This is a genomic window from Nostoc sp., from assembly GCF_036917355.1.
In the GTDB taxonomy this organism is placed as follows: Bacteria; Cyanobacteriota; Cyanobacteriia; order Cyanobacteriales; family Nostocaceae; genus Nostoc.
The window spans coordinates 1-57,671 of record NZ_JBALDP010000072.1 but is presented as its reverse complement, the minus strand read 5'-3'; the positions used below and the strand labels follow the sequence as shown (position 1 = coordinate 57,671).

The following is a 57,671-nucleotide window of genomic DNA, read 5'->3' as shown; positions in this document are numbered from 1 at the left end:
GTCTTCCAAGCGCTATCGCAGCAGCACAAAGTTTTTATCGACCAAACCATGTCCGTTGGTACACGCTGGGCTGAATGTATTGAAGCAGAAATCCGCCAAGCTGATTTTCTGATTACTTTCCTTTCAGCCTTGTCAACCAGCAGTGAGATGGTGGTGGCAGAAATCGAGACAGCACACCACTTGGCAAAATCACAATCAGGACGCCCGATAATTCTCCCAGTGCGTCTGGCGTATCAAGAACCGTTCTTGTATCCCTTGAGTGCTTACTTAAATGGGATTAACTGGGCGTTCTGGAAAGATGCAGAAGATACGCCGCGCCTAATTGCAGAGTTGTTGCAGGCTGTCTCTGGCGGTGCATTGGCTATCAGTGAAGGAAAATCGAAAGCAGACTTACTCCAGATGAGTCAGCCGTCACTCCTACCCCGTCCCTTTCCTTCAGCACAGCCCGTCTCGCTAGAAATGCCCGAAGGGACAATGGAATCGCAATCTGCTTTTTACGTGGAACGCTCATCTGATGCACTTACTTTAGAGACTATTGAGCGGCAGGGTGTGACAATTACAATTAAAGGCCCTCGGCAAATGGGCAAAAGTTCGCTGTTAATCCGCACAATTCATACTGCTGTGAATGCAGGGAAGCGGGTTGCTTTGCTGGATTTTCAATTATTTGATAAAGCCGCCTTAACTAATGCTGACCTTTTCTTTCGCCAGTTCTGTACTTGGTTAACCGATGAACTGGAAATGACTGACAAGGTTGATGAGTATTGGAATATGCCTTTGGGCAATAGTCAGCGCTGCACTCGCTATGTTGGCCGCTATTTGCTGAAGGAGTTTGGCAACCCCATTGTCTTAGCGATGGATGAAGTTGAAAGGGTTTTTGATACAGATTTTCGCTCTGATTTCTTTGGTATGCTGCGAAGCTGGCACAATAGCCGCGCCACTAATCCCATCTGGAAGCAACTGGATTTAGCACTGGTTACTTCCACCGAACCCTACCAGCTAATTGATAATCTCAACCAATCACCCTTTAATGTTGGGCTAGTAATTGATTTAGAAGATTTTACAGCAGTACAGGTTGCTGATTTAAACCGCCGTCATGGTTCACCCTTCAACGCTAGCGAAGAAAAGCAATTAATAGCGTTGCTGGGTGGACATCCTTATTTAGTAAGGCTTGCACTTTACTCAGTTGCAAGCGATCGCCTCCATCCTACCGCACTATTTGCCAATGCGATGGCAGATAATGGTCCCTTTGGCAATCATCTGCGTAACCACCTCTTCCGGCTGCATAACAAACAGGAGTTAGTTCACGGTATGTTCCAAGTAGTTCGCCAGAACACCTGTGAAGATGAGCGCATCTTTTTCCGCTTACGGGGTGCAGGTTTAGTACGCCGGGAAGGGCGTGTAGTGTTTCCCCGTTGTCAACTTTACACTGATTATTTCCGGGAGCATCTGCGTGGCTAATCCAAACATTTACACTGTAGGCGGGACTGTGCAAGCTGGGGGTGGCATTTACATTCCCCGCCAAGCTGATGAGGAACTTTTAGCACTGTGCCGTGCCCGAACTTTCGCTTATATTCTTGCTCCACGGCAGGTAGGCAAGTCCAGCTTAATGGTGCGGACTGCCGAACAACTAGCTGATGAAGGTATCCAGTCGGTGATTATCGATCTGACTCAGTTGGGGGTACAGGTTACTGCTGAAGAATGGTATCTAGGTTTGCTTACCATCATTGCCGATCAACTTATGCTGGATACCGATGTTCTTCAGTGGTGGCAGTCTCTTAAGCATTTGGGCATTACTCAACGGTTAACCAGGTTTTTTGAGGAAATTTTGCTGGTTGAAATTGCGATACCTGTGGTGATTTTCGTTGATGAAATTGACACCACTCTCAGCCTGGACTTCACCGATGACTTTTTTGCGGCTATTCGATATCTCTACAATGGCCGTGCCCGTCTGCCTCAATTTCAGCGTCTCTCTTTTGTCCTTATCGGCGTAGCAACACCAGGTGATTTAATCCGTGACTCCAAGCGGACGCCCTTTAATATTGGACAGCGCGTAGAGTTAACCGACTTTAACTTAGAGGAAGCACTAACTCTTGCTGATGGACTGGGTTTAACACTAGAACAGTCACAGCAGATGCTCAAGTGGGTACTGAACTGGACAGGGGGACATCCCTATCTAACGCAGCGTCTCTGTCGGGCTATAACAGAGCAAGACAAGAACAATTGGTCTCAAGCCGAAGTTGACCGCGTTGTAAACAGTACGTTCTTTGGTGCAATGAGCAAACAAGACAATAACTTACAGTTTGTGCGGGATATGCTTACCAAACGAGCACCCGATCTGTTCGCTGTCTTGACTACCTACAGAGAGATCCGCCGTGGAAAGCGCATTGTCTTGGACGAAGAGCAGTCGTTGGTGAAGTCCCACCTCAAACTCTCAGGTATTATCGTCCGCCGTGAGCACGCTAGCTTGTGTGTACGCAATTTGATCTACAGGAAAGTATTTGATGATAGGTGGCTCAAAGAACATCTACCAGTTCCGTTGAAAATGCTGACAGTTCAGACTGTGGTTCTTACAAGTGTAGTTACAACGATTTTGATTGTGGGGATGCGGCTTTTAGGAGTGTTGGAGGCTGGAGAGTTGAGTGCTTTTGACCTGATGATGCGATCGCGCCCTGAGGAAGGACTTGATCCGCGCCTACTGATAATCACAATTGACGATGATGATCTGGCAACTCAGCAACTAAATGGTGAGTCCTTGAAAGGATCTCCTCTCTCCGAAAAATCTCTTAACAATCTCCTGGCAAAACTGAATCAGTACCAACCCCGTGCGATCGGCTTGGATATCTACCGTGATTTTAAAGCCACACAACCAGATTTAATTACTCGTCTTCAAAAAACTCAGAACTTGATTGGCATATGCAAGGGGAGTGATAGCTCAGAAAATATCAAAGGCATTGAGCCGCCACCAGAAATCCCTCCAGCAAATTTGGGATTCAGTGACTTTATTCACGATCGCGATGGAGTTATTCGTCGTCATCTTCTGTTCATGAATCAGGAGACGACATCATTGTGTTCTGCTCCATATTCCTTCAGTTTACAACTAGCATCCCTTTATCTGCGCCCTTTAGGAATTCAAACAAAGTTCACCTCTGAAGGGAATTTGCAGTTGGGTAAAACTATTTTTCCAAATCTGAAGTCTCGTACTGGCGGCTATCAAGGTATCGATGCCAATGGCGGTCAAATCTTACTCAATTACCGTTCCTCAAAAGAGATAGCCGAACAGGTGAAGCTAACCCAATTTTTATCTAGTCCGATTAACTCCAGCGCTATCAAAGACCGAATTATTTTGATTGGTGTGACGGCAAAGGGCAATTCTCCAGACACCTGGCCTACGCCCTATGGCGTTCTTTTAGATGAGCAAATGCCAGGAGTATTACTACAGGCGCATATGATTAGCCAGATCCTCAGTGCTGTCCAGGATGGGCGACCGTTACTGCGAGTTTGGTCACTGTGGATTGAGGTGGTCTGGATTTGGGGGTGGTCTTTGGTGGGGGGAATGCTTGCTCGACAGTGGCGTTCGCTCCCTTGGTTGGCATTAGCAGTAGGTGTTACCTCTAGCGTTCTTTATGTAGTTTGCTTTGTTCTCTTAATCTGGGGTATTTGGGTGCCGTTTCTTCCTTCATTATTAGCTTTAATGGCTACAAGCGGAAATGTAGCAGGAATTCGTATTGCCTTACAAAAACAGGAGATGTCTAATAGCAGCTAATTACTGTTTGACAGACTCGAACCTGCTTGAGAGGTGAAGAGATAACAGATGTGATAGCGCGGTGCATAACTGAATACATCGAAATTTGTAATCGGAGAAAGTGCGATCGCCTCTATAATTTCAGATTATGGTGCGTCACCGAATAGCCCGTGGTAGCGATCGCTCTTGCTCTAATCTAAATACAGCATTTCATTAATTTGTAGCAAATTAAATTTTGCAATCCCCTGCAATGCGATTGTATTGCCTTACGCTTTTACGCAAAACTGTAATAAGAAACTGCGTAGGCGTAGACATCGCTCATTCACCACCAACACTACAAATACTTCTGCAACAATAACCCTAACTTTTCCTTCGTCGCGGCTGGTGCTTTATCCAACTGAGTCAAAATCGCATACTGCAACGCCGAATGCGCGTCACTGGTTGGCGGATTTTCACTCAAGCGCCGCACAGTTTCTTGAATCACCTTTTGAGCATTCACAGCATTTCGCAGCAAATTGCCAATCACCATCTCCACCGTCACACTGTCATGGTCTGGATGCCAACAATCATAATCTGTCACCAGCGCTAAAGTTGAGTATGCAATTTCCGCTTCCCTTGCCAACTTCGCCTCTGGTAAATTGGTCATGCCAATAATTGTTGCATCCCAACTGCGGTAAAGATTCGATTCAGCCTTTGTAGAAAAAGCTGGCCCTTCCATGCACACATAAGTGCCGCCGCGATGGAGAGTAACTTCTGGTAAATTGAGAGATGCGATCGCATCTGCCAACACAGTCGCCAAATTTTTACAAATCGGATCGCCAAAGGCAATGTGAGCCACAATTCCCTCACCAAAAAATGTTGAAATCCGATTTTTCGTTCTGTCGATAAACTGATCTGGAACTACCATATCCAGTGGTTTCGCCTCTGCTTTCAAGGAACCCACAGCACTAGCTGAAATTAAATACTTTACACCCAATTGCTTCATTGCATAGATATTAGCGCGAAACGGTAACTCAGAGGGTAAAAGCGTGTGATTACGACCATGACGCGCCAAAAAGGCTACCCGTGTACCATCCAAAGTTCCTAGAATCAAAGCATCAGATGGTGAACCAAAAGGAGTCTCGACTCGCACCTCTTCGACATCTTTGAGGGCATCCATTTTGTAAAGACCGCTACCACCTATAATCCCAATACTAGCTTGAGCCATGATTCTGAACCTGTTCCTTACCGATCTCCTCAGTTATTTTATCGAAAAGGGGAGTAGCAGAAAACAAAGTGATGTCTACGATGAGATATGCGATCGCATTTCATGCCGCTAACACTATTGAATTATTATCCATTCATTGTTTTTTGAGGCGCAGATAGAAGTCATCACCGACTTATTCGAGCATTAATTAATAATTTTTAGCAATCAAATTTTCGATAATTTTTGCAGATTAATGGTTATGATTAACCCTTAAGTTAATCATAACCATAGCCTGTAATTAATGGTTAATGTATACAAATATTAAGTATACGCACTCCTACGCAGGGAAACAAAGCAAGCGTTATACTTTTGGGAAAAGGCTTATTTTAACCCCTGCTTTTAACATTTTCATAAATCAATGACTCTCAATTTTCGCTTTGCCGTAGTCAGCGACTTACACCTGGCACTTCCTCACACAATCTGGGATCACCCTAGCCGCTTTCATCTGGTAGAAGTAAGTATCTCAGCATTTAAAAGTGTACTAGAACATTTAGCACAACTCGATTTAGATTTCTTGTTGTTGCCAGGAGATTTAACCCAGCACGGCGAACCAGAAAACCATGCTTGGTTGCAACAATGTTTAGCCCAGCTACCTTTTCCCGTCTATGTTGTTCCTGGTAATCATGATGTTCCTGTGCTGTTGGGCGATCGGCAATCGATTGCTTTTGCGGATTTTCCTTACTATTACACGAAGTTTGGCTATGACGATCCACAGCAGATGTACTACATTCGTCATTTGCTGCCTGGAGTTAAGCTAATTGGACTGAATTCTAACTCCTTTAATGACCAAGGAGAGCAAGTGGGGTGTTTGGATGCCAAACAGCTGCGGTGGTTAGAAGAGGTGCTGGCGGCATCTGGTGATGAATTAGTTTTGGTGATGGTGCATCATAATGTGGTGGAGCATTTGCCCAATCAATCGAACCATCCATTAGCAAATCGCTATATGTTGTCCAATTCAGCAGAACTATTGCATCTGCTGAGGCGCTACGGAGTCAAGCTAGTATTTACCGGACATTTGCACGTTCAGGATATTGCTTACTCAGATGGAGTATATGATATTACCACTGGTTCTTTAGTGAGCTATCCTCACCCTTACCGAGTGCTAGAGTTTCATCGGGATAACCAAGGTAAAGAATCGTTGCAAATTTTATCCCATCGCGTAGAGTCAGTGCCTGAGTTCCCTGACTTGCAACAGTCATCACGACAGTGGATGGGCGATCGCTCTTTCCCTTTCCTAATTAAGCTACTAACTCACTCTCCATTAAACTTACCGTTATCACAGGCAAAAAAAATAGCTCCTGGTTTGCGCGATTTCTGGGCAACTATTGCTGATGGGGATGCAGTGTTAGATTATCCTCATTTTCCCTCAGAAGTGCGGCGCTATATTCAGACATATAGTGCATCACAGTCTAACTCAGCGATCGCCACTGCTGGAAATTTGACGATGATTGATAATAACAGCACACTGTTGCTGAATAAGAGTTAGGAGTTAGGAGTTTGGAGTTAGAAGGTGATTCAATACTCAGCATTCATTACTGATTTTGACGACAAATTCCAAATGCTGAGGTGTAGGCGTGTAAAAAGGTTCTGCCACCAACAGGGCCGATTTCACCGCCACAGAAAAAGCCACCTATAGGAATATCGTTAAGGTAGCGCTGAAATAATTCAGAATCGAAGTTGGGTTTACCATAGAGTCCTTCACCTCGTCCCAGACAAGAAAACATCAAAGCAGCTACCGCAGAGGGTTCAGATTCTCGCTGGTGTTGATAACTTTGCAGGAGTAATTCGAGGTCTTCAGCAGAGGCTTGGGCATCGCGGAGGTGGAATTGTAGCCTTTGACCAGGACGGACGCGATCGCCAATTGCGATCGCCCCAGCATTTGGATCGACCCCAAGAATACCACGTATTAAAAAGTCTCCTTGCTGCAAAGCCAGCTTGAATTCATCCATTGCCACACCAACAAACAGAGAATGCTGTGCTAGAATCCGTTCTTGTTCGCTGAGACTAGCAATCAAATCTCGCAATACCACTAAAGGCACTTTCTCATCTAACTCTAGAATGATGTTGCGATCGGCTTTTGTGACTTGCAATGGCTTGCCAATCGGTCGGCATCCTTGGGCGACAATCGTTTCCAAAACAATATTGCCAGTCAAAGCTATACCAACAGTGCCCTCACGATACAAGTTTTGCTGTTCCTCACCGTTAGTATCGTTACAAAAAAGGGCAACACGACCACCCATACCTCCGCCACTAGCCTGTCCTCCCACGATCGTCGATCCTGGATAAGCAAAATCTAGCCCCTGCAACAAATCGTTGATTCCAGAGGCAAAGGAACTAGACAGCAAAATGAACTGCGGTGTCGGTGATGGTGGTACACCGATCAAATCAACCCAAGCATCTGGTGAACTGTCTAAGTCAGGTAATTCTTCCGCAACAACATGAAAAACTTGAATCTTGACTCCTGGAAGGTGTGCTAAAGTCAAGCTAATAGCTGGTTCGGCTTCTAATTCTTGGGTTTCTCCGCTCACTGTCGTCCCAATTACACCACCACCACTACAGCCAATTAGCACAGGCACAGAAAGTTTTTCAGCTAACAAGGGTAACAGTCGGGAATACTCACTCGCAAAAGCAGACGAAATGAATACCAGTCCTAGATCCGCAGGTGCTGTTAACGATGAAACAGCTCGTTCCACCACATCTGTAACAGCGGCTTCCAGAGAATGACGGGTTGATAGGGCATTTGCCCACTGCATTTGGTCTGCCATGAGTTTTGAGCTTCTTTCTCTTTTTAGGCTAGTAGATTTTGACTTTTTATTTTGGGAAGAATTGCATCTTACAAGAATTGATGCCAGCCCTTTGTCTCCTCCATCCCAAGAAGTTGGGGTTGTCATTCCCTAATATAGGCATCTAAATATATTGTATGATTATTTATCTATGCTACTAATTCCACAAAATCTTAAAAAATAAAGGTAAATGTACTATAGATACGGTAGCTTGCTGTATTGGTTATAAATCAATAAGCTAAAACACTAACTTATGATTGGCTAAATGGTTAGAATGGTTAGTAATCAAGAGAAAAACTGCCATTTCTGAACATTTTCTATACTAGTATTAACAACACACAACGAGACTAAAGCTAATGACCAACATCCAAGAAACAGCAAAAGGCGACATCCAAGAGAAAATCCAAGAAGAAGTGGAACAAGCGCGTACTGTCTGTGATATTAACGGTAGCAACTCACCAGAGTGTGCTGCTGCTTGGGATGCAGTAGAAGAATTGCAAGCCGAAGCTTCCCACAAGCGCCAAAGCAAGCCAAAAAATTCTCTAGAACAGTATTGTGATGACAATCCAGATGCAATTGAATGCCGGGTTTACGACGACTAGAAATTGAGGCAACTGGATTTTCTGTTGTTTCGTGAGCAAATAATGTTTGGTAAGCAAATAACCAGCATTGCCTAAAGAAGACGCCTAGAGTGGAGGACGTGGAAACTCACCAATGTCCTCCACTCGTAAGCGTTTTATTTAGAGCTAACGATTTTAGTCGTCGAAACAAAAAATAAATTCTTTATTTGAATCAATAGGCTTCTTCCAAAGGGATAAGTTACGATTTCCATAAATTAAACAACCAATTAATTGGCATTAGGGGCGTACATCTGTACGCCCCTATAAATTTTTTATAATACTCGTGACTTCTAGTCATACGAGGTTCAATAAACTATTATCAAGAAGAATTCAGGATGAATGGGAGTTCGACTGACTCCTGAATAAAAGGGTTTAATATCCCTGCCTTATTTAGCAGTCTACAATCCATTAGTGGTATAAAATACTACTTGATTGATTATTTGAACTCCTGACTTCTTTTTTATCTATTGTTTGAGAAAAAATATGGACTATGATATTTGGTTTCGACCTTTCGTCTGGATTGATTACCGACTGGCGGTATTATTTCTGGTAATTATTCCGCTAATTCTTCTAATTTGGGCATTTGTACAAAAAGCGGAAGGCATACAACGCTTATTGGCTATATACTGGCGAGTATCAAGCTTGGTGGCAATCACGATTTACTTAATGATTGCCCAATATCCAGTTAGCTTTATCTCTGGATTTATAGCTCAGATTTTAATCCCGATTTCGTTGTGGTTCTGGGTGGATATCAACGATGAAATTGAGTATCAAACCAGTGGATCTTTGAAATTTATTTTTACCTCTTGGCGCTGGGCGACAACTGTTTATTGTTTTTTGGGCGCACTAGCCTTTATCCCTTTTTTGGGTTGTGCTTTTTCTGCCAGTGTGATGAAGAGTTCTTATTGTCGCGTCTGGTTTGAGATTCCGTTATTATTCAAAGAATATTTTCATGCTAATAGCAAAGCTGAGTTCTTAGGTTTTCTTGGTATAACTAGTTTAGTCATTTATGTGGTTTACTTAAGCTATTTTGTTCTGATTAAGCTGGGCAAACAGGGACGCTCGGCTACACCACAGTAACCCTCGCTACGCCACTTTACTCCTACTCTTAAAACAATGAATTCCATTGGTAAGCGACTGGAACAATACACCGCTAAACGCACCAAAGAAGTCCTAATTGTAACGGTGGAAATTGCCGATGAGGAAGATACAATTGCTATTTTCAAAGGCTTTTCCAGTTCTTTGATGCGTCCAACGGCATTTGATGCAGATGTACCAGTTCTACCAGATGGGGCAAACATCCTCAACATTGACCGAGTAGCCAGTCCTTACAATCCTGAAGCACCCCGTTATATTCAACAAGGAATTTCTTGGTCAGCTATGGAAGCTCTATTATTAGAAGTAGGCGTTTGACTAATTACTAATTCGTAATTCGTTCGTAATTTTGGTGTAATTAAGTAAAATGCCTACTGCTGCTCAAGTAGCAAGTTTGTATCGTATTAGCTATCAACTGACGTATATCATGCTTCAACCCATATACCTCATTTGTGTTGATAATCGGACTCGTAATGTATACATCCTTGCTGGGTATGACGAAGAGATTGAATTCCAAATTTTACCCAACGGAGAGTTATCTGATGAGCCGAATTAATTACGATTCAATGTCTGATGTTGAATTGAAACAGTATTTTCTCAAGCATCGCGGGGATCAAGCCGCTTTTCAAGCATACTTGGACAGGATTAACCAGCGTCCGCGTAGGATTGTTGCAAGCCCTGACGATCCCGATTTTGATGAGAAGGTTCAAGCAGCGATTCGCCAAAAGCTAGAAGCCGCAAGAAATAGTAATCAGCTGTAGACGAAAATCTGTGCAATCGCATTATTTCATGGATTATTGACTCAAGGTGTTGGTCAGGCGATCGCAGTTAAGACAGACTGGATTATACTGTGAGCTTTATTTGGATGGGCTTAGATGCAATATTCACAGGATGCAAACACGCCAAAACAATTCAGTCAATTACAACGTTGGGAAATTGTACAAACCTTGCTACAACGTAAGAACCTGAGCAGTCAGGCAAAACAGGCATTCCACCAAGCTTATCCCAATGCACCAGAAGAGATGCTGAAAACTGCTGTTTTTCACACTTACGTTGATGGGATTGGAGCCGCAATAGACTGGTTAGTTGATTTAGAGTTATTTTTACGTGAACCCAGTCATGAACTAGATACTAGTGTTGCGTATCACCTGCTGTATCACCTGTACAATTGGTATCAGTTCAATGCATTGCTTGCAGATGGGAAAACAGGAGTTTTGGAATGTCTCAAGGAAATTAAGGAGTTGGCTTCAGATGGAGATATAGAGGCAATTCTTGCAGCAGTTGAGGAGCTAGAATCGATGTTTGAAGGCGATCAAAACTATCCTAGTTTTTAGTTAAGCGGCTGTATCACATGAAGCAAGCTACAGATGGATCTAAATTGCTATCTGAAACTGTTTTCTCTACGAGACGCTGCGCGAACAATTTTGAAGAATTATTTAGACATCATAATTTTCAATCCAACAGGGTGGGTTTATGTGAGGTCTCAGCAAAGTGGATAGAACTCAACATCAGTCTTACAAACCGTGGCAGATAGGAGCTTTCCCAAAAAAACGTCGTGATGTGCAATTGCTTAAAGATAGTGACGATGGTCTGGAAATAGACCTCATTTTTTACGATCCAAATCAAACTATCACAGTGAAGTTCACATATACAGAAGTGTATCGGGTTATAGACGAAGGACGCAGGCTCAAGCAACTCCAGCACTTGCCTATACCAATGGAGGAAACATTATATATGGTGTCCAATTCAGATATTGTAGAGGAGTTAGTGGATGAATCTTGCGGAATGTTGGAAACTAAGGATGTGGTTCATTACTTTATTGTTACAGACAATGATTGTATTGACGTTATTACCAAGGCTAATATCAAACCACAATTGGGGAAAAAATGCTAGGTTCAGTGATATAAAATGTCCCGTTCTGGATACACACTTCCCGTCTTTGCGTGCGCTGCTGCTGTTGCAGCTTTACATTGGTTACACGATCGCCAACCCCTAAGCATAGCATCTGTAGATTTGATTGAACCCGCTCAAATCGCAGAAATACCCATTGAACAGGTAGCAGGATTATCTGAGAATACAGCTTTAGCGATCGCTCGTAGCGATCCTGGTGATAATCTCGATTTGACTAAAGATACACCGATTTGGGCATTGGTGGAATGGCGAGAACAGGGTGATGATGCAGTAATTATTAAAGGTGGGGAAGGAATTGGTAGACAATTAAATGCTGATGACAAGCCAGCTATTTATGCTTATGCTCAAAGGCTGTTGCAAGAGAATTTGCAACGAATGCTAGCACCTGGGGAAAAAATCACGGTGACAATTATTCTACCTGAAGGGCGATCGCTAGCTGTTAGAACTTCCAATTCTGCCTTTGGTGTGGTTGAAGGACTTTCCCTTTTAGGCACAACTGGTATTTCTCAACCCTTAAGTACACCAGATCAGCTTGCAGTTTTTCGGGCGGAATTACAAAATAAAGCCAGTCGTTTTGAGAGTTTAGTATTCTGCATTGGGGAGAATGGCCTGGATTTGGCGCGTAAACTAGGGATTAATCCCGAACAATTGGTCAAAACTGCTAACTGGCTCGGCCCAATGTTAGTAGAAGCTGATGTGCTGGGTGTCAAAGAAATCTTATTATTTGGCTATCACGGTAAGCTGATGAAACTAGCCGGAGGGATTTTTCACACCCATCACTACTTGGCTGATGGACGGCGGGAAATTTTAGCAGCTCACTGTGCGATCGCAGGTTTAAAATCACCAGATATCCAAGCTGTATTTAACAGTGCAACTGCTGAAGCAGCACTAACACACCTAAAATCCCTAGATGCTGCAACTGGTAGTGATTGGGTAAATAAAGTTTACAGTGCGATCGCCGAAACTATCGATGTTCGTTCCCAAGAATACATCCAAAGTCATAGCGAAAGCGGCACAAAAGTAACAGTCTGTGGCTCGATTCTCTTCGATCGCGATCGCAAAATTATCGTGAAGAGTAAAACTGCTGGTCTGTTGATGGAAAAATTATGTTAATTTATTATGAATAATCGTAAACAATTCAAAAAAATAATCCTTTAAGTAACCACTCTAGGGTAGATTTATCGTTTTAATACCATCTCCAACTCCGGGGTTTGACAAATGCACGTAAACTAGCGTTTGTCAAGGCTTTCTATACCATTATCAGCCTATCTAGGCTGGATAATAGCATCACCATAGACCACAAAGCATCTATTTATCCTTAACAGATATAACACTTCCGTCATGAATACAGCGGTGACTCTACCAACAGAACAAGCGCCCCAAACATTGGAAAATTTTGGGCGGCTCGATCGCCAATTGATTGTAATTCTGGATTTTGGCTCTCAATATTCTGAGTTGATTGCCCGTCGCATCCGCGAAACTCAAGTATACTCCGAAGTTTTATCCTATCGCACTACTTCTGAACATTTGCGCCAACTCAATCCCAAGGGAATCATCCTCTCAGGTGGTCCAAGTTCAGTTTATGGTGATAACGCTCCCCATTGTGACCCAGAAATCTGGAATTTGGGAATACCCATTTTGGGTGTTTGCTATGGGATGCAGTTGATGGTAAACCAACTTGGTGGGGAAGTGGCAAAGGCCGATCGAGGTGAATACGGCAAAGCCTCATTATATATTGACGATCCCACAGATTTGCTTACTAATGTTGAAGATGGCACTACCATGTGGATGAGTCATGGAGACTCAGTAACTCAAATGCCATCGGGGTTTGAATTGCTAGCACATACAGAAAATACTCCTTGTGCTGCGATCGCCGACCACGAAAAGAAACTTTACGGCGTTCAGTTCCATCCAGAGGTGGTGCATTCTGTTGGTGGTATAGCATTAATCCGTAATTTTGTCTACCATATCTGCGATTGTGAACCCACTTGGACAACAGCGGCTTTTGTTGAAGAAGCAATTCGAGAAATTCGCGCCAGAGTTGGTGAAAAGCGGGTGCTGTTGGCGCTATCTGGGGGAGTGGATTCTTCTACCTTGGCTTTCTTGCTATACAAAGCAATTGGCGAGCAACTGACTTGCGTGTTTATCGATCAAGGCTTTATGCGAAAATATGAGCCAGAGCGATTGGTAAAGCTGTTTCAAGAGCAGTTTCACATTCCTGTTGAATATGTTAACGCCCGCGATCGCTTTTTGGCTAAAGTTGCTGGGGTAACAGATCCTGAAGAAAAACGCCGCCGCATCGGACACGAATTTATCAGTGTATTTGAGGAAACATCCAAGCGCCTCGGTCACTTTGACTATCTAGCTCAAGGAACTCTTTATCCAGATGTGATCGAATCTGCTGACACCAATGTAGATCCCCAAAGTGGTGAGCGGGTAGCGGTGAAAATTAAGAGTCATCACAATGTTGGCGGTTTGCCCAAAGACCTAAGATTTAAATTGGTTGAACCACTGCGGAAACTATTTAAAGATGAAGTCCGCAAACTTGGACGTTCCATTGGTTTACCAGAAGAAATTGTTCAACGGCAACCTTTTCCTGGGCCTGGTTTAGCAATTCGTATTCTGGGGGAAGTTACATCTGAGCGGTTAAATATTTTGCGCGATGCCGATTTGATTGTACGGCAAGAAATTAACCAACGCGGTATGTATCATGATTTCTGGCAAGCATTTGCTGTATTGCTGCCAATTCGTAGTGTTGGCGTTATGGGAGATCAACGTACTTACGCTTACCCCATTGTTTTGCGGATTGTTACCAGTGAAGATGGCATGACTGCTGATTGGGCGAGAGTGCCTTATGATGTCTTGGAAGTGATTTCTACTCGAATTGTGAATGAGGTAAAAGGGGTGAATCGGGTAGTTTATGACATCACCTCTAAGCCACCTGGAACCATTGAATGGGAGTAATCAAGTTTTGAGTTGACTTAACTAAAAGCTCATTACTTTTTGCTATGGTTCAGATTACTTCCAGGAGTTTAGATTCGCATACAGCAGTTTGCAAGTTAATAGTTAGGTGTATTACTTCTGACTCCTAATTCTGACTGGATCTGGAGCGTCTGCGGCTGCGTTTCAATAAGCTTGAGTTAAGAGTTATTGGTGTAGATAATTGGTCTTTAAAAACGCGATCAATAGCGTCTCTACATCTAGGTTTTGAGCTTATCTGAACTAACTGTATTGATTTAAAAATGGCAATGCCGACCTGACTCGTTTTAAGACTTGGCATTGTCTATTTTTTTTGACTTTTTTCAAGCTCCATCAAAATCCAAACATGTTAGTAAAAAAGCAGTCAGTAGTTAACAAGATTATTTTTGAACTTAACTTATTCGTTAAAGTTAATTTTTTAATGTAAAGGAATTTAAACACTAACATAATTTTATCCAGTCGATAATTATAAATGCCAGTGAATAATTAAGCATCAATTGGATGGTGACAAGACAAATTGAGTTATTTTCTAGGAAAATCGGCGCGATCGCAGTAAAATTACCAATGGTATGGTGATAAAGATAAAAAATAAGCAGATCATTGGAAATACATTTCATTCGATCAACATTAATGGAGATGTTATGGAACCTGCTCTTCCCCTTGCTGGCTTAAACATCCTCGTAGTTGATGATGATGATGATAGCCGCTTTTACATTACTACTGTGTTGGAAGCTGATGGAGCCACCATTACGGCAGTTGCATCGGCAGCGGTAGCATTGAAAGTATTACCTGAGTTGCAACCAGATGTCTTGATTTGTGATATTGCTATGCCTGATGAAGATGGCTACACCCTTATTCGCAAGATCCGGGCACTAAAGCCCGATCTTTATGGAAAACTTCCCGCGATCGCTTTAACTGCTTATGGTGATAGCGAGTATCGTAGCCGTGCTTTGGAAGCGGGTTTTCAGACTCATGTGGCTAAACCTGTCGATCCAGGAGAACTAGTTGCGATCGTCGCAGAATTGGTTGCTTCTTATAAGAGTTAATACAAAGATGCAGTTATTTGTCAGTCGTTATTTGTTATTTTCTTTATCTATTTTTTAAACAAAGAAATTAAGGTTATAAAACATCACTTTTGGTAAGGTATTGGTTTGGGAAAAAATGTTGACAATAACACAATATACTTAGGTTCAGGCTTGATCCCCCCTAACTCTCCTTTTTAATGAGGGAATTAAAGCAAGCCTTTTTAAGGGGAACCAGCATAGTATAGGGCGTGATTTAGAATGACTGAGACTACTTTGCTCCAGTTTCAAAACTAATTTGCTCAGATTTATATGCTGGTGGCTCGACGTGAATTAAAATTCTCACTGGACGAAATCGTTCTTCTAATCGGCTTTCTACTTCTTCGGTAATGTGGTGGGCGGTTTCTACGTCTGATGCATCCACTATTAAATGCATTTCAATAAAAACTTGACGACCAAGAACACCACGAGAAGCGATCGCATGACAGTTAATTACACCTGGAACAGAAGTGGCGATCGCGTGTATTGCTTCTGGTGCGATCGCCATTCGATCTACAAGCCAAGGCAAATTCTCTTTTAAAACTGACCAGCCACTCCAAAATACCAACAAGGCGACAGGAAAAGCTAATACCAAATCCATCCATTGATAACCTAGCCAAACTCCTATCAAGCCACCAATTACAGAAATTGTCACCCAAATATCGCTCATGGTGTGTGTCGCATCAGCGATGAGAATTGAGCTACCTACCCGCTTACCCACAGCACGTTCATAAAACGCCACAAAAATATTTACGCCCAGCACAATTAGTAATAACCACAACTCAGGTGGCGATATTTTTATCGGTTCACCACCACCTTTGAGAATTCGTTCGATTGCTCCTTGCAGAATTTCAAAACAGGCTATTCCTAAAAATGAGGCAATTCCTAGAGCGCCTACTGCTTCAAACTTGCTGTGTCCGTAGGGATGCTCGCGATCGGGTTGTGGAGAAGAAAATTTACTCGCAATTAATCCTAAAACGTTGTTGGCGCTATCTGTCACACTATGCAAGGCATCAGCTAATAAACTCAAAGAACCTGTCCAGTAGCCCACAACTGCTTTCAATCCCATTACAAACAGGTTGAGCAATAGAGTAATAATTAAAACCTTTCGTACTTCAGCGCGGTTATCGTAAATCATAGATAATTTATCACATCAAGTTCTATGACTTCTAATGTAGACCTCAAAATAGAAATAAACACAAATGAAGTGTATCAAAGTCTTACACAGTAAGAGCTAAGTCTCTCTATAGTCTCTATGTTTTAGATCAATTTGTTGAGATTCTTTTTAACTAACAACAGCTACAAGTTGGATAGGCATTAGTAACGGCTTTATAAATAACCGCGTATATTTAGCATTAATTTCAGTAATATTTTAATTAACTTTGTTATTAATACATCAACTGAGGTCATATCGAAGTGTATTCAAAGATATTATGATGACCATCATTGGTCTGTATTTACTCTAAATAACCGATCGGCTTAATGAGTGTTATTTACTGCCTGATAAGGATAAGTAAGCTCATGGTTTATTTAGAAAATTGTCACAATTTGAGAAGCGAAATCTGACAGTTTCCACGTCAGATATCCATGTGATACCAAATAGGCGCTATCTTTTACTGTGGCCACGCTTGCAACGCTGTCTCCACAGCCCGCAGGAGTTCTGTTCGGGTAGCTCCGGTTGCCGCCAGAACTGATATTCCACAATTGACCGTCACAACAAAGCGGGCGAGAGCAGCTGGATCTGAATCGGCTGGCAAGTCCCCTTCCGAAATTGCCTGCTCGAAACGCTTACGCAGAGAAGCTTCACTCGATTGTCGGCGTGCAGACAATTCCTGCCGGATCGGATCGGCTGGATCTCCGCATGAAAGCGTGCCATGAACCCAGAGACATCCCGGTGGATTATGTGGATCGGTTCCTAAGTCAACGACTCCGTGCATCATCCTTTCGGCGACCTGGCGCGCAGTCGGCTCTTTGAGAGCTTCACGAAGATAAGCTGATGGCCCGTCGGCATAGCGCTCCAGCACTTTGCGGAATAGAGATTCCTTGTTGCCAAAAGCGGCGTAAAGGCTAGGACGATTAATGCCCATAGCCTCAGTCAGATCCGAGAGGGATGTGCCTAGATAGCCCTTGCGCCAGAACACATACATTGCACGATTGAGCGCGTCATCAGTATCGAACTCGCGGGGTCGGCCTATAGCCGCAGTGTTTTTTTCCTGTTTCATACTCATCAGTATAATAATTTCTTGACAGGCTTACCCCCATGCTTTATATCTATACCAGACGATACAAAACTTTAATGACAAAAGAATACTATGAGCAACAAAAAACTTACAGGTAAGGTGGCATTGGTAACAGGTGGCTCACGCGGTTTGGGGGCAGCGATCGCTAAACGTCTCGCCCAGGATGGGGCAGCTGTTGCCCTCACCTACACTAGCTCGCCGCAAAAAGCCGATGAGGTGGTGCTTGCGATCGAAACAGCAGGTGGACGAGCTTTGGCTATCCGCGCCGACAGTGCCAATGCTGAAGCGGTGAAAAATGCTGTCACCGAGACTGTAAAAGCTTTTGGCCGTCTCGATATCCTCGTGAACAATGCGGGGATCGCCACCTTGGCCACTATCGACGAGTTCTCACTAGATGATTTTGACCGAATCATCGCGGTTAATATTAAGGGCGTGTTTGTGGCAACTCAAGAGGCTGTCCGCCATATCGGCGAGGGGGGAAGGATCATTATGATTGGCAGCGTCAACAGTGACATCATGCCATTTGCTGGTGGTTCCGTTTATGCCTTGACCAAGGGTGCGATCGCTAGTTTTACGCGCGGTCTGGCCCGCGATCTCGGTCCTCGTGGCATCACAGTAAATAATATCCAACCCGGCCCGGTGGATACCGACATGAACCCAGCTGACGGTTCCTTTGCCGACACCATGAGAAGTATGATTGCCCTCCAGCGCTATGGTCGGAGTGAAGAAGTCGCCGATATGGTTTCCTATCTTGCCAGTGCAGAAGCTGGTTTCGTTACTGGTGCGAGTCTGAAAATTGATGGCGGCTTCGCAGCCTGATTCGGCGGTAACAGAACGACAGGGTAATACTCTGGTTGCAAACTAATGAAAGCCTGTTACGTAGTAAGCACTTCAGTGCTTAACACAAGGACTAAAGTCCTTACTACAAACTTATTTACCCAGGAAAAAATACTTGTCTTGACAGACTAACGAATTACGCCAAGCGGTACTAATGGTCTTTGAAGAAGACACCGAGAACTATCAGAGTGGGATTCAGACCCCTTCTTCCGGTAATATAAGTACTTATCAAGAAGTTTTAATAAAAAAAATATGTCTTCAATTCCTCTAACATTGAACTTAATTGAAGGTTCAGTCTCCTTCAGTTTTTCACCCCAAGCAGCACGAGAATTAAAGACAGCGACAGATCAACTGATGGAACGCCTGAAAGCGATCGCTGCTAAACCCACTCCTGGCGGTGGTAGAGTGACTCCCCAGCCTCCCCTGGAATATCGTTATACGGGTGAAGTATTTTTAGAAGTTTTTTGTAATCCTAATATCTGGCCAACGCCCTTCGCAGCCAAAGTTTTGCTGACTGTCCGCAATGTCAACATTCGCTTGACTACTGAAGCTGAACTTACTCGCATCATTGAAGACATTAATCAATATTTAGAGCAAGTAGGATAATAGTTCATCCGATTTTTCTGTGCTTTGCAAGATTTTTTCAGAAAAAATACTATAAAAATTTTGGATTTTGCGAAAGTTGAGCCAGTTGCTTGCGGAGGTTCCCTATCTTGTGGCAACTGATGAACGTTAGCCTGACTTAGCAAACTTTTCAAGGCTGATTTTGGCTTTTAACGGCAAGCAGACAATCGCTTCCCTCAAGTAAGGGATGCAATTTCGGTTCAAATGTGAAGTTCCTACACTTCTATCGGATCGATGTAGGAACTTCGCAGAATCTATATACTAAACTCAAGCCGTGACACCAGATGTACAGAACAAATGGTTTTGATGCCTTCTTTAACTTGAAAAGTTGTATAAGTTCAGACTCAAATGCTTCTGTATTAATCAAAAACGCAAGATTCTGTATAGGGCAATGCTCATTCAAAACTAGAGATTATCCCCCAGATTGAGCGTTGAATCTTTGATGGTGACATCCACACATCAAAAACAAACTCCCAATCCCAAACCCGAAATCAAACATTGATTAGTCGTTGTCCCACTGTTCGCGACCAATTAGGTCGCCAATGCGATCGCGTAACAAAAAGTCACATTTCTCTAATTCACATTCAACGCAAACCCACTCTCTCGCTGGAATGTATTGGCAGAGGCTATATATTGGCTGTTGTCGGCTAACCATTCCCTTTTGCACCAGTCGGCGTGCTTCGTCTTGAATCACGTCTAGAGAGTAGTAATTGATAGAAGGCACCGTATTCACACTCATGGTTTTTACTCACAAATTAACACTTACGATAGTGTTCCCGTTAAAAATTAGGAACAAACATTACAGAAATTAGACTTGTGGCTAAGATTTTGTAGTTTGCTATACGGAACTATTTTTATTTTGACGCTACATCTCCTGAAATTATCTCAAGAAATGTTAAGAAAGTCAACGAATCCTGACATTTCCCGAAAATCCGCTTTACAAAAAAAATTCCAAGTAGTTAACTTAACCTGCTTATGTAGCTGTATGACTTTGATGCCACAAGTCTGAAAGTCTTGCCATTACTGTATTTAGGCAAGATTTGGTGGGTGGGAAGGGTTTATATTGCGATGGCTTACATATCAAATAATCACCTTAAAAGCTGGATCTATAACTGCGGGTATTCATCTAAGGTAAACAACACAATAATATTTGTCAGTTACTGGGGTATAAACTGTTGCAAAACATAACGGACAAAGTATACTACAAAGGCTTTAACCATAGCATCTGTTAACAATTTCTTAAGTAAGCCTGTAATTTCTTAGTTAATTTCAGCACTAACACCATCCAATTTTGTTTTGAAAAACATCTGTAAAAGGGTCGAGTAATTCTCTAATTCGTAATCAGGACACACAGAAACAGGAGTCAGAATTTCAGAATTAGTGAATATTCCACCCATAAAGGAATGGAGTTTTAGCAACGAAGAATGTTTAAACCTTGTTTCGCCTACAAAAAGAGAAGTGTCTTGCTGAATTGGGTTATGTTCACATTAAAACAGACGCGATCTAGTCACGTCTGTAAACTGTTTGGCGGATTTGCTGAGATTAATTGTTCTGAAGTTACATTGTTGTTTTAGTTACTTATTCGGAGAATTCTTCATCATTTTGAACAGTGCTGTCTTCTACTGCTACCAGATTTTCTGGCGGGCGATCGTGGTTAAGTTGGTTTAGTAGTGCCAATACTTTATTACCGCGTTCTATAGAGCGATCTTCGAGAAATATCACCTCTGGTGTACGACGTAAGCGTACCCGCGCCCCAAGTTCGCTGCGGACATAACCTGTGGCCGACTTTAAGCCTGCCATTGTTTCTACCTTAGCTTCATCTGTACCATAGATGCTGACGTAGATTTTGGCGTGTTGGAGATCGCCGGAAACATCAACATCAGTCACACTGACCATTCCAGTACCCACACGGTCATCCTTAATTCCGTTAAGCAGCATTTGGCTAACTTCCCGTTTGATCAGTTCAGCAACGCGGGAAACCCGACGATTTGTAGCCATAAAAATTTCGCCTCATCACAGAGGTTGTACGACAAAAATAGATGCAAAATAGACAGTACTTAGCGGGAGCAACGCCAAAAGCAACCGTCTGTGGGGCACAGCCCCGATATAACGCTAGTCTAGATTGGACTCAAGCCCAGCATTGCCCGTAGGGTGAAAGTCAGGAAGACTAGGCTGCTCACAAATAACCCCAAGATAGCGATCAAAGTGATAGGGCGTTTCAACAATGGCATTAATGGCGCAAAGGTGTTCAGAAACAAGCCTAAGACAATCGTAATTAAGTATCGGGGGTAGCGAAAAACGTTATCCCAAAATCCGTCAAACATCTGAATGTAAACTGCCTTGTTATATACTTACGTTTGTTTTGATATGCTTTATCTACTCAATTGTAATATATGTGGCTAGAAATTTAGCCAGTTAATCTAAAATTTGGCTTGTCGGTTATATTGGCTTTATTTAGTCATAATTATTTTCAGTTAAATTGTAAGTAAATGGTAATTCAAGTCTCGAAGGAAACTAGCCCGCGTCCATTTTTGAAGTGGGCAGGGGGTAAAAGTCGGTTGATACAGCAATATATTCCTTATTTTCCCAAGAGTTATAAAAATTACTATGAGCCATTTTTAGGTGGTGGTGCTGTTTTTTTCTATCTCCAACCAAGTGCAGCCATTTTAACTGATATTAATGCCGAATTAATTAACACTTATTGTTGCGTTAGAGATCGGGTTGAGGAATTAATTTCTCTACTAAAAGAGCATAAAATCCGACATGATAAAGATTATTACTATAGTGTCAGAAACAATTCTAGTGGTACTGATATAGAAAAAGCGGCTCGTCTAATTTATCTTAATAAGACTTGTTTTAATGGTCTTTATCGAGTCAATTCACAGGGAAAATTCAATGTGCCATTAGGCAGATATAACAATCCAAATATTTGTGCTGAGGTTTTACTAAAAGCAGCTTCAGAAGCCCTTTCCCATGCAGAAATTAAACAAGCAGATTTTACAGAAGTCCTAAATCATGCGACTAGCAGTGACGACTTTGTATTTTTTGATCCGCCCTACCATCCTATCAGTGATACTAGCTATTTCACTGCTTATAGTCAAAATTGCTTTAGTCAAAAAGACCAAGAACTTTTAAGAGATACTTGTGCAGAGTTAGCAAGTCGTGGTGTCAAAGTTATGATATGCAATTCTGATAGTGAATTTATTAAAAAAATTTATACTGATATCAATTTTGAAACCTATAAAATTAAAGCAACGCGTTCAATTAACTCAAATATAAAAAATAGAGGCGTTATTAACGAACTCTTAATTACATCTTTATTTTAAAGATTTTTATTTGCCCAAGCAATAAATCTATCTAAGCTATAGACTGCTAATAAATTATGGTTATCATTAACTCTTGCTTTCAGCCATTTGCTTGCGCCTTCTCGCATACCTTCACCGCCTAAAATTACGATAGTTGGTGCTGGGTAATAGTGCTGAATGTTCATGTTCAAGTAAGGAAATTTTTCATCAACTGAACCGGGGCTTTCTTGCCATTTGCACTCGAAAATTAAACCAGATGGCATTGCAGATGAGCCGACAACATAAAAATCAACCTTCAGATAGGTATGATAAATTCCAGTTCCAATATAAACCTCTTTGCCATAACGTTTTGGCAATAAAGTAGCATTTAGTATAAATTCTTTTTGGACATAGCTTCCTACTTGGAAATAATTATGCCCATGCAAGATTGCTTCTACATTTGCTTCTAAAATATTCCCAGACTTATTTGCCCGTCCGCCTTGAGTCAGAGCCATCCTAAATCCCTCTGCCAAAAGTCCTGCTTATTATAGGATTTCACAGAAGCAGTAAAAAAGGTTCAGTTGCTTAATATGAATTTTTTATTTTGGCTAAACGAGGTTGGATTAATAGGTAAAAAATCCGAATTTATTGGTATTTTTGTACTAAACAAATACAAATGTATTAATAATTTGGATTAGTGAATGAGTTACTAATTCAGGTAATAGTTAAAATAATGGATTTATCTTTAGTCTCAAAGAGCAACTATTGTAAGCGACTACGCCATTTTTCTGGGTTTTGGAAACAGTGGAAAACAGCGTAGAGAATAATCTCCTGTTTATTAAACTCCTAAAAAACGACGTAGGGAAAACGCCTAATTGTAGCGCGGCGATAGGTTTCATGAACAATCTGGTATGTCCTGGGGTGACGCTGAATTAAATTCAGGCAGGCATCAATACATCGTAGGAACTCAGCGCTTAACCTAAATTCGCGCCCCTTGTAGCAGTCATAAGCCTCAATAATATCTAGTTGTGCGGCATAAGGATAGTTAACTTGTCTAGCCATGACGTTGAGAGATTCTAGCTTTTACATCTTCAACAACCTCTGTAATAACTAGAATTTAGCTTGAATAAATTTTAGTGATTTCGCCTTGACTTCAACCTGTCTGGGCTTCAGTATGACCGTTGCGGATAGACCATGCGATTTCTAAAAGTTGAGTCCAGCGCTTTTGCAGTTGTTTAGGGGTGCATTTGATGGCTTTAGCGATCGCAATGTCGTTTTCCCGTGCAGTTTTTAACTGTAATATTTGCTGTTGTTGTTCTGTGAGTTGATTTACAAAGATTTCCCATTGCTGGGAAGATAAACCCAGTTTTTGCTCTAAACCTGCACCTAACCATTGATGTACCAATTGCCAGTGGTGTTGCTTGGCAAACTTTTCTACGTGGTATTTAAAGCGCTGTTGGAGATAATCGCGTTGACGGCTGGTTAAACCGAGAATTTGGTCAATTTCTGGGGCTGAAAGGTCTTGAAGTTTCAAGCTGAGATAGTTCATACAATCAGATTGACCTTGAGACTCCAGGTATTTCATCAATTCAGTGATGACGCGATCGCGTTCTGATTCTTCAGATGGATCGAAATTAGTTTGGGCAATCATTTGCGATCGCAGTTGTTGCACCGCCGAGTTACGCTGGTAAGATTCTGCTTCTTCACCCTTAGCAGACTCTACCGCCATTTCAATATCCACGGTAGTTTCTTGGGGCTGACGACGAGCAAAACCTTGGGCCCGCAAGATAATCAATTGCTGATTTGCACCACCAGGTAAATTGATCCGGCGTTTGGCATACTGTTCTGTAAAAGCCATGTATTCAGCTAATTGCAGCTGAGTACGCGGCGTGTGATTCTCTGGTAGTTCGTTTTCTCTACGGAAAGCTTTAATCGCTTCGATATAAAATGCTTGTAAAAAATCTTCAATCAGGCTGTAACGAGCATCAAAGCCCAATTCAGAACCGGACATAGTTACATGACGGTAAACCATAGCACCCAAATTGCTATGTAATTCCACCCGCCCTTGTTTGGAACCTAGTTGGTAGTAACGTAAGCATTTTTGCATCCGATGCCTTCCCAAAGTCATCTGCCAAGACTTGATTTCCCCAGATGTTTGAATGCGGGAGCTTTTATCGCAAATGCGTTCTACTTCTACGGCTATGCGCTTTGCTAAAGCTTCTACACACTTGGGTGTTGCTTTCACTTGCGCTTGCATTTCCTCAGACAGCAATTGAATCAAGCGATCGCTGCTGCTATTTGAAAATTCTTCTGTCGAAACGTGGTTCTCAAAAATTGGTGTAGAGTTTGGTAGATTGACGACGTTAGCTTTCATGACTTTTCCAGTAGTATTGCACCGTAATTACAACGCAGACACAGCAATCAAGGCTGTCCAAGGCTTGTGAATCTTTAGGCATTCATCCATCAAGACTTGCCGTATATAATGCTCACATCTAAAGCTCATATATCAAAACTATAGGAAATACGAAAGAGTTACAGTTATGGCAATGTGTCGGTTTTCTTCACAAGCCACCATCTCAGCGCTGGCACACGAGTACCTGCCATTTTCTCAAAGTTGTCAAATACCTTACTGTGCCAAGTTTTGCCACCATCCTCTTATATCCACGGCCTCACGGAACAGCCTATTCTAGACATTGCTTTTAAATATGACAATTTTAAAACTGGAGTTATTTTGATCGCAATTTCCGAAACGGAGAGGTGCGCCTGTGAAGTGGAATTTTTATACCCATGCTGCTGCTGTTTCCCAACCTAAACCCCTCCGTATAATTGCTGCTTCGTCTCCGGTCATATCTAAGATGGTAGATACTTCATAAGTAGGTTCCTCGCCAGTGTCTACAATTATGTCTACCAACTTGTCCAAACGATCGAATAGCTCTACCCGCGACTGAATCGTTTCAGGATCTATCCGAATCATGCCATTCTCTGCTTCATCTGGTGGCAGATGTGCTGAAGTTGAAATAATCGGATTGCCCAATGCTGCCAGCAACTCCAAACACACAGTATGGTCTGGTACTCTAATTCCAGTTGTTTTCCGCTTGGGGCTTTGCACTAATCGCGGTACTAACTTCGTAGCTGGGAGCAAAAACGTGTATGGCCCTGGAATCAGGCGTTTCATAATCCGATAGGCTGTGTCACTTACGAAGGCATAAGTTGCCACATTTGAAAGCGAGGGACATAAAAATGTCAATGGTTTATCGTTTGCTAGCTGTTTAATTTGCCGCACTCGTTCTACCGCCGACTTGGCATTCAAATCACAACCGATCGCATAGACTGTATCAGTAGGGTAAAGCATGACTGCGCCACTAGAGAGCGCCGACTTTATTTCCTCTATTCGGCGAACTTGAGGATTATCCGGATGAACTGGGAAAATTTTTGCCATAACTCGGTGAGTGGGGAATGGGGGTAGGGGAGGCGGGGGGCAGGGGAAGCAATAATTAATAACTAATGCCCAATGACTAATGACTAATGACAAATTTATTATGAATAAAATCGCTTATCTTCAATGTCCGACAGGAATTTCTGGTGATATGTGCCTGGGTGCTTTGGTAAGTTTGGGTGTTCCTGTGGAGTATTTAATTGAAAAACTTAATGGTTTGGGTATTGAACAGGAATATCAGTTAAGGACAGAACTTGTCCAACGGAATGGTCAACAGGCGACGAAAGTCCATGTGGATTTAGTACACGATCGCCATCACCACCATCACCACGATGGCGAACACAGCCACCATCACACACGCCACTTGCCAGAAATAGAGCAAATGATTCTCAAAGCGGGGTTGCCATCACGGGCAGAAGCTTGGAGTTTGGCGGTATTCCGACAGCTAGCGGTGGCAGAAGGAGCGGTGCATGGCATTTCGCCTGAAAAAGTTCATTTTCATGAAGTAGGTGCTATAGATGCGATCGTAGATATTGTGGGTACTTGCCTGGGGTTGGATTGGTTGGGGATTGAGAGCAATCATCAAGGATTACCCCTACTTTACTGCTCGGCATTCCCGACTGGTGGCGGCACTGTTCGGGCTGCACATGGTCAGATGGCAGTACCAGTCCCAGCGGTATTAAAGCTGTGGGAAATGCGGGGTTGTCCAGTTTATAGTAATGGCATTGACAAAGAATTAGTAACACCAACAGGAGCCGCGATCGCCACTACTTTGGCAAGAGATTTTGGTTCACCACCTGCGATCGCTATCAAGCAGATAGGACTGGGAGCAGGAACCATAAATTTACCCATTCCCAATATTTTACGCCTCTGGTTGGGTGAAAGTGCAAGTTTACAGTCAAATTTCAGTGATTCTGAAGAAACTAGCTCAAATTTGGAAACTATCTCGGTATTAGAAACCCAAATTGATGATTTAAGTCCACAAGCGATTGGCTATGCGTTTGAGGCGTTGTTTGCGGCTGGTGCGCTGGATGTTTTTACTCAGGCGATCGGTATGAAAAAGTCGCGTCCAGGGATTTTACTGACTGTGATTTGTCATCCAGAAAATTTACTCAGTTGTGAAGCCGTTATCTTCCGCGAAACTACAACTTTAGGCATTCGGCGCACAACTCAGCAACGCGCCATTTTACAACGGGAAATTCAACAAGTAGAAACGGAATATGGCAAAGTGCGTGTCAAGATAGCATGGAAAGGGCGATCGCCAGAAAAAGTTATTGCAAATGTGCAGCCAGAATATGAAGATTGTGCAGACTTAGCCCGAAAACATAATATTCCCTGGCGCGAAATTCAACGGTTGGCGCTACAGCGTTGGTATTTAGTCAATCCCTAATCCCAATTCCTCATTCCTCGTTCCCAGTCTCCGACTGGGAATGCCATCCTCAAGGCTCCGCCTTCTCCGACACATCAATCAACTCTACCTGTAATAAACCTATTTGCCCCATGTAATTGCGGCAACTAGAATACCTCCAATGCGCGGGATCATCCACATAACCACGCCTGACTGGATTGTTGTGAATATAATCTAACTTTTGTCTAAACATTTCCTCATCTAGAATCACCTGCGGATAAAAACCTTCTTGCCAAAGCTGATATTCTTGTTTTGTCTTATGTTTTAATTTATAAAGCTCAAGCTGGTTGAGTATGTAGTTAGAATTATTTTTCTCAAGTAAGTCAATAATACAGCGAGCCGTGAACGATTTAAAATTTCCTATTTCTTTAGATAAACTGGCGGCAGAGACAATTAGATGGAGATGATTTTCCATAATTACGTAACCATACAAGGTTAAACGCTGCTGACGTTGCAGAAAATTGAGGGAATCTAAAATAATTTGTGTAAATTCAACTTTGCCGAATAGTGGTATCCAATTTACAATTGTGCAGGTGAGAAAGTGTGGCTGGGTTCCTAGTACGTGGTAGCGGCTGCGTCCCATGATTTATATTTAAATTAGAGGCGGAGCCTCTAAGATGGCATTCCCAGTCGGAGACTGGGAACGAGGAATTTGACTAAGTTAGAGCTTTCATCAAATATTGTGTCAATGTAAACGCATCTACACCTAATTCGGTACGCTCTTGGGCGGCTATTATACCTGCTTGTGAATGCCACCATGCAGCAGTTGCCACAATATCTTCTACGGGAATCTGTTTAGTTGCTGCTTGCGCCAACAAGCCGCCTAGTAGCCCAGTTAACACGTCGCCGCTACCCCCACGGGCTAAGGCGGGTGTGCTTTCAGGAACAATCCAAACAGCACCTTGAGGGTTTGCGATCGCAGTTCTTGCCCCTTTTAACAATACTACTGCCTCACTTTGGGCGGCTGCTTCTTGTACTGCTTTCACTTTGTCATGTTTGGCATCGGCGACATCAGGAAACAATCGCTCAAATTCGCCAGTGTGGGGTGTGAGTACGGTTACTGCTTGGCGTTTTTTTAATGTGGCGATCGCTCCCATTTGTGCCAAGATATTTAAACCATCGGCATCGAGAAGCAAAGGGCGATCGCTGTTGATTACTTCTTGCACAATGGGAGTCGCATCTCTTGTTAAACCGGGGCCACAAGCGATCGCATTAAAGGAACTCAGATCGGTGTTTTCTGGTAGTTGTAGATGGGCGATCGCTCCACTTTCCGTCTCTGGACAACCGACAATTAGCGCTTCTGGCAAGTGTGACACCAGAAGAGATTTCAGGGATTCGGGTACGGCAATCGAAAGCATCCCGACACCACTAGCCCTAGCACCCAAACCAGTTAAAATTGCCCCACCTGCATAGCGCCGCGAACCGCAAATCAGCAGTAAATGTCCTTCTTTATATTTGTGAGTAACTGCTGGACGGGGTAAAGGTAAAGTAGCAAGTGCCTTAGCTCGTGTAATCCGTTTAATTTTAGGTGCATCTTTGAGAACAGCTTCCACATCAGCTAAAGGAATATCAAAATCGATTAACTCAGCTTTACCAAGATATTCCAACGCTCGATCTTGGAAGAAAGCGAGTTTCCATAAACCTAAGCAAAATGTGTGAGTGGCGCGAATGGCAGTTCCCAATACAACGCCAGTGTCGGTGTGTAAACCTGAAGGTAAATCGATACTATAAATCGGTATAGATAATTCATTTAGCTGATTAATTGCAGAGGCAATGGGATCGCTTAGGTTTCTTTCTAAACCAAATCCAAATAAGCCATCAATCAACAAATCAGAATCTGGGAGTTGTTCAATTGTTTGATAAATTGGAATGCCCAAACTCTGGGCATATTGCAAGTGCTGCGAAGTTAATTCTTTAAGCTTAGAAAAAGGAGAATAAATCCAAACTTCATATCCGCGAAAGTATAATTCACGGGCTACGACTAAAGCATCGCCACCATTATGACCGGGGCCGACAAGAATTCCCACACGAGACCCCCTTAACAAAGGGGTGTTTGCAGGAATCTCTGGAATGCGACGAGCAATTAATCCCGCCACCTTTTCCATCAAAGCAACTACAGGCATTCCTGCTGCAAAGATTCGCTTTTCAATATCGCGCATCTGCCCAGCAGTCACTACCACTTGCGAAATTTGTTCTTGCCTATCTTGCATCAGTCTTGAGTGGTGAGTTATGAGTTTCGTATTAACTCTTATTTTGACACTACCAAAATTGACTCATATTCCACTCAAAAAAGTTACAAACCGATTTCCACATCTTCAAGGATGCCAAGTGCGTCGGGGATGAGGACAGCTGCGGAGTAGTAGGCTGTAACGAGGTAGGAGATAATGGCCTTTTCGCTGATGCCCATGAATCGGACGGACAAACTGGGTTGGTATTCGTCCGGGATACCAGTTTGATGTAAGCCAATCACGCCCTGATCTTTCTCACCAGTGCGGAGTATAAGGATAGAACTGGTCTGATTCTTAGTAATCGGGATCTTGTTACAGGGAAAAATCGGTACATTGCGCCACGTGATTATTTTGCTCCCATCCATATCGATAGTGTCTGGATAGATGCCTCGACGGTTGCACTGGCGACCGAAGGCTGCAATAGTGCGAGGATGAGCCAAGAAGAACCTCGACTTCCGCCGACGGGTGACTAATTCATCCAGGTCATCGGGAGTGGGGGGACCGCTGCGGGTGTAGATGCGCTGTTTGAGGTCGGCGTTGTGCAACAATCCAAATTCGCGGTTGTTGATCAACTCGTATTCTTGACGTTCCCGCAATGCCTCAATCGTCAGCCGCAATTGTTCTTCCGTCTGGTTGTATGGTTGATTGTACAAATCCGCAACACGAGTATTCACTCGCAACATAGTCTGAGCAATGCTTAACTGATATTCGCGGGGTGAAAGTTCGTAGTCAACAAATGTTCCCGGTAACGTGGTCTCTGTGCTATGACTGGTTGACAACGCGATCGCAGCTTCTCCATACTTGTTTTGTGGAAGTTCTGCGCGAGTCCTAAACTGCTCAAGTTGAGCCTGCAACGCCTGCGACTGGTTGAGCTGTTCTCGAAATGCCTGTTGTGGTAGCACTAATACGGTGCATCGGGTCACAGCTTTGACTGTGAACTTCCAATTGCTTTCTGACTCCACCAACACGCGATCGCCAAAATAATCACCGTCAGCTAGCATATCCAATAGAGGCTGCTCGTCATACTTGCCAATACCAATCTTGTTCGCCTTGCCATGTGCGATCAAGAAAAGCTGATTGGCTGGCTGACCTGACTGGACTATGATATCACCAGGCGCGAACTCCTGCTGAACAAACCGACTTGCCAACGCCCTCAGCACCTCGGTATCGTCAAACCCTCGCAGCAAGGGTAACTCACCAAGTTCCTGGGGAATCACCTGCACCTCGGCTCCGGTGTTGGAGAAACTCAACCGCCCATCACCCACAGTATAGGTCAACCGACGGTTTAGCCGATAAGTCCCACCCTTCGTCTGCACCCACGGCAACATCTTCAACAACCACCGCGAGGTAATTTCCTGCGTCTGCGGTGCAGATTTGGTGGTCGTGGACAAATTACGCGCAGCATCTTTACTCAAACTCAGTTGAGGTTGTCCACTCTCAACATTTAAATTTGATTCAATAAAATCCGTCATCACCCCATCCTCTAGTTACTAATAAAAGTGCCATTCAGTGCTGAGTGCTGAGTTCAAAGTGCTGAGTTAAAAGACCGCCTACTTTCTTGCAGGGTATCAACAGTCAGTCCTAATTTTTACTCACTCAACACTCAACACGGGCTAAAAGCCCCGCTAACAGCACTCAGCACTCAGCACTCCTGATATTTAGCGCCCGATTTCAACATCTTCGAGGATGCCAAGTGCGTCAGGAGTGAGGACGGCTGCGGAGTAGTAGGCGGTCACGAGGTAGGAGATGATCGCCTTTTCGCTGATGCCCATGAATCGAACAGACAAGCTGGGTTGGTATTCATCGGGGATACCAGTTTGATGTAAGCCGATTACCCCTTGTTTTTCTACACCAGTGCGGAGCAAAAGGATAGAACTGGTGCGGTTATTGGTGATGGGGATCTTGTTGGAAGGAAAGATAGGTACGCCACGCCAAGATGTAACCTGAACGCCGTTCACATCTACGCTTTGTGGATAGAGACCCAAGCGGTTGGCCTCACGGCCGAAAGCAGCGATCGTCCGGGGGTGAGCCAGGAAGAATCCCGGCTCCTTCCATACCGTCGCTAATAGCTCGTCCAAGTCATCGGGGGTAGGTGCGCCGCTACTGCTGTAGATACGCTGTTTGAGGTCGGCGTTGTGCAGCAACCCGAATTCGCGGTTGTTGAGCAGCTCGTGTTCTTGACGTTCCCGCAATGCCTCGATAGTCAGCCGCAGTTGTTCTTCTGTCTGGTTGTACGGTTCGTTGTACAGATCGGCTACCCGCGTACTTACTCGCAACACTGTTTGAGCAATGCTCAACTCATATTCCCTGGGTTTGAGTTCGTAATCGGCGAAGGTTCCCGGCAACTCAGCTTCTTGGGGATGATCGGCTGCCAGTTCAATGGCGGCTTCACCTTGGGGAGTCTGTGGCTGGCTCAGGCGAACGCGGAACTGTTCAACATGAGTTCGCAACGGCTCAGACTGAGCGATCGCCCTTTCAAACGCCGCTTGAGGTAGCGACAAAACGATGGTTCTAGTAATCGCCTTGAGGGTGTACTGCCAAGTATCTTCGGACTGCACCACAGTTTCATCGCCGAAATGGTCGCCGTCAGCTAGCACATCGAACACGATCTGCTCGCCATACTTGCCAACACCAATCTTGTTTACCTTGCCACGAGCAATCAGAATGACGCGATCGGCAGGCTGGCCAAGTTCAACGATTACATCATCTGGAGCATACTCCTGCTGAACAAACTGGTTTGCTAACCCGATCAATACGTCAAGGTTGTTAAACCCTCGCAGCAAGGGCAACTCAGTAAGTTCCAGAGGAATCACCTGCACCGTTGCTCCGGTATTGGTGAAAGTCACCCGCCCATCACCCACGGAATAACTCAACCGACGGTTGACTCGATAGGCGCCACCTTTCGTCTGCACCCACGGCAATAGCTTCAATAACCACCGCGATGTAATTTCCTGTGTTTGCGGTGCAGATTTGGCTGTTGTTGCCAAATTACGCGCCGCTGCTGTACTTAAAGTTAAATGGGGCTGCTGATCTTCTACATTCAAATTGGGATCGTTAGAATACGTCACAACTTAATCCTCCACTTTATTAGTTACTAAAAAAACCGATCTCACGCGATCGCATACTGACCTTGAACCAACTCACGGACAAAAAAACCTGACCTTAAACCCTCACCGATCCAATACGCCTAGCTGAAGTACCCAACCCTCTGGGCCCGCTAAGTAGCCGCCCTGCTAAAGAATTACGCAATTCAAATTCCTTATAGCGGTCTACCGTTATATGCCACTTGAGGACGCCGCACATCCACTGCTCTAGTTTCTTGACGTATCCAAGCAGTTTCTCGCGGGTACTTGCATCCAGGTCGAAATCATCGAAAAGGGCTGGAAGTTCGGTGGCGACGATGTGTTGAAACTGGAGCGCTCGATCGGTCATCAGGTTGTTGACAACTTCAACGGCCTGTGGTTTACCGCAGTTGAGGAAATTCTGAACGACCAGCACACAGTTATGGATTTCGCCCTCGAATTCGATTTCTTTCTGATAGGAGAAGATATCGTTGGTAAAACAGGCGAAGTCGGCAGCGGAATTATCGAGCGATCGCATCGTTCGGGTGCGGTAAATCTCCTGCGGGATCTCGTTGCCCTGAGCTAGTCGCGACAGGCTCATGGTCAGATCCGAGCCAAAGGTCTTACGGCGCATCTCAATATAATCTATCGGGTCGGGAATCCGATTTTGGATCTGGTTGGCGAGTTCCCACACCCAGCTGTCAGTCATATCCTGGATTGCGCGACGGAACTGAGTCCGCGCGTTGGCGGACATGGGACCAGCGGTGCGAGACCAAATATCTGCCAAGCCGGCTTCCACCGGATTAGTCGGAACCTCGCTGGGGGTGGAGTCATCCAGAGGCATAAACGCTGACAGTCGGGCATTGAAAACTTTCGCACCAGCCATATTGCGGTTATTCCCGTAGAGCGCTGGGAAGTAATCGTCGGCATAGGTTCCCCAAACAAGCCAGCACGCGGTCAGATTCAGCTCGTGACCAGACCCATTCGGATGGATTAACGCACCGCATAGAGCTACGTCGGCAACATCAAATTTGTGATCGTCCCAGATGACGGCATCAGGAATCCCAGGTAGTGATTCCAGCATCCCCATCTCACGCGCCCATTCCTTGGAATGCTTCCGCGCAGCATTCAGATGGGGATTCAAGCTTGTAGTGAAGGGCATGTAAAACTTCGGCAGTGTTACTGGCCCGACAGCCTGGTATGGAATGTGAGTAAAGCTCTTGAACCTTCCCAAACCCAAGGCGGCATATAACGATTCAATCCGCGCAGCCGATGTGCCTAGCCCTGTAGGGCCTCCCAGAACCGTAGATGTCGGAGAATTGTCTCCTCCCTTGTTCATGTAACGGCTCGATCGCATGTGCCACTCGTGACCGCCCGATTGCCAGTCCTGGAGTCCTTTGATGTAAAGGAGAACGTTCACACGAGCCACTGGGTCTAGTCCGTACTCCTCAAACAGGGGGGGCAACTCGGTGACGGCAGTATTATCAAACTGGTATAACCGCGAGGTCAGCAGTTCGTTGGTAAGGTTAGCCGCTTCCTGGGTACTGACATTTAAAAAGCGCTCCAAGACCAGCACGCAGTTGGCATTCTCACCTTCATCCTCCACTTCTCTCTGGTAGGAGAATAGGTCGTTGCGAAGATGCACTCCATCGGCAAATGTGTCTTTGAGGATACGCATTGGCCGAGTCGAGGCGATTTGGGCTGGAATCTCTATAAACACGGCGTGTTCGACGAGATCCGCTGACCACGGAGCGCCACCAACTTTGCGGCGCATCTCAATGTATTCGATAGGGTTGGCGACTCGATCTTGGTTGATGTTGGCGAGTTCCCACAGAGACTCTTCTAGCAGGTTCTTGGTACTCTCAAAGAATCGAAGTCGCCAATCCACAGATTTAGTAAAGGCAGTGCGAGACCACAGGTCAGCCAAGCCGCGCTCTACTGGGTTGGTTGGAACCGAAGGGGTATCAGTGGGATGCACTGGCATAAACGCTGGCAGTCGGTCAAGATACTCCTTTGCCCCAGCCATGTCTTGGGTGCGCTTATAGATTTCCAGGAAGTGATCGTCGAAGAAGAACACCCAAACATACCAGTCGGTTACTAGGTCAAGCTCCGCTCCCGGCGCATCTGGATGGGTATAGGAGCAAAGTAAGGCGTAGTCGTGGGAATCAAATGTATGTTCATCCCAGATTACCGAGCTTTGGGCTTCCTCTTCTGAGCCAAGTATTCCCATCTCGTAGGCCCACGCTTTGGAATGGACTCGTGCCGCTTCCAGGTTTGGGTTCAGCCGTGCGGGCCAAGGCGTGTAAAATTCTGGCAGTTCAAAGGGTTGCATGATCTGCGCTAAACCTCCTCTGGGGTCTTCTTACCATCTTTGTTTCGTGGCCGATCTGAGCATCGTTGCAGTTCACAAGTATCATCACTACCCAGCTAGTAGTTCGCCAAGGAAACTTGGCGGGGTAAAGGGCAAGGGGGAAAGGGAAAAGATGTTTACTCCTTTAACCTTTAACCTTTCCCCTTTTCCCAGCCCTCACCTAACAATTTTGGGTTGGCAGACTACTAGATTCCCACATCTGGTTTGCTTCTGGTGGCTCGTTTCAAGCCGATAATATTAAGATGCTCATAATCTAAATAATGAGCTATGTACGTTTTATTTGAAGTTGTTGGCAAATAAATTTTTAATACTGAATCGTGGTGCTCTCATAATTTTTCATAGTTGTAAATAAAAAGCAATCCGTACATTTAAACCGTTAAGCAAATAGTTAAACAAAAATTGAATAATTAGAAGACAGTTAAGACAGTTAAGCAAATAGTTAAATCAAAAATTGAATAATTAGGAGACAGTTAAGACAGTTAAGCAGATAGTTAAAAGATTTAAGATAGTTATTAAAGAAAAAATACTAATTGTTAATTTTTTATAACTAATATCCATTCAGGCATCACCGTTCCAAAACCAAAAAATTACGCATTTGCCTGAAACTACGTCAGGATAAGCATTTGTTCTTATAGCAATTCAAAAATGTTTGCGACAGATATCCTGCATACCTTCCCTGATACCTTGGCTACGGTGTACTTAATCCACCCGATATATTGGGGAGAAACATGAAATTCAGTTCTCTATGTTTCACAAAGGTAAGGAAAAAACTGACGTTAAAACCTTTACATTATTTTTTTTAATTGGTATTAGTGTTAGGAACGAAACCCAACATTTTTTTAGCTTTATTGGGTTGCCCTTTGCTTCACTCAACCTACAATTTTTTTTAACCCAAGCGTAGTCCCTTACTTAATTCTCTTCAGTTGCAAAGGACGCAACTTGTTATGCTGACTACAAAGTGTATACCCACGAAATACTTTCTGGCTTTGATGCGCTAATCATCGGAAAATCCCAAAAGGGCTGAAAAAGGTTTCTTCTCCTACTCCTCACTTGCTTTTTCCAATTAATTAAAATCATGAAAGCCTCTGCTAACCCTTGGTACGTGAAGCAACTCCGTCTAGACTGCTGTATGTGATTGCTGGCTAACGGTTGCGGTCAGCGGTTGCAGTAACCTTCAACTCAGCACCAGCGGCTTTCTTCAATCCGTTGCACCGCAATATTATACAGCGACCAAGCACCGTCTCAACGATGCTGCCTCAAGCAGACTCCAAGAGCGCGATCATCTTCTCTGCAACACCTTTGGCAGAAGCAGGATTCTGTCCGGTGACGAGATTTCCATCAGCGATGCTGAATGCCTGCCAGGGTGGCGTCTTGTGGAAGAGTGCACCTTGTTTGGTGAGCGCCGTTTCCAACTCGAAAGGCACATCAGCTTTTGCGTAGTTTTCTTCCTCGTCGTTCGTAAATGAACTGATATTCTTCCCGGCGAGCAGGAGATTGTCGTTGCTCAACTTGACGTTCAGCAACGAGGCTGGACCGTGACAAACGGCCCCAACAACAGCGCCCCGCTCGTATGTCTCTTTCACAACCTTTTTGAGAAGTGGATGCTCAGGCATATCGACCATCGGTGCCAAACCGCCAGGCATAAAGATGGCATCGTACTGGCTGATGTCCACGTCTGAGAGCTTCTTCGCTTTCTGCATTGAGTCCCACCCTTTTCCTACCAAGAAGGCTAGGTTGTCAGGGTCGTCAGCAAGATTGAGCGCATCCAGAAACGGCGTATCTCCGGTGAGACTTGCAAAATCAATTTGGTATTTTGCTCTGTCGAATTCAGCATAAGGATGTGCAACCTCTGGCAGAAAATTTCCCGTCCTTCGGTTGTTCGGACCAATAACGCACGCGTTCGATACGATAATGAGAATCTTCTTTGACATAACTTCTCCTTAGTACGGTTGTCTGGTTCGGTTCGGGACAGAGCTTTAAACAAGCTTCTTCACCAATATCACCTCGCGGACTTCAAGATGGGGGACGATCTCTTCTGCGACGATTCTTTTATAGTGTTCCGATCGCCTGTGAGATTCTGCGGCAGCGGTGTCGGTGTAGTGTTCGCAAAGAATGAGTTCGCAAGGATCGCTTTCCGACTGATAAATCGTGTAGGAAATGTTGCCTTCCTCCGATTTGGTCTTCTCGGCCAGCTCCGGTAGCAATTTCAGAATTCGGGACGTTTCCGACTCCTTAATTCTCCATTTCACGATAACGATCTTTTCCATGTGCTTACTGCTCCCTTACAAGACAAGCGTACTAACACCCCAGCAGCTTGCGAAACAGTTGTCGTGCCGTCTGTGAACGCTTAACTGCGATTAAGATGTTCGGCCTTTTCTCGCTGGATAATTGGGTATTATACCGAATTCTTCCGTATAACCACCTTTTACTGGAGGATTACAAAGAATTTTTCCGTATACCCCTCTTCTATCACTTTCCGGGTATTCTTTTAAGTGTAAAAATATTCAAACCAAAAGCGACGCTAAAAGAAGGAGATAAATATAAAACTAAAATCGAGTTAGCATCAGAAATTATTACAGAGCTAATTGAATCAGGCTTTACTATTGAATTAGTACTAGTGGATAGTTTATATGGTGAAAGTAGCCAATTTATTAGAAAACTAGCTGAATACAAATTAGATTATGTCGTAGCCATAAGAAATAATCATGGAGTCTGGTTGCCAGCAGGACAGAGCGTTAGGGCGAATAAGTGGTGTAAATTTGAGAGAAGGAGTTAGGGGATGAGGGCATGAGAGATTTGCAAAACGCCTGTCCGATATAGTTTTCGGGTTAAGTTGACACCAATGACAGTTGTGCTACCCGACGAGAGTCTGCATTCTACTTAGTTAAAAAAATGTAATATTACACAAATGCGATATTTAAATGCGATCGCTAGCTAGCTAAATCAACCAAACTGCGGAAATGCCCATTCTGAGAAAATCGTTCTGCTATTATTTGTTGATAAACCGCCTCATAGCCATCGGTCATGTGTTCAACGCTGAAAAGGTTTTCGACATACTGGCGACAAGCATAGCGGTCTAACTCAATGACGCGATCGATGGCACTAATACACTCTTGAATATTATTGCAGATGAAACCCGTCTTGCCATGAGAAATTACCTCCTCAGTAGACCCCAATTTCATCGCAATCACTGGCGTACCTGAAGCCATTGACTCAATCATCACCAATCCAAAGGGTTCCCGCCAAGTGATAGGGAATAGAGTTGCGACTGCACCACCCATCAGGGCATTTTTTTGAGCATGGTTGGCTTCACCCAGATACTCAATTTGCTCCCCGTCAATATGTGGTTTAATTTCTTTCTCAAAGTATTCCACATCAACTACATCTATCTTACCTGCCATTTTTAAATGCCAACCAGCTTCTTTGGCAATTTCTATAGCTAAGTGCGCTCCCTTCTCTGGAGACATCCGACCTAAAAACGCTAAGTAAGGAGGATCTTCTGGTTGGGAGTGAAACTCATAACTGCTGACATCAATCCCGTTGTAAACCGTCGCTACATAGTTCAACCCTAACCTTGGTTCTCGTTGTGCTTTGGAAATATTGATGTAGGGTTGTTTTTTCCCAAAACTAAACATCTTTTCGTTGTCAGGGTTAAAAGTACCGTGCAACGTGTGAACTGTAGGAGTTTTTACCAGATTTGCGTAAGCCAGCGCCCCATGTCCGATATGGGAGTGAATAATATCAAACTCTTCTGCGCGTTCGTACACCGAAGCTAGATTCAGCATCTCGTAAATGCCGTAATCTTTGATAGTAGGATCGAGTCTGAGAGCGCGGGGATGAACTGAAGTTAGTTTTGCTAGACTAATAGAATCTCCCGATGCAAATAAAGTTACTTCATGTCCGCGTCGGACTAACTCATCAGTCAGTAACCCTACTACTAACTCTATGCCACCGTAAGCTGGAGGTGGAACTCTCTCCCACAGTGGAGCTAATTGAGCAATTTTCATCACAAACCTCCTAAAAAATAAAACTTGAATTAGAAGTTTTTTATTTCTGTTGTTTTAGTGCTTGTAATTGATCCACTTTGGCATCAGAAAGTAACTTCAGATACTAAACTTATTAACAATTTCCTTTAAATCTTACGCTGTACCTTATATATTTTTTGTCTATCTTAGTACGGAAATTACCCACTCCTAAAGAGGTAGCTGTATTCTGATTTATTAATTTTTATGTGATTTATGGCAGTTTTTAATAGAAGTTTTTTTATAAGCAGGAACTTCTATAATCGTCCAAATCTGTCATTAAAAAGTGGTTTTGACTGAAAAAGCTCTATTTTTGAGCATCAATTATCCAATTTTAAAATGTTAATTAAAGAATAAAGTCTGTAGATACTCTTTGGGTGGCTTTCCGTACTATAAAGAATCATCTCTAGCCGAACAAAAGGTAAATTTTAGTAAAGTAGTTACTTTGAAATCAGAAGTAGCAATTTTTCTGATAAGTTCTATCCAAGTTCCTAAAAAGAAAATTAACCTGACTTTTAAATTTGTATGGAAAAAAAGCAAAAAACCTAACCCTAACCGTTCTGAGCATTGTGTTATGTTTAAATCTGCCTAATTTTATTGCTTGATTTTAGGGGTTATTTTTCGTCTTTTTTCGACTTCCTGAACGCTTCATAAATTTAGCGGCTTGTATCCCTTTTTGAATTTTGAATTCGAGCGATCGCACAGCGTCTCGTAGAGAAGCGAGAGTCACATAAAAAAATGATTCCTAAAATCTCTGCGTTCTTTGTACCTTTGCGGTTCGATAAATAAATTTTAAACCGAGATTGACTTATTGCAGAAAATATGCTATTTTGTATTGCTATCAATAATATATATAAACGTGAATATCTCTCCATCTCTCAAAAAACCGCGTGTCTCATGGCAGGCGGTTTTCTCACTGTTGATATTTGTGTTCATGTACCTGCCCATACTGGTACTTGGCTTTTATAGCTTCAATCAGTCACCCTACAGTGCAACTTGGCAAGGATTCACTCTCGATTGGTATCGCAAGTTGTTCAGTGACGATCGCATCTTATCAGCTTTGCAAAACAGTATGATAGTTGCAGGTTGTGCCGTGGCAATTTCCGCAGTGCTGGGAACCTTGATGGCGGTTGGGTTGGCGCGTTACGAATTTCCTGGTAAGAAATTGTATCGGGGTATTGCTTACCTACCATTGATTATTCCCGATATTGCGATCGCAGTGGCTACCCTAGTATGTCTAGCAGCCTTTGCAATACCTTTGAGTTTGTGGACAATAGTTGCAGCCCATGTAGTGTTTTGTCTTGCCTACGTCGGGCTTGTAGTCGCTTCCCGACTGACTAATTTAGATCCCCACTTAGAAGAAGCAGCACTAGATTTAGGTGCGACACCAACCCAAGCTTTCATCAAAGTATTGTTACCTCAATTAATGCCTGGGATTGTCGCTGGTTGTCTCTTGGCTTTTGTTCTTAGCTTAGATGACTTTCTTATTGCTAGTTTTACTGCTGGTAGTGGTTCTAACACCCTGCCAATGGAAATTTTTAGCCGCATTAGAACCGGAGTTAAACCTGATATTAATGCTCTGAGTGTAATGTTAATTTTAGTATCTGCGATCGTTGCCCTTGTAGCTGAATTAATTCGCGCTTCTGGAGAGAATAAAACTTTTAAATAAGAGTCGCTATTGGCAATAAAAGTTATAGGTAGGTGATTTCGTTCTTCGTGAACTTTTTTAGATAGCGAACAACAGTTATATTAAAATTTAGGGTGCATTACGGTAAGCCTAATGCCCCAATATTATGGCAATGTGCCATACTTTCTGCTAACACAACGTCATAGTATAGATAAGTAATACCAATTGTCAAAAAGAATGCGACAAATACACCATTTGTAGAGACGCGATTCATCGCGTCTTAACTTAACCCAAGTATGTGTTGCAATCATTAATTGAATTGGTATAAATAAATATAATTTATTCATCCCTTATGCCCTCGTGTGAAAAATAGTTTTAAACACATGAATAAACTTCCGTGTTCGCTTCTCTACATAACTGTTTTCAATTAGATAATATTGGGGCTAACTTTGGAGAAGATGCTATTTCCCCCTCATTATGCAAATCTGCCAAAATCCCAATTGCTCAAATCCATTCAACTCTGATAGCAATAGATTTTGCGTGAGTTGCGGACAAAGCAACTTTGGCAAACTTCTCAGAAACCGTTACCGTGTATTAAGACTCTTAGGTGAAGGTGGATTTAGTAGAACTTATGCTACAGAAGATGTAGACAGACTAAACGCCCCTTGCGTCATCAAGCAATTTTTCCCACAGTTTCAGGGAACAGGACAACGCACTAAAGCCGCAGAATTTTTTAAAGAAGAGGCTTTTCGGTTGTATGAACTGGGAGAAAATCATACCCAAATTCCCAGACTACTAGCTTATTTTGAACAAGGTACTAGCTTATATCTCGTCCAAGAATTTATTCAAGGAAAAACTCTCTTACAAGAAGTTCAGCAACAAATTTATGGCGAACAACAAATTTGGGAACTTTTAGCTGATTTATTGCCAGTTCTGGAATTTATTCATGCCCATAACGTCATTCATCGAGATATCAAACCAGAAAATATCATCCGCCGTGCAAGTGATGAAAAACCCGTATTAATTGACTTTGGTGGTGCGAAACAGGTAACACAAACCAGTATAGGAAGACAAGCTACGGTAATTTATACCCTTGGTTATGCCCCAACAGAACAAATGGCTGGATTTGCTTGTCACGGCAGTGATTTATATGCTTTGGGCGTAACTTGTGTGCGTCTTTTAACTCAATGTTTGCCTTTGCAGGATGCTTCTGGACAGATTAACGATCCTATTTATGATGCCATGAGCGCTAAGTGGTTGTGGCGCGAACGTTTACAAGAAAAAGGTATTACTATCAGCGACGAATTAGGGAAAATTTTAGATAAATTACTCAAACATCTACCGAGTGAAAGGTATCAAACAGCAGTAGAAGTCATTAACGATTTGAAGTTTGCCACATCGAACATTGAACCTGTTGCCTTAAAAATTGTTTCGATGCCTCAACCTATATTACCGCCGCCACCACAAAAAGTAATCGTCCCATTACCCCCATTAGAAACCTTTGAATTTGACGTAGTGACAGTAGACACAGGTGGTAGAGAAGTAAACCGCATGAGTGGTAATGCAAACTTGTTTGCTGAAGAATTAGGTAAGTCTGTCACATTAGAAATGGTATCAATTCCTGGTGGTACTTACATGATGGGTTCACCAGAATTTGAAGGAGATGCTGACGAACGTCCACGACATCAAGTTACCGTTGAACCATTTTTTATGGGGAAATTTCCCGTAACTCAAGCACAGTGGAGAGTAGTAGCAGCTTTACCCAAAGTCAAACAAGCTTTAAATCCCCATCCATCGAAATTCAAAGGTCTAGATAGACCAGTAGAAAATGTATCTTGGTATGAGGCTGTAGAATTCTGTCTCAGGCTATCAGAAAAAACTGGACGCGACTATCGTTTACCAAGTGAAGCGGAATGGGAATATGCTTGTCGGGCTGGAACTACAACCTCATTCCACTTTGGCGAAACCATTACCTCTGAGTTAGTCAGCTGCACTATGGAACCAAAAAGCAAATTCCGTAAAGAAACAACAAACGTCGGTAGTTTTGAAGTCGCCAACGCCTTTGGATTGTACGATATGCACGGGTTAGTTTGGGAATGGTGTGCTGATTCGTGGCATAACAATTATAACGACGCACCCGTAGATGGAACAGCTTGGGAAGTTGGCGGCGATTTAAATCGTCGGGTGCTACGCGGTGGTTCTTGGAGTTTTAGTGCAGAACTTTGTCGCAGCGCTAGCCGTAGCTGGAATGAGTCAGACGGTGGACTGAGGGTTTGTGGCTTTAGAGTAGTATTTTCTGTAGAGGAGATTATTTAGTAATTTGATTACAAGGCTGCATAAATTATGAACAACAAAATTGAGAAAGGTGACATAGTAGTTATAAATAAAAGTGGAAAGCATTATCAGCGAGTGGGTGAAGTTAGTGAGGTAGATTACAATATTTTCTTTGTCAAAATAGTCTTAGTAAAGTTAGGTAATCAAGAAGAAACTTTTGAAGAAAAAGATTTACAATTACAAACTAAAAAGCCGAGTCTACAAGAAGTTATTACATCAATAGACAAAATTTTAGAACAAGTTACTCAGATTCCCCACTTGCCAACACAAGAGAAAGTAGAATTACCCAACCGTTTGAAATATCTGAAATTAGATATTCCTAAATTAGATAAGCAATTGATTCAAAAAAACTTCGACAGTATAGATAAAATACTTGCAGCAACAAGAGAAGTAGACTCTTCAGCCAGCTTTTGGCAGGAAATAGATCCTGATTTGGAGAAAATAAGCTGGTGGATTAGAACAAGTCTGTGAACTAAAAAGGAAATCGGCGAGAATAAATCAGCTTTATTTAGTTCTCAACTAGAGTCTGCGAATATCTAATTAGACTTATTGCATGAATCAAAAGCCCTCATTCTAAATTCCTCTTCCAAGCTTGGGAGAGGAATTTAGAATGAGGGCTCCTAAATAATTAGCATTAGACATAATTAAACGTAGCTATATTTTCTTCATTTTCTATCCTTAATGCTTTATGCCTTATACTTTACGCCTCATTATAAATAGTGATTTTTATTGATAACTGCTTCCTTAAAATTGGATTTGCAACTGGATGGTTTAAACTTTGTTATTAGCTGTATGTTTAGATCAACTTAAGTTTTACAAATATTTTTTTATGGTAAATTCTGACTTTATAGATTAATAAAAGAGATTTTTTTATTTAAAATAAATACGAAGATCATCAGAAATATATATGCATTTTTTTCAGTTTGCAGGGATTGTTGGTTGTACTACGGCAGCTTTCATCTCAATAGCACCCATACAGGTAGAAGCTGCAACTTTTAAAGTGATATCTGGAGTTACCAGCATCGATCGCGATCACGAAAAGATTCTTAGTAGTATTGGGCTAACCTTGACAGGTACTAATCAGACAGTTGCACCAATTCCTAGCAATTATTTAGTTGGCTTCAATATTGACTCACTTACTAACTTCACGTTCAGTGACGAGGGCGGTTTTACTCCACTCTCAGGTACAATCGAGCATACTGGTACTGTTACATTCAACAATCAAATTACTGTTGGTGACTTTTCAATCGGTTTTGCTCCAGGACGTACTGTTACAGGTGCCAGCGGACTTGTTTTAAGAGATACATTTTCTTTAAATACAATTTTGTTTGATTTGAGCGCTCCGGGACTTGTGGCATTTGATGGCCAAAATTTAACCATCCCTGATGTGAAATTATTGATTTCTCCAGAGTTTGCTGATATATTAGGCGACTCTAAATTGATCGGTTTGTTTGCTGGAACTGCACGAATTGATGCTCAAGTTGCTGCCGTACCTGAACCTGATAGTGTACTAGCAACTTTAGTAGCAGGTGTGGCTCTTTTAGCAGCTAGGTTTTATACTCAAAAAATTAAATGCACCTGATATTTTGAAGGATAGCCAACCAAAAGTTCGCTCTACAACCAACGCTTAATCCTTTTCAAATCTCGTTCCCGATCTCCGCTGGAACGAGACAACCCAATTATCAAAAGTGCTGAGTGGGGAATCTCACTTCTTTACTCAGCACAGGCTAAATGTCCCGCTAACGCTCAGTAAAAATGCCCTATGACCAAATACTTTCCGCTCTCATGTTGATGCAATGGCTAACTATGTTTCCGCGAACAGCCTCAACGTTGGTACAGAGATTATTAAACTTCTCTGCTTCTGAGATTACTTGTTGTAAGAAGTTTACTTTCTGAGCGCTGCACAGCATATATATAGTGCGGTATGTCGCGCCATAGTGTCTCCTGAACGACCTTGAGTCCGTTCTTTTCAGCTACACGGCGAGAGGGAATGTTTTCTGGGCGAATGAGGGAGATGACGCGATCGCTACCCAGCACGTTAAAGGCGTAGTCTTGGCAAGCAGATGCAGCTTCAGTTGCGTAACCCTGCATTTGTTGGTCGCGGCGGACATGATAGCCAATTTCGAGTTCTTGGTGTCCCTCGACCTCCTGCCAAATCAGTCCGCAGTCGCCGATTACCTCACCCGTCGTCTTGAGAACCATCGCCCACAAGCCGAGTCCGTGCTGTGCGTAGTTACGGCGATGCCTGTCAATCCATTTTTCCACCATCTCGCGGTCAAAGGGCTTTGGGTAGTAGCGCATCGACTCTGCATCACCGAGGACAAGCAGTAGCGCGTCGAGGTCAGAAAGCGTCATTTCCCGCAGTAATAGGCGTTGAGTTTCCAATATCATTAGTGTAATCCTCGTTTGACTGTCCAGTTTATCTTTGCCTGGTATGTAGTAAGCTCTATTTGTCTACTTTTTACAGTAATTATTTCATTGAATGCGTGTTGCTAAAATCACTGAACTTTTTGCTGTCACGCGGATTTCTGTGGCAGCAATCCGAGGATCTTTGAGCCAAAATTCTCTGATTTGATCTGTGCGTCCGTGCCATTCTGGTGGCCAGTATTCTTCGGGTGTGAGATCGTCTAGTAAGATAAAGCCTCCAGGCTTGAGGGCAGTTATCAATGTTTGAGGTTCTGTAAGTTTTGCCTTTCCGCCATCGGCAAATAACAAATCAAAGGGAGCGTAGGTGAGCAAGTCGCGCCAGTCGCCTTGAAGTGCGCGGACATTAGACTTATCTGCAAATAGCTGTTGCACAACTCTGGCACGATCGCGATCGCTTTCAATAGTAATCAACGTACTATCTGGATGTAATGCACTCACAACCCACGCTGCACCAACCCCACACCCGCTACCAATCTCGCCAATTTGACCCTGTGTGATGTGGTTGGTGAGGACGTGCAACAGGCGGCCAACTTCTGGGAGTGAGGATTGGGTAAACTCAAGTTGTATCGCTAAGGATTCGGCCTGCTGCACTAATGATGGACTAGAGGCGATGGGATGGGTTGTCATGTCTACTCCTTGAGCAAAACTTCTCGCACCATCACACTGGCAATAATGAAACGTGCGCTGAAACCACCTTCCATCCTTCGGTAAACCTGTACCAAGTCTGGCTTTGTCGTCCGAAACGCTCTACACCATTGATAATTCTGCGAAATTCTAAAGTTACTGTTGCTGTATCTTTCCCAAAGGTTACAACCTTGAGATTCGAGATTTCTCGCTCTATTTTTGGGTTTGGTCGATTCTGACGAAACTTACGAATTTCATCGCCACCATAGAGGTTTTCTGTAATTCCAAACCGCACTACTTCGGGCGCATCCCAAAACAAGCTATCCATCACATCCAAATTGTTATTACAAAGAGCTTCTTCATACTTGAGGTATAAATCAGTTACTTCAGTCATAACAGTAGGGTCATTTAAGTAGGTGGGCGGAAAGATTTACAGCTATGTAACAAAAAATTAATCAGTAGAATTAGAATTAAATTTTACACGCTCTGTACTGTAGTTTCCTTTTTCTCCTCTAGCTTGAATACCGTCAATTACGGCATAAGCAAGGTCTAATTCATCGTCAAATATTCGCCCAGATAGCTCCGATTTTTTTAGATGTTGCCATTCCAATTCAATTGGATTCATTTCGGAGCAATACTTGGGTAAAAAGAAGATATATAACCCCATCTGTTCCCACTTTGACCACATCTGTTGGACTTCTTTGCACCGATGTATTGGGCCATTGTCTTGCACTATTACCCTAATACGTCCAACATCAGAGGCTTCACGGGCTTCTTTCTCCATCATCTGGATATAAGACTTGCGGTTAACACCCCCAATCACCAAAGCGTAAACAAAACTGATTAGAGGTTGAAAAAAACCGATAATGCTTAGTCTTCGACCCCGACGCAATGTGAAGTTCTAAACGTTTTTGCTCACCCTTGAAATAATAAGTGTAACTAGGTTCGCTCCATACACAAAACCCTGATTCGTCTAGATATTTAAGGTCTATTTCTCCTGTCGCAGCAGATAACTCCAAGATGTCTAGGTCTGCTTGTTTCCTCGCTTTTGCAATTGGGTCTTGTTTTCTTTTATGACTTTTCCTTGCCCGTTTCCAATTGACCCCCTTTTTTTGAGTACCCGTCTTAATCTGTCAGGACTCAGTTGCACGTTACGTTGTGTGTTTAACTTCTCTGATAATTGGGAACTATTATATGTGCGTGGTTCAACTCTTAGACATTCTTCTAAAAATACTATATCTTCTTCTTTCCACTTGGGTTTTAACCCTCGACCCGGTAATTCCCAAAGACTCTCTAAACCTTGTTTTCTCCATTTGTGCAAAACGTCTCTAACTGTTTGCTTATCCCAATCAAAGTGGGCTGCTATTTTTTCTACATACCAGCCATGTGCGTTTAGCTTGATTACTTCTGCTCTATCTTTAACCTTCTGTGGCACCTCAAGGCTTCTTAGATTTAACAGAGTTTGATCTTGCTCACGAGTTAGAAATACTCTTAAACGAGCGCCCATATATAAGTCACCTCATGTCGATGCATTCTCCGTATTTACTTATCTTCACATAGTCTGGTTTTTTTATGCCCACCTACTTATAGTAGTCATTATTGTTAGCAATTTTTGATGTTATGGCTGATTATGCACTCTTTTAAATCGTCAGAGTTATTTTTCTTTTAAGCTCCTTCAGTACGTAGATTCAAACGAACCAGATCGCGGAAGGTGGAGATTTGCTGCATAAAGAAAATTGAGCCTGCAATACAAATACTTGCACCAAGGATGACAGTATTGCTACTACCAATTTTGCTTGCTAGTGCGCCAGCTATTAAGTTACCTATCGGTACTGCGCCTGTAGATGCCATAACGTAAAGACCAGTAATTTGTCCGCGATTTTCATCGCTCACCAACAACTGAAGCAAAGTGCGTCCGGCAATTATCTGCAAAATAAAGCCGAAACCAGCTGCAAATAATGAGAGCAGCGAAAGCCAGAACACACGAGATAGGGCAAAGACAATTAAGCTTACTCCCATAAAACCTATACCCAAAGCTAGAACTTTACCCGACTCCAGTACATTGCTATGCTTTGTTAAATAGATACCACCTGCTAAGGTTCCCAAACTGGAAGCTGTCATCAGGAAACCGAAGGTGTTAGGGCCACCTTGCAAAATCTCCTTGGCAAAAATCGGCCCCAAAGCTAAATAAAATCCCCACACGCAGCAAACTAAACCCGAACCAGTTAAGACTGAGCGAATTGGCAAAAATCCAAAAGCATATTTAAAACTAGTTTTTAATTCTTCTAAAGGTTTGCGTTTGGAAATAACGGCTTTTCTGGATGTCAGACGTATTGCTAGGAGGGCAATAATTACAGCGATGTAACTGATGCTATCAATCAGGAAACATAGCCCCGATCCCAGCGCTACAATTAATAAACCTGCGATCGCAGGGCCTACCATACTCGTCACACTCACCAGGGAAGAATATAAGGCAAAGGCATTACCGAGATTTTCCTTACCAACTGTTTCGGGAAGAAAGGCCTGCCGAGTCGGAATATCGAAGGCGTTGATAATCCCTTGCAGCATACCAAGAATTACAATATACTCGATATTAATCGTACCGCTTAGAGCTAGCCACGTTAAAGCTAAAGACTGAAGCATCCCTAGAATTTGGGCAACTAGTAGAATTTGATGACGATTCAAGCGATCGGCAATGATTCCACCCAGAGGAATCAATAGAAGTGTGGGAATTTGGCTGGCAAAGCCCACTAAACCTAGTAACAAAGCGGAATCGGTGAGGCGATATACTAACCAACTAGTAGCCACTTGAGTCATTGACGTACCAATCAGAGAAATTGCCTGACCTGTGTAGTACAGGCGAAAATTTCTGGAACTAAAAGCACGGAACATGACTTGTGATTTTTTTGATGCTTCCATACATCACCCCTGAGTTGTTCCCAGTTCTTAACCGTGAATAAAAAAGTAGGCAGTCATGCTGAAAGCAACAATCATCACAAATTTCCGAATTAAGTGCGGTTCAAGTTTACGAGCATAATGGGCGCTTAAATAACCACCAAGAGAGCCACCGACTGCCATCAAAATAGCTTGATGCCAAGCAATCACACCTGCAAAAAGAAATGGAACGATCGCAATACCATTGATACAACTCCCTAAAAATGTCTTGAAAGCATTCATTTTGTGAATACTTTTGATACCTAAAAAGGTTAGAGCTGCCAGCATTAAAATCCCTATACCTGCGCCGAAGAAACCGCCATAGATGGCGATCGCTAGTTGAGCCAGTACCAAATTAAACAACGGTACAGATTCCGGTGAGGTGTTCTGGTTTTGACGCTGCAACCACTTTTTGAACGGTTCGCCAAAGGTAAACACAACTGTTGCTAGCAGCAATAGATAGGGAATCAGCTTTTTAAAGACATCTGGCGATGTATACAACAAAGCTATGGAGCCAATCATGCCACCAACTAAACTGACGCCACATAAAAGTAAAAAATCTCGCCGCTCGATGCCCAAATCTTGACGATATGCTCCAGCACTGGCTAGGGTAGCCACCCAAATTGCAGTATTATTGGTGGCGTTAGCTGCGATCGGTGGTACACCCGTGAAGATAAGAGTTGGAAACGTGATAAAACTTCCACCACCTGCTACAGCATTTAACCCACCTGCAATAAAAGCGGTACTAAACAACAGCAAGCTATGGATAAACGTTAATGATGGCGGCATTATTTTTAATTACGAACTTGTACTGAGTTTCGACTACGCTCAACTACCGCGTAACCGTAAAGCCTGCGGCATAGCTACGCTTCGGGCGCAGCCTCTCGTAGAGAAGTATTACGAATTACGAATTACGAATTATAAGTCTGGGAATATCACTTGGAGAATGGGCAATCAAGTCAGCACCATGAGCTTTTAATTCCTCCTCAGTTCCATAGCCATAGGTAACACCAATTGAGGTGATGTGATTGTGCTTGGCTCCAATGATGTCATGTGAGCGATCGCCTACCATCACCACAGTAGATGGTAAAAGTTTTTCTGTTAATAAAATATGCTGAATTAAGTCACCTTTTATGCTCCGCGTTCCGTCAAGTTCGCTACCATAAACACCATCAAAAAGCAAGGATAAGCTAAAATATTCAATAATTTGCGTAGCATAAATATATGGTTTGGAAGTTGCAACAAAAGTTTTATAACCATCGAAACGAATGGCTTTTAAAACTTCTGCAATCTGGGGATAAAGGGAATTTTCAAATAATCCAATTGTGGCAAAGCGACGACGATATAGGGAAAGAGCCTGTTCAATTACTGTGCCATCCAAGGTATTGAGTAATTGCGAAAAGCTATCTTTCAGTGGTGGGCCAATACACCAATTTAATTCATCAGCATCCGGTGGTTTGTAACCGAGTTCAGAGAGCGCATACTGAATGCAACCAGTAATGCCAGGTTTAGGATTTGTCAAAGTCCCGTCAAGATCGAAAAGGATAGCGGAGAAAGGCATATCTTAATTCCCAATTTAACCCCTAATTTTGAGCGATTTCACAAAGCCTTCTGCACTAAGTAAGGCGATACCCAATGTGACAACACCAATCCCTACACTCTGAATCAAGTTTAAAGTTTCGTTAATCGTTATCCATGCAACTAACGCTGTCAATGCTGGACTGCTAGAGCCGATTATAGAAGCGGTAGATGCGCCAACCATGCGAATTCCCACATTGTTTAAAGTGTGTCCGAGAAAGCTGACAAGACCTGAAAATATGCTACCAATCCATAGGGGTGTCCAGTCAAGTTGAGCGCTTTTACCTGGCCAGAACACTAAGCTAACACCAGAGAGCAGTAGAGTACAGGCAAAACTGATCCAGGTAAAGGGAATTGGATGGAATTTTTCTAAACATTTTTGGGCAATGATGCCATAAAAGGCATAAACTATCCCAGCGCCAAAACTAGCGAAAATGCCGATCGCAATGGTATGACTGCTGTAGGTAGCAGAAGATTGGGGAATGGTGAGAGCGCTTCCTACCAGAATAATAGCCATTACCAGCCAACGGAACAACGTGGGGCGATCGCCAAAAAATCTCCAAGAAAGCAGCGCTGTAAATACGGGATAGGTGAAGAAGAGGGTCAAGGCAATACCTGTGGGAATCAAGCCAATAGCAATGTAGAGTGAGGCGATATACATAAACATCAGCACCCCACAGCCAAGAGCTTGAATCAGAACATCCCTGCGCTTGCGGGTGAACAAGTCTTGGAGTTCTGTCCAAGCAGATGGATATAGCTTGAATGATAGAGATGCCATGAGTGGAACCACCAGCAGCATTCGCATGAACATCAGCAAGAAGGAATTCTGCAAATCCGGTTTAACGTATCCACCGAGTAAAAATAAACCTAGTACGAGATGTTCTGAAAACAAAACTCGGACAGTAACGTTGTGAAACGTCAAAACAAAAGAGGATAGAAGAACCGTCAGGATGCCCAACACGATAAAAAGTTTCCTTAGAGACGACTTGATTGTATTGTTAAAACCACTGGAATAACAAACCAGATGAAGTTTGAGGAAATCAAAGCCGTCGCTTCAAAAACACTGCCAGTTGTTCAATCAAAACTATGCAAAGGAACCGACGCCCACAGGTTCAGGAGCAGTCTTTGTGGTGAACTGGTTCACCGGACGAGGCAAACCAAGATTTTCGCGTAAAGTACTGCCTTCATACTCAGTACGAAATATTCCTCGGCGTTGCAGTTCGGGAATTACCAAGTCTACGAATTCCTCTAAACCGCCAGGTAGCCAGGGTGGCATAATGTTAAATCCATCAGCCCCACCATTGACGAACCAATCTTCTAACTGATCGGCAATGTGTTCTGGTGTTCCGAGAATCGTTCGATGTCCCCGCGCTCCTGCAATCCACAAATACAGTTGTCGGATTGTTAAATTCTCTCTGCGGGCAAGATCGGTAATCAGCTGTAAGCGGCTTTTGCCACCGTTGGTATCTGGCAGATCCGGCAGCGGCCCATCTAGGGGATATTTGGACAAATCATGACCACCCACTAGCCCAGAAAGCAGCCCTAATCCGACCAAGGGATGGATCAACTCCTGAAGTTGTTCATATTTATCCTTAGCTTCCTGTTCAGTCTTACCAATTACCGGGAATACCCCTGGCATAATTTTGAGATGGTCAGGGGAACGTCCGTATTTAGCCAATCTCCCCTTGACGCTGGTGTAGAAGGCTTGAGCTTCTGCCAATGTCTGTTGTGCAGTGAAAATCACCTCTGCTGTTTGGGCAGCCAAATCCTGTCCAGGCTCGGAAGATCCAGCTTGTACGATTACTGGATATCCCTGCGGTGGACGCGCTACATTGAGCGGGCCGCGCACCGTGAAATATTTACCCTTGTGGTGGGGAACATGCAACTTTTCTGCATCAAAGTAAATACCTGACTCCTTATCGTGGAGAAAAGCATCGTCTTCCCAACTGTCCCAAAGTTTGGTGACAACATCCACAAATTCCTTCGCTCGTTCATAACGCAGTGAGTGTTCTAGGTGCTTTTCTTGGCTGAAATTCTGCGCTGCGGCTTCAGCAGCAGAGGTTACGAGATTCCATCCGGCACGACCACCACTTAGATAATCCAGTGAGGCAAACTTGCGGGCGAGATGAAAAGGCTCATCATAAGTTGTTGATGATGTTGCCACCAACCCGATATTTTCTGTCACCGCAGACAGAGCCGACAATAAGGTTAAAGGTTCAAAGTGGACGCTGAATTGTCCCGAACGGCTAAAAGCCTCAGCCCCTTGTCCTCTATCCCAGACGGCTAAACCATCTGCGAGGAAAAGCATATCAAATTTACCCCGTTCAGCTGTTTGTGCCAGCCGTTTGTAATGCTGGAAGTTCAGACCTCCATCAGCCGGAGTGTTGGGATGCCGCCATGCTGCGACATGATGACCACTACCGGGTAAAAATGCTCCGAGTTTAAGTTGTTTTTTCGTACTCATGTTTCTTTTTCGAGGGCGTACTTATGCTTTTTTCGTTCTCTTGTTTGGAACAAGAAAATGTTAGTTATTAGGACTCTGGTCTTGTTGCTTGGATAGAGGGTAGTTTAGAGAATTCATCGTACCAATTAGCAAGTTTTGGATATTTTTGCCGCGATTGCAGATCGGGAAGACGGATCTCTAATCCAAGTGCAGAAGCGAAGGTTATATGAGCAAGTTTTGGAGTTTGGTCGAGTTTATCTGATATTTTCTCGAAGTAGTCTAAAATTCTTAACGCTCGCTCACGCTCAAACTCAATCGTCCCAGAAGACTGCTCGTTGAGAGGACGCCTTAACTCTCGCACCCAGACAGCAATGCCATCTATGAACCCACCAGTCATACCTTCGAGTTGCTGTAAAAAGCCATTAGAAATGTCAGTAACTAGTTTGATCCCAGGATTTAAGTGATTCAGATAGGCACAAATTATACGTGTTTCACTCAAAATAAATCCGTCGTCAGTCGCTAGGGTTGGTACTTTACCTGTAGGGTTGTAATTCAGTAAGTCGCTGTTCGTCGGATCTCGTGCAATGACTTTTTGCGTTTCGATGCGATCGCACAAATTCAATTCTATTATTGCTACCCGTGCAATACGTGCATAGGGCGAGTTGGGTGTATAGAAGAGTTTCATAAAAAAGCGCGATCGTCATTAGATACTGGATTCAAATGTCTATCGCCTTAACATTTGAAAAATCTGGTCAATAAATTGCAGTAATGCCTGTCACCGCTACTTGCAGAACACGAGAAGGCAGAGCCTCAGCACGCTCGATTAAAGTATCTGCTATTGTTTCCAAAACAGTAGCGCGTGTATCACCCATGTATCGCTCCTCTGTCCAAGTATGGAACTTGCTTTACTACCAATGAAACTTCTATACAGAGATTGTCTAGTAGTTCGCCAAGTTTCCTTGGCGGGGTAAAAGGTAATGGGTAAAAGTGTTTTATCCTTTCCCCTTTAACCCTTAACCTTTACCCAATCCTCACAAGCGCATTTTTTGGTTGCCAGACTACTAGCTGGTATTTTATTTTTACGCAAGTCCCTATTACGCAGTCACCGCCTGACGACGATTGTACTCAGAAGCATCTCCTTTGATAGCCTCACTTTGCTTACCATCAATGCCAACGGGGAGATCGCCGACAACTGTCACGCGTTGAACGTGGCGGGGCTGATCGCCGTAATCTGCGATCGCATAATGTTGAGTAGCCCGATTATCCCAAAAGGCTACGTCACCAACTTGCCAACGCCACCGGACTGTGTTCTCAGGACGTGTGATGTATGCTTGCAACAGCCGCAGAATGTCATCTGATTCAGTTGTCGATAAGCCACGGAACTGGCGCACAAATCCGCCGATGAATAACCCACGCTCCCCAGATTCGGGATGGACGCGTACAACTGGGTGCAGAGTCTCGTATACAGTGGAGGTGAAGACAGCCCGATGAGCCTTGACATCTTCAGGTAGGTCGAATCCAGTTGCATAGTCGTAGACATTGCTATGTACTGCCCAAAGTTGGTCTGCAAGATTACGCAGATGGATAGGTAAATCTTGGTATGCAGTTACTGAGTTGGCCCAGATTGTATCGCCACCAGTTGGCGGAATGTCAAGCGCTCGTAAGATAGAACCGAGAGGAGGACGGTCTACAAATGTTACATCGGTATGCCAGCTATTGGCGCGGGAAGTGGTACGACCATAATTCAGGTCTAAGACTTCTGGGTTTTCTGGCAGCGATGGTACAGTTGGGTGGGCTGTAGTGAGTTCACCAAAACGACGAGCGAAGGCTACTTGTCCATCAGCATCCAGCTGTTGCTGACCACGGAAAAAGATAACTTTGTATTTGACTAGAGTCTTGCGAATATCGCTGATGATGTCATCGCTGAGGTGAGAACTCAGATTAACACCAATAATTTCAGCACCGATACGTCCTGCAACTGGTTTGATATCAAAGTATTGAGAACCCATGTTTTAATCTCCAAGAAGTTTATGTTTTTACAAGATGTAGAAGACGCGATTCGTCGCGTCTGATTAATCGCGTCTACTAAACACCAGGGGTAGATCCGCCATCAACGATAATCTCTGTTCCTGTAATCGATGCAGCAAGATCGGACACCAAAAATAGCGCCAGCGCGGCAATTTCTTCTGGCTGGGCGATTCTTTTTAAAGGAATACTTTGGATGTTTTGTGCCTTTACTTGCTCGACAGTGATGCCTTGCGCTTGGGCATTCTGCCGCGCTAAAGTCTCAGCACGCTCTGTAGCTGTAGCACCAGGGGAGATAGCGTTAATGCGAATCTTGTACTCGGCTAGCTCTTTAGAAATGCCCTTTGTGAAGTTCAGCAAAGCAGCATTACTTGTACCGCCAGCTAGGAAGTTAGGACGAGGTGTCCGTCCTGCACCACCAACTATATTGACAATCCGCCCATCACCGCGACTTTTTTGATGGGGAACGACGGCTCTAACTAAGCGGATATAGCCCAATAATTTTAAGTTCCAAGCATCCAAAAATAAATCATCAGTGGATTCTAGGAAAGACCCAGCACGGGCTGAACCTGCATTATTAATCAAGATATCAATCTGATTAAATTGGGCTAATGTTGTGGAGACAACTTTCTCTACATCCTCTGCCTTAGTTAAATCAGCACTGATGGCAATAACTTTAGCGCCAGAAGTTGGTAAAGACTGGATGGCAACTACTGCATTTTCTAGTCTTTCTTGATTGCGGGCTGCGATCGCAACATTCACACCCTCACTATAAAGTGCTTTAGCGGTAGCTAATCCAATTCCCGCACTTCCTCCAGTAACGATCGCTGTTTTACCTGATAGTTTTAGTTCTAAACTCATACAAACTTACCCTCAAAAATGTAATTTATCAAAACAGAATTCAGGAGTCAGGAGCCAGAATTCAGAATGAATTTTGCGCGTTTGGCGCATAGCACAGCGTTAGCGAGTATTTTCGAGTCGCGTCTTGATTCTGACTCCTGAATTCTGACTTCTTCTTCAATTGCGAACCAATAATATTGCTGATTGAGAGCCTGTATTGTGGATATCTAAGATGGCTTGATTTTCCCCAGAAGTGCAGCCCAGAAGTATTTTGATTTCTGTATCCCGTTTTTCCAAGTCAACGCTACAAATGACGGCGGTGACTTTTTTGCTAGACAAACTACCTATCCAGACATCAATATCGGCTCCATCTCCAGAGCGAGTGTTTTCCAAGTATCCATAGTCCAACGGATAAACAAAGGATGGATAACGTGGATGTGATGTCCCTTTTGGGCGATCTATCTTCAGATTTCTAAGGGCTACAAGCCGATCTAGTTTGAACCAGAAGTCAGTGCTATCCCTCATATCATCTGCGATCGCTCAATTTGAAATGTGCAACACAGCTTTGCCAGGAAAACGCCTATCGAGTAGTTGTTGGGCCACATCAGCTATTTCTGTCCAAGAAGCTTCTAAGTCAATGTGAGGATGTAACTCACCTGCTTCTACTAGACTCAAAAGCCGTTTTAAACCGACTGCTGCTGATTCAAATCTCAACTCATCGAACAGACGTAAACCATACAGGCTCACGCTACCAGTCCCAAAAAATTGAGCCGCATTGAATGTCACTTCAGCTCCCCCAGATACTCCATACAGCACAGTTTTTCCATCCTGTGCCAGTAAGCCAAGGGCTACCCCTAAAGTCTTGCCACCTACTGACTCTACAATTAGATCGTAGGGACCGTACTCGCTGGCGGGTGAGAGGTCTTCGCCAATCACCACCAATTGTGCACCTGCTTCTCTAACTAGAGTTTCATACCCAGCTTGACGAATATGTGCCACAACTTGCGCTCCTGACAGTTGCGCCAATTGAATAGCGAAGTAACCAACGCCTCCTGATGCGCCTGTAACCAGAACTGTCCGACCCAAAAGTGAACCACCTTTTAATACTGCATGGTATGCAGTTAAACCCGCTACAGGCAGTGTGGCGGCTTGAGCAAAAGATACCGATGACGGCACTACTGCTAAGGCGTCAGTAGGAACAGACACGAGTTCTGCCCAAGCACCGGCACGGCGCAAGCCAACTACACGCGCCCCAAGGGGAGGCCCCGAACCATCGGCGGCGGGGATTTCCACTACACCTGCAAAATCCCAACCAGGCTGCCAACCAGCCTCAGCAGTAGTTGAACGTTTTATCTCTCCCCGATTGAGGGAAATTGCCGCTACCCGCACTAGAGCTTCATCTGGGGCTGGCTTTGGTGCAGTCACTTCACTCAGTGCCAAACGCCCCGGCACATTGGGATCGACAATCACAGCACGTATTTTGCTCATAAGGTTGCCCTGGCTTAGAGATTAATTTCTAGTTCGTTGGTTCGCAATCTTATACCTGCAATAAATAATCTCGATAGATTAGCTATTTATTCTTAACTTCAAATCCTTGCAACTAGGTTAACGAGATTTAAAACAACGGTATCTTGATAAAATTACAGTATTTTATGGTTTGTACAAAAAAATTATCACAGACAGCCAGAAGAATCAAGCACCTTGTGGATAAATTCGCCGTTGACACTTCTTGCACTGTAGTCAAGGCAAGTGGCTTCCGTATGGTTCGGAGTTCTTTTTTTGATTTCTCCATGTGATACCAATTCACGAAAACCCTGATACAAATAAAGCATCAAGAATAAAACCCCAACCTGTAATATTTGCAACAATTGATGTGTTTAATTTCTTAAG

Annotated in this window: 55 protein-coding genes and 3 pseudogenes (1 of these 58 running past the window's edge); 23 read left to right on the top strand and 35 right to left on the bottom strand. The window is 43.4% G+C overall.

Features of this window, described 5'->3' with window-relative positions; all coding sequences use genetic code 11:
* Together V7K53_RS23840 and V7K53_RS23835 are read left to right on the top strand one after the other, a co-directional pair.
* Positions 1-1,458 carry the 3' portion of an AAA-like domain-containing protein gene (locus V7K53_RS23840; protein ID WP_335200026.1) on the top strand. The gene continues 78 nt to the left of window position 1, outside the view, so 1,458 of the gene's 1,536 nt are visible here — the last part of the coding sequence; the start codon falls outside the window, past its left edge; the stop codon is at positions 1,456-1,458.
* Positions 1,451-3,763, top strand: coding sequence for a CHASE2 domain-containing protein (locus tag V7K53_RS23835; protein WP_335200025.1), 2,313 nt, complete (start codon positions 1,451-1,453; stop codon positions 3,761-3,763). Before V7K53_RS23840 ends, V7K53_RS23835 begins: the two co-directional genes overlap by 8 nt.
* Positions 3,764-4,076: 313 nt before the next feature.
* Here the strand turns inward: V7K53_RS23835 and V7K53_RS23830 are convergent, their stop codons facing one another.
* Positions 4,077-4,949 (bottom strand): S-methyl-5'-thioadenosine phosphorylase, encoded by an 873-nt coding sequence (locus V7K53_RS23830; RefSeq protein WP_335200024.1) that lies wholly within the window; start codon positions 4,947-4,949, stop codon positions 4,077-4,079.
* A 397-nt stretch (positions 4,950-5,346) separates the two neighbouring features.
* On the opposite strand from V7K53_RS23830, the gene V7K53_RS23825 reads away from it, so the two are divergent.
* The gene (locus tag V7K53_RS23825; protein ID WP_335200023.1) at positions 5,347-6,474 is read left to right on the top strand and encodes a metallophosphoesterase family protein; all 1,128 of its coding nucleotides are present in this window, start codon (positions 5,347-5,349) and stop codon (positions 6,472-6,474) included.
* Positions 6,475-6,520: 46 nt separating this feature from the next.
* Here V7K53_RS23825 and V7K53_RS23820 read toward each other — a convergent pair whose 3' ends face one another.
* Positions 6,521-7,753 carry an FIST signal transduction protein gene (locus V7K53_RS23820; protein WP_335200022.1) on the bottom strand — a complete coding sequence of 411 codons (1,233 nt, stop codon included), beginning with the start codon at positions 7,751-7,753 and terminating at the stop codon, positions 6,521-6,523.
* Between V7K53_RS23820 and V7K53_RS23815 the strand changes: the two genes are divergently transcribed.
* From V7K53_RS23815 to V7K53_RS23765, 11 genes are all read left to right on the top strand, one after another.
* Positions 7,752-7,886 carry a hypothetical protein gene (locus V7K53_RS23815; RefSeq protein ID WP_334841005.1) on the top strand — a complete coding sequence of 45 codons (135 nt, stop codon included), beginning with the start codon at positions 7,752-7,754 and terminating at the stop codon, positions 7,884-7,886. The genes V7K53_RS23820 and V7K53_RS23815 overlap by 2 nt on opposite strands.
* Before the next feature lie 241 nt (positions 7,887-8,127).
* A complete protein-coding gene (locus tag V7K53_RS23810; protein ID WP_069074399.1) occupies positions 8,128-8,373 on the top strand; it encodes a Calvin cycle protein CP12 in 246 nt (81 codons plus the stop codon).
* Between the two features lie 501 nt (positions 8,374-8,874).
* The gene (locus V7K53_RS23805; RefSeq protein WP_335200021.1) at positions 8,875-9,471 is read left to right on the top strand and encodes a DUF3177 family protein; all 597 of its coding nucleotides are present in this window, start codon (positions 8,875-8,877) and stop codon (positions 9,469-9,471) included.
* 36 nt (positions 9,472-9,507) lie between these two features.
* Positions 9,508-9,804, top strand: a complete 297-nt coding sequence (locus V7K53_RS23800; protein WP_335200020.1) for a DUF7734 family protein — start codon at positions 9,508-9,510, stop codon at positions 9,802-9,804.
* 49 nt (positions 9,805-9,853) lie between these two features.
* Positions 9,854-10,042 carry a DUF6888 family protein gene (locus tag V7K53_RS23795; RefSeq protein ID WP_099099501.1) on the top strand — a complete coding sequence of 63 codons (189 nt, stop codon included), beginning with the start codon at positions 9,854-9,856 and terminating at the stop codon, positions 10,040-10,042.
* On the top strand, positions 10,029-10,247 hold the full coding sequence (locus tag V7K53_RS23790; RefSeq protein WP_335200019.1) for a DUF6887 family protein: 219 nt from the start codon (positions 10,029-10,031) through the stop codon (positions 10,245-10,247). Before V7K53_RS23795 ends, V7K53_RS23790 begins: the two co-directional genes overlap by 14 nt.
* Positions 10,248-10,361: 114 nt before the next feature.
* A complete protein-coding gene (locus V7K53_RS23785; RefSeq protein ID WP_335200018.1) occupies positions 10,362-10,820 on the top strand; it encodes a hypothetical protein in 459 nt (152 codons plus the stop codon).
* A 157-nt stretch (positions 10,821-10,977) separates the two neighbouring features.
* Entirely contained in the window at positions 10,978-11,379 is a 402-nt protein-coding gene (locus V7K53_RS23780; RefSeq protein WP_335200017.1) for a hypothetical protein, read from the top strand.
* 15 nt (positions 11,380-11,394) lie between these two features.
* Complete coding sequence (cbiD, locus tag V7K53_RS23775; protein ID WP_335200016.1) at positions 11,395-12,510, top strand: cobalt-precorrin-5B (C(1))-methyltransferase CbiD; 1,116 nt, start codon at positions 11,395-11,397, stop codon at positions 12,508-12,510.
* A gap of 228 nt (positions 12,511-12,738) precedes the next feature.
* Positions 12,739-14,361, top strand: coding sequence for a glutamine-hydrolyzing GMP synthase (gene guaA / locus V7K53_RS23770; RefSeq protein ID WP_335200015.1), 1,623 nt, complete (start codon positions 12,739-12,741; stop codon positions 14,359-14,361).
* A gap of 656 nt (positions 14,362-15,017) precedes the next feature.
* Positions 15,018-15,422 carry a response regulator gene (locus tag V7K53_RS23765; RefSeq protein WP_335200014.1) on the top strand — a complete coding sequence of 135 codons (405 nt, stop codon included), beginning with the start codon at positions 15,018-15,020 and terminating at the stop codon, positions 15,420-15,422.
* Positions 15,423-15,669: 247 nt separating this feature from the next.
* Here the strand turns inward: V7K53_RS23765 and V7K53_RS23760 are convergent, their stop codons facing one another.
* The 3 genes and pseudogenes from V7K53_RS23760 to V7K53_RS34120 all read right to left on the bottom strand — a co-directional run.
* Entirely contained in the window at positions 15,670-16,575 is a 906-nt protein-coding gene (locus V7K53_RS23760; RefSeq protein ID WP_335200013.1) for a cation diffusion facilitator family transporter, read from the bottom strand.
* A 475-nt stretch (positions 16,576-17,050) separates the two neighbouring features.
* Positions 17,051-17,377, bottom strand: coding sequence for a TetR family transcriptional regulator C-terminal domain-containing protein (locus V7K53_RS23755; RefSeq protein WP_335200011.1), 327 nt, complete (start codon positions 17,375-17,377; stop codon positions 17,051-17,053).
* A 96-nt stretch (positions 17,378-17,473) separates the two neighbouring features.
* Positions 17,474-17,584 (bottom strand): annotated as a pseudogene (locus V7K53_RS34120) (TetR/AcrR family transcriptional regulator); the annotation flags it as partial.
* Positions 17,585-17,749: 165 nt separating this feature from the next.
* Here V7K53_RS34120 and V7K53_RS23750 point away from each other — a divergent pair.
* Together V7K53_RS23750 and V7K53_RS23745 are read left to right on the top strand one after the other, a co-directional pair.
* Positions 17,750-18,496: a 3-oxoacyl-ACP reductase family protein gene (locus V7K53_RS23750; protein ID WP_335200009.1), complete on the top strand. Its 747-nt coding sequence runs from the start codon at positions 17,750-17,752 to the stop codon at positions 18,494-18,496.
* Between the two features lie 270 nt (positions 18,497-18,766).
* Positions 18,767-19,120, top strand: a complete 354-nt coding sequence (locus V7K53_RS23745) for a hypothetical protein (RefSeq protein ID WP_194046709.1) — start codon at positions 18,767-18,769, stop codon at positions 19,118-19,120.
* A 520-nt stretch (positions 19,121-19,640) separates the two neighbouring features.
* On the opposite strand, the gene V7K53_RS23740 is transcribed toward V7K53_RS23745, so the two are convergent.
* The 3 genes from V7K53_RS23740 to V7K53_RS23730 form a co-directional block, all read right to left on the bottom strand.
* The gene (locus tag V7K53_RS23740) at positions 19,641-19,877 is read right to left on the bottom strand and encodes a DUF4327 family protein (protein WP_094347157.1); all 237 of its coding nucleotides are present in this window, start codon (positions 19,875-19,877) and stop codon (positions 19,641-19,643) included.
* 839 nt (positions 19,878-20,716) lie between these two features.
* Positions 20,717-21,136 carry a 30S ribosome-binding factor RbfA gene (rbfA, locus tag V7K53_RS23735; protein ID WP_099099512.1) on the bottom strand — a complete coding sequence of 140 codons (420 nt, stop codon included), beginning with the start codon at positions 21,134-21,136 and terminating at the stop codon, positions 20,717-20,719.
* Between the two features lie 119 nt (positions 21,137-21,255).
* Positions 21,256-21,462, bottom strand: a complete 207-nt coding sequence (locus V7K53_RS23730) for a DUF751 family protein (protein WP_335200007.1) — start codon at positions 21,460-21,462, stop codon at positions 21,256-21,258.
* A 165-nt stretch (positions 21,463-21,627) separates the two neighbouring features.
* Here V7K53_RS23730 and V7K53_RS23725 point away from each other — a divergent pair, with 165 nt between their 5' ends.
* Positions 21,628-22,464, top strand: coding sequence for a DNA adenine methylase (locus V7K53_RS23725; RefSeq protein ID WP_335200006.1), 837 nt, complete (start codon positions 21,628-21,630; stop codon positions 22,462-22,464).
* On the opposite strand, the gene V7K53_RS23720 is transcribed toward V7K53_RS23725, so the two are convergent.
* The 4 genes from V7K53_RS23720 to V7K53_RS23705 form a co-directional block, all read right to left on the bottom strand.
* Complete coding sequence (locus tag V7K53_RS23720; protein ID WP_335200005.1) at positions 22,461-22,937, bottom strand: PD-(D/E)XK nuclease superfamily protein; 477 nt, start codon at positions 22,935-22,937, stop codon at positions 22,461-22,463. The genes V7K53_RS23725 and V7K53_RS23720 overlap by 4 nt on opposite strands.
* A gap of 331 nt (positions 22,938-23,268) precedes the next feature.
* The gene (locus V7K53_RS23715) at positions 23,269-23,484 is read right to left on the bottom strand and encodes a type II toxin-antitoxin system RelE/ParE family toxin (RefSeq protein ID WP_335200004.1); all 216 of its coding nucleotides are present in this window, start codon (positions 23,482-23,484) and stop codon (positions 23,269-23,271) included.
* A gap of 91 nt (positions 23,485-23,575) precedes the next feature.
* A complete protein-coding gene (locus V7K53_RS23710) occupies positions 23,576-24,796 on the bottom strand; it encodes a HetZ-related protein (RefSeq protein ID WP_335200003.1) in 1,221 nt (406 codons plus the stop codon).
* A gap of 405 nt (positions 24,797-25,201) precedes the next feature.
* Positions 25,202-25,861: an L-threonylcarbamoyladenylate synthase gene (locus V7K53_RS23705; RefSeq protein ID WP_335194946.1), complete on the bottom strand. Its 660-nt coding sequence runs from the start codon at positions 25,859-25,861 to the stop codon at positions 25,202-25,204.
* A 100-nt stretch (positions 25,862-25,961) separates the two neighbouring features.
* On the opposite strand from V7K53_RS23705, the gene larC reads away from it, so the two are divergent.
* On the top strand, positions 25,962-27,248 hold the full coding sequence (gene larC / locus V7K53_RS23700) for a nickel pincer cofactor biosynthesis protein LarC (protein WP_335200050.1): 1,287 nt from the start codon (positions 25,962-25,964) through the stop codon (positions 27,246-27,248).
* Positions 27,249-27,297: 49 nt separating this feature from the next.
* Here larC and V7K53_RS23695 read toward each other — a convergent pair whose 3' ends face one another.
* The 7 genes from V7K53_RS23695 to V7K53_RS23665 form a co-directional block, all read right to left on the bottom strand.
* The gene (locus tag V7K53_RS23695) at positions 27,298-27,849 is read right to left on the bottom strand and encodes an REP-associated tyrosine transposase (RefSeq protein ID WP_335200002.1); all 552 of its coding nucleotides are present in this window, start codon (positions 27,847-27,849) and stop codon (positions 27,298-27,300) included.
* A 73-nt stretch (positions 27,850-27,922) separates the two neighbouring features.
* Complete coding sequence (locus V7K53_RS23690; RefSeq protein WP_335200000.1) at positions 27,923-29,476, bottom strand: NAD(P)H-hydrate dehydratase; 1,554 nt, start codon at positions 29,474-29,476, stop codon at positions 27,923-27,925.
* Positions 29,477-29,559: 83 nt separating this feature from the next.
* A complete protein-coding gene (locus V7K53_RS23685; RefSeq protein WP_335199998.1) occupies positions 29,560-30,966 on the bottom strand; it encodes a family 2B encapsulin nanocompartment shell protein in 1,407 nt (468 codons plus the stop codon).
* A gap of 186 nt (positions 30,967-31,152) precedes the next feature.
* Positions 31,153-32,562, bottom strand: coding sequence for a family 2B encapsulin nanocompartment shell protein (locus V7K53_RS23680; RefSeq protein WP_335199996.1), 1,410 nt, complete (start codon positions 32,560-32,562; stop codon positions 31,153-31,155).
* A 94-nt stretch (positions 32,563-32,656) separates the two neighbouring features.
* Positions 32,657-34,888, bottom strand: coding sequence for a family 2 encapsulin nanocompartment cargo protein terpene cyclase (locus V7K53_RS23675; RefSeq protein ID WP_335199994.1), 2,232 nt, complete (start codon positions 34,886-34,888; stop codon positions 32,657-32,659).
* A gap of 1,295 nt (positions 34,889-36,183) precedes the next feature.
* Positions 36,184-36,858, bottom strand: coding sequence for a type 1 glutamine amidotransferase domain-containing protein (locus V7K53_RS23670; protein WP_335199992.1), 675 nt, complete (start codon positions 36,856-36,858; stop codon positions 36,184-36,186).
* A gap of 45 nt (positions 36,859-36,903) precedes the next feature.
* Positions 36,904-37,194: a putative quinol monooxygenase gene (locus V7K53_RS23665; protein WP_335199991.1), complete on the bottom strand. Its 291-nt coding sequence runs from the start codon at positions 37,192-37,194 to the stop codon at positions 36,904-36,906.
* A gap of 221 nt (positions 37,195-37,415) precedes the next feature.
* On the opposite strand from V7K53_RS23665, the pseudogene V7K53_RS23660 reads away from it, so the two are divergent.
* Positions 37,416-37,694, top strand: a pseudogene (locus tag V7K53_RS23660) (transposase); the annotation flags it as partial.
* 163 nt (positions 37,695-37,857) lie between these two features.
* On the opposite strand, the gene V7K53_RS23655 reads toward V7K53_RS23660, so the two are convergent.
* On the bottom strand, positions 37,858-38,934 hold the full coding sequence (locus V7K53_RS23655; RefSeq protein WP_335199990.1) for a glycosyltransferase family 4 protein: 1,077 nt from the start codon (positions 38,932-38,934) through the stop codon (positions 37,858-37,860).
* Between the two features lie 874 nt (positions 38,935-39,808).
* Here V7K53_RS23655 and V7K53_RS23650 point away from each other — a divergent pair.
* A complete protein-coding gene (locus tag V7K53_RS23650; protein WP_335199988.1) occupies positions 39,809-40,618 on the top strand; it encodes an ABC transporter permease in 810 nt (269 codons plus the stop codon).
* A gap of 97 nt (positions 40,619-40,715) precedes the next feature.
* Here V7K53_RS23650 and V7K53_RS23645 read toward each other — a convergent pair whose 3' ends face one another.
* Complete coding sequence (locus V7K53_RS23645) at positions 40,716-40,850, bottom strand: hypothetical protein (RefSeq protein ID WP_335199986.1); 135 nt, start codon at positions 40,848-40,850, stop codon at positions 40,716-40,718.
* A gap of 203 nt (positions 40,851-41,053) precedes the next feature.
* Between V7K53_RS23645 and V7K53_RS23640 the strand changes: the two genes are divergently transcribed.
* The 3 genes from V7K53_RS23640 (at position 41,054) to V7K53_RS23630 (ending at position 44,492) form a co-directional block, all read left to right on the top strand.
* Positions 41,054-42,892, top strand: coding sequence for a bifunctional serine/threonine-protein kinase/formylglycine-generating enzyme family protein (locus V7K53_RS23640; protein WP_335199984.1), 1,839 nt, complete (start codon positions 41,054-41,056; stop codon positions 42,890-42,892).
* Positions 42,893-42,919: 27 nt separating this feature from the next.
* Entirely contained in the window at positions 42,920-43,381 is a 462-nt protein-coding gene (locus V7K53_RS23635; protein ID WP_335199982.1) for a hypothetical protein, read from the top strand.
* 436 nt (positions 43,382-43,817) lie between these two features.
* On the top strand, positions 43,818-44,492 hold the full coding sequence (locus V7K53_RS23630; protein ID WP_335199981.1) for a hypothetical protein: 675 nt from the start codon (positions 43,818-43,820) through the stop codon (positions 44,490-44,492).
* A 263-nt stretch (positions 44,493-44,755) separates the two neighbouring features.
* Here V7K53_RS23630 and V7K53_RS23625 read toward each other — a convergent pair whose 3' ends face one another.
* From V7K53_RS23625 to V7K53_RS23560, 14 genes and pseudogenes are all read right to left on the bottom strand, one after another.
* Positions 44,756-45,301, bottom strand: a complete 546-nt coding sequence (locus tag V7K53_RS23625; RefSeq protein ID WP_335199979.1) for a GNAT family N-acetyltransferase — start codon at positions 45,299-45,301, stop codon at positions 44,756-44,758.
* Between the two features lie 84 nt (positions 45,302-45,385).
* Positions 45,386-45,964 carry an O-methyltransferase gene (locus V7K53_RS23620; RefSeq protein WP_335199978.1) on the bottom strand — a complete coding sequence of 193 codons (579 nt, stop codon included), beginning with the start codon at positions 45,962-45,964 and terminating at the stop codon, positions 45,386-45,388.
* Positions 45,965-45,995: 31 nt separating this feature from the next.
* On the bottom strand, positions 45,996-46,391 hold the full coding sequence (gene hpxZ, locus V7K53_RS23615; protein ID WP_335200049.1) for an oxalurate catabolism protein HpxZ: 396 nt from the start codon (positions 46,389-46,391) through the stop codon (positions 45,996-45,998).
* 21 nt (positions 46,392-46,412) lie between these two features.
* Positions 46,413-47,468 (bottom strand): annotated as a pseudogene (locus tag V7K53_RS23610) (IS630 family transposase).
* A 158-nt stretch (positions 47,469-47,626) separates the two neighbouring features.
* The gene (locus V7K53_RS23605; RefSeq protein WP_335199977.1) at positions 47,627-48,880 is read right to left on the bottom strand and encodes an MFS transporter; all 1,254 of its coding nucleotides are present in this window, start codon (positions 48,878-48,880) and stop codon (positions 47,627-47,629) included.
* 27 nt (positions 48,881-48,907) lie between these two features.
* On the bottom strand, positions 48,908-49,684 hold the full coding sequence (locus V7K53_RS23600; protein ID WP_335199976.1) for a sulfite exporter TauE/SafE family protein: 777 nt from the start codon (positions 49,682-49,684) through the stop codon (positions 48,908-48,910).
* 115 nt (positions 49,685-49,799) lie between these two features.
* Positions 49,800-50,456, bottom strand: a complete 657-nt coding sequence (locus tag V7K53_RS23595) for an HAD family hydrolase (protein WP_335199974.1) — start codon at positions 50,454-50,456, stop codon at positions 49,800-49,802.
* Positions 50,457-50,471: 15 nt separating this feature from the next.
* Positions 50,472-51,395: a DMT family transporter gene (locus tag V7K53_RS23590; protein ID WP_335199971.1), complete on the bottom strand. Its 924-nt coding sequence runs from the start codon at positions 51,393-51,395 to the stop codon at positions 50,472-50,474.
* Positions 51,396-51,557: 162 nt separating this feature from the next.
* Positions 51,558-52,937, bottom strand: a complete 1,380-nt coding sequence (locus tag V7K53_RS23585; RefSeq protein WP_335199969.1) for an LLM class flavin-dependent oxidoreductase — start codon at positions 52,935-52,937, stop codon at positions 51,558-51,560.
* Positions 52,938-53,004: 67 nt separating this feature from the next.
* Positions 53,005-53,601, bottom strand: a complete 597-nt coding sequence (locus V7K53_RS23580; RefSeq protein ID WP_335199967.1) for a glutathione S-transferase family protein — start codon at positions 53,599-53,601, stop codon at positions 53,005-53,007.
* A 409-nt stretch (positions 53,602-54,010) separates the two neighbouring features.
* Entirely contained in the window at positions 54,011-54,925 is a 915-nt protein-coding gene (locus tag V7K53_RS23575) for a TauD/TfdA dioxygenase family protein (protein ID WP_335199965.1), read from the bottom strand.
* Positions 54,926-55,001: 76 nt separating this feature from the next.
* Positions 55,002-55,802, bottom strand: coding sequence for an SDR family oxidoreductase (locus V7K53_RS23570; RefSeq protein WP_335199964.1), 801 nt, complete (start codon positions 55,800-55,802; stop codon positions 55,002-55,004).
* A gap of 156 nt (positions 55,803-55,958) precedes the next feature.
* Positions 55,959-56,306 carry a hypothetical protein gene (locus V7K53_RS23565; RefSeq protein WP_335199963.1) on the bottom strand — a complete coding sequence of 116 codons (348 nt, stop codon included), beginning with the start codon at positions 56,304-56,306 and terminating at the stop codon, positions 55,959-55,961.
* A 15-nt stretch (positions 56,307-56,321) separates the two neighbouring features.
* Positions 56,322-57,269, bottom strand: coding sequence for a zinc-binding dehydrogenase (locus V7K53_RS23560; protein WP_335199962.1), 948 nt, complete (start codon positions 57,267-57,269; stop codon positions 56,322-56,324).
* Positions 57,270-57,671 lie beyond the last annotated feature (402 nt).

Coding starts and splice junctions, on each gene's coding strand:
- V7K53_RS23820 (WP_335200022.1), bottom strand. CDS start 7,753: ATGGCAGACCAAATGCAGTGGGCAAATGCCCTATCAACCCGTCATTCT.
- larC (WP_335200050.1), top strand. CDS start 25,962: ATGAATAAAATCGCTTATCTTCAATGTCCGACAGGAATTTCTGGTGAT.
- V7K53_RS23740 (WP_094347157.1), bottom strand. CDS start 19,877: ATGAGTGTGAATACGGTGCCTTCTATCAATTACTACTCTCTAGACGTG.
- V7K53_RS23825 (WP_335200023.1), top strand. CDS start 5,347: ATGACTCTCAATTTTCGCTTTGCCGTAGTCAGCGACTTACACCTGGCA.
- V7K53_RS23760 (WP_335200013.1), bottom strand. CDS start 16,575: ATGATTTACGATAACCGCGCTGAAGTACGAAAGGTTTTAATTATTACT.
- V7K53_RS23710 (WP_335200003.1), bottom strand. CDS start 24,796: ATGAAAGCTAACGTCGTCAATCTACCAAACTCTACACCAATTTTTGAG.
- V7K53_RS23600 (WP_335199976.1), bottom strand. CDS start 49,684: ATGCCGCCATCATTAACGTTTATCCATAGCTTGCTGTTGTTTAGTACC.
- V7K53_RS23790 (WP_335200019.1), top strand. CDS start 10,029: ATGAGCCGAATTAATTACGATTCAATGTCTGATGTTGAATTGAAACAG.
- V7K53_RS23785 (WP_335200018.1), top strand. CDS start 10,362: ATGCAATATTCACAGGATGCAAACACGCCAAAACAATTCAGTCAATTA.
- V7K53_RS23795 (WP_099099501.1), top strand. CDS start 9,854: ATGCCTACTGCTGCTCAAGTAGCAAGTTTGTATCGTATTAGCTATCAA.
- V7K53_RS23565 (WP_335199963.1), bottom strand. CDS start 56,306: ATGAGGGATAGCACTGACTTCTGGTTCAAACTAGATCGGCTTGTAGCC.
- V7K53_RS23800 (WP_335200020.1), top strand. CDS start 9,508: ATGAATTCCATTGGTAAGCGACTGGAACAATACACCGCTAAACGCACC.
- V7K53_RS23625 (WP_335199979.1), bottom strand. CDS start 45,301: ATGATATTGGAAACTCAACGCCTATTACTGCGGGAAATGACGCTTTCT.
- V7K53_RS23655 (WP_335199990.1), bottom strand. CDS start 38,934: ATGAAAATTGCTCAATTAGCTCCACTGTGGGAGAGAGTTCCACCTCCA.
- V7K53_RS23580 (WP_335199967.1), bottom strand. CDS start 53,601: ATGAAACTCTTCTATACACCCAACTCGCCCTATGCACGTATTGCACGG.
- V7K53_RS23595 (WP_335199974.1), bottom strand. CDS start 50,456: ATGCCTTTCTCCGCTATCCTTTTCGATCTTGACGGGACTTTGACAAAT.
- V7K53_RS23670 (WP_335199992.1), bottom strand. CDS start 36,858: ATGTCAAAGAAGATTCTCATTATCGTATCGAACGCGTGCGTTATTGGT.
- V7K53_RS23665 (WP_335199991.1), bottom strand. CDS start 37,194: ATGGAAAAGATCGTTATCGTGAAATGGAGAATTAAGGAGTCGGAAACG.
- V7K53_RS23630 (WP_335199981.1), top strand. CDS start 43,818: ATGCATTTTTTTCAGTTTGCAGGGATTGTTGGTTGTACTACGGCAGCT.
- V7K53_RS23755 (WP_335200011.1), bottom strand. CDS start 17,377: ATGATGCACGGAGTCGTTGACTTAGGAACCGATCCACATAATCCACCG.
- V7K53_RS23560 (WP_335199962.1), bottom strand. CDS start 57,269: ATGAGCAAAATACGTGCTGTGATTGTCGATCCCAATGTGCCGGGGCGT.
- V7K53_RS23620 (WP_335199978.1), bottom strand. CDS start 45,964: ATGACAACCCATCCCATCGCCTCTAGTCCATCATTAGTGCAGCAGGCC.
- V7K53_RS23805 (WP_335200021.1), top strand. CDS start 8,875: ATGGACTATGATATTTGGTTTCGACCTTTCGTCTGGATTGATTACCGA.
- V7K53_RS23815 (WP_334841005.1), top strand. CDS start 7,752: ATGAGTTTTGAGCTTCTTTCTCTTTTTAGGCTAGTAGATTTTGACTTT.
- V7K53_RS23675 (WP_335199994.1), bottom strand. CDS start 34,888: ATGCAACCCTTTGAACTGCCAGAATTTTACACGCCTTGGCCCGCACGG.
- V7K53_RS23690 (WP_335200000.1), bottom strand. CDS start 29,476: ATGCAAGATAGGCAAGAACAAATTTCGCAAGTGGTAGTGACTGCTGGG.
- V7K53_RS23635 (WP_335199982.1), top strand. CDS start 42,920: ATGAACAACAAAATTGAGAAAGGTGACATAGTAGTTATAAATAAAAGT.
- V7K53_RS23645 (WP_335199986.1), bottom strand. CDS start 40,850: ATGAATCGCGTCTCTACAAATGGTGTATTTGTCGCATTCTTTTTGACA.
- V7K53_RS23605 (WP_335199977.1), bottom strand. CDS start 48,880: ATGGAAGCATCAAAAAAATCACAAGTCATGTTCCGTGCTTTTAGTTCC.
- V7K53_RS23720 (WP_335200005.1), bottom strand. CDS start 22,937: ATGGCTCTGACTCAAGGCGGACGGGCAAATAAGTCTGGGAATATTTTA.
- V7K53_RS23695 (WP_335200002.1), bottom strand. CDS start 27,849: ATGGGACGCAGCCGCTACCACGTACTAGGAACCCAGCCACACTTTCTC.
- rbfA (WP_099099512.1), bottom strand. CDS start 21,136: ATGGCTACAAATCGTCGGGTTTCCCGCGTTGCTGAACTGATCAAACGG.
- V7K53_RS23765 (WP_335200014.1), top strand. CDS start 15,018: ATGGAACCTGCTCTTCCCCTTGCTGGCTTAAACATCCTCGTAGTTGAT.
- V7K53_RS23705 (WP_335194946.1), bottom strand. CDS start 25,861: ATGGCAAAAATTTTCCCAGTTCATCCGGATAATCCTCAAGTTCGCCGA.
- V7K53_RS23810 (WP_069074399.1), top strand. CDS start 8,128: ATGACCAACATCCAAGAAACAGCAAAAGGCGACATCCAAGAGAAAATC.
- cbiD (WP_335200016.1), top strand. CDS start 11,395: ATGTCCCGTTCTGGATACACACTTCCCGTCTTTGCGTGCGCTGCTGCT.
- V7K53_RS23640 (WP_335199984.1), top strand. CDS start 41,054: ATGCAAATCTGCCAAAATCCCAATTGCTCAAATCCATTCAACTCTGAT.
- V7K53_RS23745 (WP_194046709.1), top strand. CDS start 18,767: ATGTCTTCAATTCCTCTAACATTGAACTTAATTGAAGGTTCAGTCTCC.
- V7K53_RS23750 (WP_335200009.1), top strand. CDS start 17,750: ATGAGCAACAAAAAACTTACAGGTAAGGTGGCATTGGTAACAGGTGGC.
- V7K53_RS23685 (WP_335199998.1), bottom strand. CDS start 30,966: ATGACGGATTTTATTGAATCAAATTTAAATGTTGAGAGTGGACAACCT.
- guaA (WP_335200015.1), top strand. CDS start 12,739: ATGAATACAGCGGTGACTCTACCAACAGAACAAGCGCCCCAAACATTG.
- V7K53_RS23585 (WP_335199969.1), bottom strand. CDS start 52,937: ATGAGTACGAAAAAACAACTTAAACTCGGAGCATTTTTACCCGGTAGT.
- V7K53_RS23730 (WP_335200007.1), bottom strand. CDS start 21,462: ATGTTTGACGGATTTTGGGATAACGTTTTTCGCTACCCCCGATACTTA.
- V7K53_RS23725 (WP_335200006.1), top strand. CDS start 21,628: ATGGTAATTCAAGTCTCGAAGGAAACTAGCCCGCGTCCATTTTTGAAG.
- V7K53_RS23570 (WP_335199964.1), bottom strand. CDS start 55,802: ATGAGTTTAGAACTAAAACTATCAGGTAAAACAGCGATCGTTACTGGA.
- V7K53_RS23830 (WP_335200024.1), bottom strand. CDS start 4,949: ATGGCTCAAGCTAGTATTGGGATTATAGGTGGTAGCGGTCTTTACAAA.
- V7K53_RS23715 (WP_335200004.1), bottom strand. CDS start 23,484: ATGGCTAGACAAGTTAACTATCCTTATGCCGCACAACTAGATATTATT.
- V7K53_RS23575 (WP_335199965.1), bottom strand. CDS start 54,925: ATGGGTTCTCAATACTTTGATATCAAACCAGTTGCAGGACGTATCGGT.